This is a genomic window from Marvinbryantia sp. (assembly GCF_047017445.1).
Taxonomy (GTDB): domain Bacteria; phylum Bacillota; class Clostridia; order Lachnospirales; family Lachnospiraceae; genus Marvinbryantia.
In genome coordinates, this window is the sequence record NZ_JBKXTT010000020.1 from 1 (window position 1) to 57,671 (window position 57,671).

At 52.8% G+C, this 57,671-nt stretch carries 54 protein-coding genes and 1 riboswitch (1 of these 55 running past the window's edge); of the genes, 53 read left to right on the forward strand and 1 reads right to left on the reverse strand.

Annotation, left to right across the window (positions count from 1 at the left end; all coding sequences use genetic code 11):
- Positions 1–120: 120 nt before the first annotated feature.
- Positions 121–316, forward strand: a riboswitch (cobalamin riboswitch).
- Positions 317–644: 328 nt separating this feature from the next.
- From ACLU9Q_RS17485 to ACLU9Q_RS17505, 5 genes are all read left to right on the forward strand, one after another.
- On the forward strand, positions 645–1,127 hold the full coding sequence (locus ACLU9Q_RS17485; protein WP_296839327.1) for a complex I 24 kDa subunit family protein: 483 nt from the start codon (positions 645–647) through the stop codon (positions 1,125–1,127).
- Entirely contained in the window at positions 1,120–3,000 is a 1,881-nt protein-coding gene (locus tag ACLU9Q_RS17490) for an NADH-ubiquinone oxidoreductase-F iron-sulfur binding region domain-containing protein (RefSeq protein ID WP_296839326.1), read from the forward strand. Before ACLU9Q_RS17485 ends, ACLU9Q_RS17490 begins: the two co-directional genes overlap by 8 nt.
- 12 nt (positions 3,001–3,012) lie before the next feature.
- Entirely contained in the window at positions 3,013–4,710 is a 1,698-nt protein-coding gene (locus tag ACLU9Q_RS17495; RefSeq protein ID WP_296905951.1) for a [FeFe] hydrogenase, group A, read from the forward strand.
- 266 nt (positions 4,711–4,976) lie between these two features.
- Positions 4,977–5,903 (forward strand): ketopantoate reductase family protein, encoded by a 927-nt coding sequence (locus tag ACLU9Q_RS17500; protein ID WP_296836585.1) that lies wholly within the window; start codon positions 4,977–4,979, stop codon positions 5,901–5,903.
- A gap of 92 nt (positions 5,904–5,995) precedes the next feature.
- A complete protein-coding gene (locus tag ACLU9Q_RS17505) occupies positions 5,996–7,192 on the forward strand; it encodes an NADP-dependent isocitrate dehydrogenase (protein WP_296836588.1) in 1,197 nt (398 codons plus the stop codon).
- 2 nt (positions 7,193–7,194) lie between these two features.
- Here ACLU9Q_RS17505 and abc-f read toward each other — a convergent pair whose 3' ends face one another.
- Positions 7,195–9,138: a ribosomal protection-like ABC-F family protein gene (gene abc-f / locus ACLU9Q_RS17510; RefSeq protein WP_296836590.1), complete on the reverse strand. Its 1,944-nt coding sequence runs from the start codon at positions 9,136–9,138 to the stop codon at positions 7,195–7,197.
- 167 nt (positions 9,139–9,305) lie between these two features.
- On the opposite strand from abc-f, the gene ACLU9Q_RS17515 reads away from it, so the two are divergent.
- From ACLU9Q_RS17515 to mgsA, 48 genes are all read left to right on the forward strand, one after another.
- Positions 9,306–10,625 carry an aspartate kinase gene (locus tag ACLU9Q_RS17515; protein WP_296836593.1) on the forward strand — a complete coding sequence of 440 codons (1,320 nt, stop codon included), beginning with the start codon at positions 9,306–9,308 and terminating at the stop codon, positions 10,623–10,625.
- A 66-nt stretch (positions 10,626–10,691) separates the two neighbouring features.
- Positions 10,692–11,339: a redox-sensing transcriptional repressor Rex gene (locus tag ACLU9Q_RS17520; protein ID WP_296836668.1), complete on the forward strand. Its 648-nt coding sequence runs from the start codon at positions 10,692–10,694 to the stop codon at positions 11,337–11,339.
- 64 nt (positions 11,340–11,403) lie between these two features.
- A complete protein-coding gene (locus tag ACLU9Q_RS17525) occupies positions 11,404–12,246 on the forward strand; it encodes an NAD(P)H-hydrate dehydratase (RefSeq protein WP_296836594.1) in 843 nt (280 codons plus the stop codon).
- Between the two features lie 75 nt (positions 12,247–12,321).
- A complete protein-coding gene (gene alr, locus ACLU9Q_RS17530) occupies positions 12,322–13,494 on the forward strand; it encodes an alanine racemase (RefSeq protein WP_296836597.1) in 1,173 nt (390 codons plus the stop codon).
- A gap of 74 nt (positions 13,495–13,568) precedes the next feature.
- A complete protein-coding gene (locus ACLU9Q_RS17535; protein WP_296836606.1) occupies positions 13,569–13,925 on the forward strand; it encodes a type II toxin-antitoxin system PemK/MazF family toxin in 357 nt (118 codons plus the stop codon).
- Between the two features lie 69 nt (positions 13,926–13,994).
- Entirely contained in the window at positions 13,995–14,870 is an 876-nt protein-coding gene (locus ACLU9Q_RS17540) for a hemolysin family protein (RefSeq protein WP_296836620.1), read from the forward strand.
- Positions 14,871–14,882: 12 nt separating this feature from the next.
- On the forward strand, positions 14,883–15,611 hold the full coding sequence (locus ACLU9Q_RS17545) for a YebC/PmpR family DNA-binding transcriptional regulator (RefSeq protein ID WP_296836633.1): 729 nt from the start codon (positions 14,883–14,885) through the stop codon (positions 15,609–15,611).
- A gap of 3 nt (positions 15,612–15,614) precedes the next feature.
- The gene (locus ACLU9Q_RS17550; RefSeq protein ID WP_302226047.1) at positions 15,615–16,412 is read left to right on the forward strand and encodes a CFI-box-CTERM domain-containing protein; all 798 of its coding nucleotides are present in this window, start codon (positions 15,615–15,617) and stop codon (positions 16,410–16,412) included.
- A gap of 156 nt (positions 16,413–16,568) precedes the next feature.
- Entirely contained in the window at positions 16,569–17,225 is a 657-nt protein-coding gene (locus ACLU9Q_RS17555; RefSeq protein ID WP_296836651.1) for a ClpP family protease, read from the forward strand.
- Positions 17,226–17,290: 65 nt separating this feature from the next.
- Positions 17,291–18,169, forward strand: coding sequence for an undecaprenyl-diphosphate phosphatase (locus ACLU9Q_RS17560; RefSeq protein WP_296836659.1), 879 nt, complete (start codon positions 17,291–17,293; stop codon positions 18,167–18,169).
- A gap of 24 nt (positions 18,170–18,193) precedes the next feature.
- Complete coding sequence (locus ACLU9Q_RS17565; RefSeq protein ID WP_296836662.1) at positions 18,194–21,193, forward strand: FtsK/SpoIIIE family DNA translocase; 3,000 nt, start codon at positions 18,194–18,196, stop codon at positions 21,191–21,193.
- A gap of 80 nt (positions 21,194–21,273) precedes the next feature.
- Positions 21,274–22,167, forward strand: coding sequence for a sulfide/dihydroorotate dehydrogenase-like FAD/NAD-binding protein (locus ACLU9Q_RS17570; protein ID WP_296836665.1), 894 nt, complete (start codon positions 21,274–21,276; stop codon positions 22,165–22,167).
- Positions 22,167–23,555 carry an NADPH-dependent glutamate synthase gene (gltA, locus tag ACLU9Q_RS17575; RefSeq protein ID WP_302226044.1) on the forward strand — a complete coding sequence of 463 codons (1,389 nt, stop codon included), beginning with the start codon at positions 22,167–22,169 and terminating at the stop codon, positions 23,553–23,555. The genes ACLU9Q_RS17570 and gltA overlap by 1 nt, the downstream gene beginning before the upstream one ends.
- A gap of 94 nt (positions 23,556–23,649) precedes the next feature.
- Complete coding sequence (locus tag ACLU9Q_RS17580) at positions 23,650–23,949, forward strand: Dabb family protein (RefSeq protein ID WP_296840595.1); 300 nt, start codon at positions 23,650–23,652, stop codon at positions 23,947–23,949.
- Positions 23,949–24,428 (forward strand): 23S rRNA (pseudouridine(1915)-N(3))-methyltransferase RlmH, encoded by a 480-nt coding sequence (rlmH, locus tag ACLU9Q_RS17585; RefSeq protein WP_296840599.1) that lies wholly within the window; start codon positions 23,949–23,951, stop codon positions 24,426–24,428. Before ACLU9Q_RS17580 ends, rlmH begins: the two co-directional genes overlap by 1 nt.
- 31 nt (positions 24,429–24,459) lie before the next feature.
- Entirely contained in the window at positions 24,460–24,987 is a 528-nt protein-coding gene (locus tag ACLU9Q_RS17590) for a GNAT family N-acetyltransferase (RefSeq protein ID WP_296905966.1), read from the forward strand.
- Between the two features lie 36 nt (positions 24,988–25,023).
- A complete protein-coding gene (locus ACLU9Q_RS17595; protein WP_296840606.1) occupies positions 25,024–25,623 on the forward strand; it encodes a DUF1349 domain-containing protein in 600 nt (199 codons plus the stop codon).
- 60 nt (positions 25,624–25,683) lie between these two features.
- The gene (locus tag ACLU9Q_RS17600; RefSeq protein WP_302226041.1) at positions 25,684–26,187 is read left to right on the forward strand and encodes a GNAT family N-acetyltransferase; all 504 of its coding nucleotides are present in this window, start codon (positions 25,684–25,686) and stop codon (positions 26,185–26,187) included.
- A 39-nt stretch (positions 26,188–26,226) separates the two neighbouring features.
- Complete coding sequence (locus ACLU9Q_RS17605) at positions 26,227–26,688, forward strand: GNAT family N-acetyltransferase (RefSeq protein WP_296840612.1); 462 nt, start codon at positions 26,227–26,229, stop codon at positions 26,686–26,688.
- A gap of 76 nt (positions 26,689–26,764) precedes the next feature.
- Positions 26,765–27,451, forward strand: coding sequence for an HAD family hydrolase (locus tag ACLU9Q_RS17610; protein ID WP_296840614.1), 687 nt, complete (start codon positions 26,765–26,767; stop codon positions 27,449–27,451).
- Positions 27,452–27,456: 5 nt separating this feature from the next.
- Positions 27,457–28,014 (forward strand): DUF2284 domain-containing protein, encoded by a 558-nt coding sequence (locus ACLU9Q_RS17615; RefSeq protein ID WP_296840624.1) that lies wholly within the window; start codon positions 27,457–27,459, stop codon positions 28,012–28,014.
- A 55-nt stretch (positions 28,015–28,069) separates the two neighbouring features.
- Positions 28,070–28,321 (forward strand): YabP/YqfC family sporulation protein, encoded by a 252-nt coding sequence (locus ACLU9Q_RS17620; RefSeq protein WP_296840617.1) that lies wholly within the window; start codon positions 28,070–28,072, stop codon positions 28,319–28,321.
- On the forward strand, positions 28,294–29,613 hold the full coding sequence (locus ACLU9Q_RS17625; protein ID WP_296905969.1) for a sporulation protein YqfD: 1,320 nt from the start codon (positions 28,294–28,296) through the stop codon (positions 29,611–29,613). Before ACLU9Q_RS17620 ends, ACLU9Q_RS17625 begins: the two co-directional genes overlap by 28 nt.
- The gene (locus ACLU9Q_RS17630) at positions 29,610–30,632 is read left to right on the forward strand and encodes a PhoH family protein (protein WP_296841166.1); all 1,023 of its coding nucleotides are present in this window, start codon (positions 29,610–29,612) and stop codon (positions 30,630–30,632) included. The genes ACLU9Q_RS17625 and ACLU9Q_RS17630 overlap by 4 nt, the downstream gene beginning before the upstream one ends.
- Entirely contained in the window at positions 30,629–31,129 is a 501-nt protein-coding gene (gene ybeY / locus ACLU9Q_RS17635; RefSeq protein ID WP_296841169.1) for an rRNA maturation RNase YbeY, read from the forward strand. Before ACLU9Q_RS17630 ends, ybeY begins: the two co-directional genes overlap by 4 nt.
- Positions 31,130–31,156: 27 nt before the next feature.
- Positions 31,157–32,257: a DUF3048 domain-containing protein gene (locus ACLU9Q_RS17640; RefSeq protein WP_296905972.1), complete on the forward strand. Its 1,101-nt coding sequence runs from the start codon at positions 31,157–31,159 to the stop codon at positions 32,255–32,257.
- Positions 32,258–32,282: 25 nt separating this feature from the next.
- Complete coding sequence (locus ACLU9Q_RS17645) at positions 32,283–33,947, forward strand: polysaccharide biosynthesis protein (protein ID WP_296905975.1); 1,665 nt, start codon at positions 32,283–32,285, stop codon at positions 33,945–33,947.
- Between the two features lie 37 nt (positions 33,948–33,984).
- Entirely contained in the window at positions 33,985–34,833 is an 849-nt protein-coding gene (gene proB, locus ACLU9Q_RS17650; RefSeq protein WP_296839212.1) for a glutamate 5-kinase, read from the forward strand.
- A 15-nt stretch (positions 34,834–34,848) separates the two neighbouring features.
- Positions 34,849–35,091, forward strand: a complete 243-nt coding sequence (locus ACLU9Q_RS17655; protein ID WP_296839202.1) for a DUF896 domain-containing protein — start codon at positions 34,849–34,851, stop codon at positions 35,089–35,091.
- Positions 35,072–35,620: a 5-formyltetrahydrofolate cyclo-ligase gene (locus ACLU9Q_RS17660; protein WP_296839200.1), complete on the forward strand. Its 549-nt coding sequence runs from the start codon at positions 35,072–35,074 to the stop codon at positions 35,618–35,620. Before ACLU9Q_RS17655 ends, ACLU9Q_RS17660 begins: the two co-directional genes overlap by 20 nt.
- Positions 35,617–36,867 carry a glutamate-5-semialdehyde dehydrogenase gene (locus tag ACLU9Q_RS17665; protein WP_296839198.1) on the forward strand — a complete coding sequence of 417 codons (1,251 nt, stop codon included), beginning with the start codon at positions 35,617–35,619 and terminating at the stop codon, positions 36,865–36,867. The genes ACLU9Q_RS17660 and ACLU9Q_RS17665 overlap by 4 nt, the downstream gene beginning before the upstream one ends.
- An 80-nt stretch (positions 36,868–36,947) precedes the next feature.
- Entirely contained in the window at positions 36,948–38,393 is a 1,446-nt protein-coding gene (gene miaB / locus ACLU9Q_RS17670; RefSeq protein WP_296839195.1) for a tRNA (N6-isopentenyl adenosine(37)-C2)-methylthiotransferase MiaB, read from the forward strand.
- Positions 38,394–38,412: 19 nt separating this feature from the next.
- On the forward strand, positions 38,413–41,040 hold the full coding sequence (gene mutS / locus ACLU9Q_RS17675; protein ID WP_412625699.1) for a DNA mismatch repair protein MutS: 2,628 nt from the start codon (positions 38,413–38,415) through the stop codon (positions 41,038–41,040).
- Between the two features lie 34 nt (positions 41,041–41,074).
- Entirely contained in the window at positions 41,075–43,168 is a 2,094-nt protein-coding gene (gene mutL / locus ACLU9Q_RS17680; protein WP_296839192.1) for a DNA mismatch repair endonuclease MutL, read from the forward strand.
- A 1-nt stretch (position 43,169) separates the two neighbouring features.
- Positions 43,170–44,135, forward strand: a complete 966-nt coding sequence (gene miaA / locus ACLU9Q_RS17685; protein WP_296839189.1) for a tRNA (adenosine(37)-N6)-dimethylallyltransferase MiaA — start codon at positions 43,170–43,172, stop codon at positions 44,133–44,135.
- Positions 44,117–45,415, forward strand: coding sequence for an aminotransferase class I/II-fold pyridoxal phosphate-dependent enzyme (locus ACLU9Q_RS17690; RefSeq protein WP_296905984.1), 1,299 nt, complete (start codon positions 44,117–44,119; stop codon positions 45,413–45,415). Before miaA ends, ACLU9Q_RS17690 begins: the two co-directional genes overlap by 19 nt.
- Entirely contained in the window at positions 45,412–46,659 is a 1,248-nt protein-coding gene (locus tag ACLU9Q_RS17695; RefSeq protein WP_296905985.1) for an NAD(P)/FAD-dependent oxidoreductase, read from the forward strand. Before ACLU9Q_RS17690 ends, ACLU9Q_RS17695 begins: the two co-directional genes overlap by 4 nt.
- 20 nt (positions 46,660–46,679) lie before the next feature.
- The gene (locus tag ACLU9Q_RS17700) at positions 46,680–48,284 is read left to right on the forward strand and encodes an NAD(P)/FAD-dependent oxidoreductase (protein WP_296834351.1); all 1,605 of its coding nucleotides are present in this window, start codon (positions 46,680–46,682) and stop codon (positions 48,282–48,284) included.
- 312 nt (positions 48,285–48,596) lie between these two features.
- Complete coding sequence (radC, locus tag ACLU9Q_RS17705) at positions 48,597–49,292, forward strand: RadC family protein (RefSeq protein ID WP_296834261.1); 696 nt, start codon at positions 48,597–48,599, stop codon at positions 49,290–49,292.
- Between the two features lie 16 nt (positions 49,293–49,308).
- On the forward strand, positions 49,309–50,328 hold the full coding sequence (locus tag ACLU9Q_RS17710) for a rod shape-determining protein (protein WP_296834264.1): 1,020 nt from the start codon (positions 49,309–49,311) through the stop codon (positions 50,326–50,328).
- Positions 50,329–50,352: 24 nt separating this feature from the next.
- A complete protein-coding gene (mreC, locus tag ACLU9Q_RS17715) occupies positions 50,353–51,198 on the forward strand; it encodes a rod shape-determining protein MreC (protein WP_296834267.1) in 846 nt (281 codons plus the stop codon).
- Between the two features lie 12 nt (positions 51,199–51,210).
- Complete coding sequence (gene mreD / locus ACLU9Q_RS17720) at positions 51,211–51,732, forward strand: rod shape-determining protein MreD (RefSeq protein WP_296834270.1); 522 nt, start codon at positions 51,211–51,213, stop codon at positions 51,730–51,732.
- Positions 51,725–54,703, forward strand: coding sequence for a penicillin-binding transpeptidase domain-containing protein (locus tag ACLU9Q_RS17725; protein WP_296834275.1), 2,979 nt, complete (start codon positions 51,725–51,727; stop codon positions 54,701–54,703). The genes mreD and ACLU9Q_RS17725 overlap by 8 nt, the downstream gene beginning before the upstream one ends.
- 21 nt (positions 54,704–54,724) lie before the next feature.
- Complete coding sequence (minC, locus tag ACLU9Q_RS17730; RefSeq protein ID WP_296834278.1) at positions 54,725–55,435, forward strand: septum site-determining protein MinC; 711 nt, start codon at positions 54,725–54,727, stop codon at positions 55,433–55,435.
- Positions 55,436–55,511: 76 nt separating this feature from the next.
- A complete protein-coding gene (gene minD / locus ACLU9Q_RS17735; protein ID WP_296834282.1) occupies positions 55,512–56,303 on the forward strand; it encodes a septum site-determining protein MinD in 792 nt (263 codons plus the stop codon).
- A 12-nt stretch (positions 56,304–56,315) separates the two neighbouring features.
- Entirely contained in the window at positions 56,316–56,552 is a 237-nt protein-coding gene (locus ACLU9Q_RS17740; protein WP_296834285.1) for a cell division topological specificity factor MinE, read from the forward strand.
- The gene (locus tag ACLU9Q_RS17745; RefSeq protein WP_296834288.1) at positions 56,521–57,624 is read left to right on the forward strand and encodes an FtsW/RodA/SpoVE family cell cycle protein; all 1,104 of its coding nucleotides are present in this window, start codon (positions 56,521–56,523) and stop codon (positions 57,622–57,624) included. Before ACLU9Q_RS17740 ends, ACLU9Q_RS17745 begins: the two co-directional genes overlap by 32 nt.
- Before the next feature lie 30 nt (positions 57,625–57,654).
- Positions 57,655–57,671 carry the 5' end (the start) of a methylglyoxal synthase gene (gene mgsA, locus ACLU9Q_RS17750; protein ID WP_296834291.1) on the forward strand. The gene runs 379 nt beyond the window's last position, so 17 of the gene's 396 nt are visible here — the first part of the coding sequence; its start codon is at positions 57,655–57,657; its stop codon lies beyond the right edge, outside the window.

The following is a 57,671-nucleotide window of genomic DNA, read 5'->3' on the forward strand; positions in this document are numbered from 1 at the left end:
CCGGGACATTTTCATATGTGGTATACTAGGACATTATCATAAATGGCTTATACAGCTTTTCACAATTGTGAAAAAGCAATTGACAAACAGGCGTGCACAGACTATACTATAAGTGTGTAATTGATAATTGCTGTATCAAGTGCAGAGCGGTCGTACATACTGCTTTGAAGAGGGAATTGGGTGAGAATCCCAAACGAACCGGTCACTGTGATCAGGGAGCAGACTCCAATATGTCATTGTGCCACCCATGGCGCGAGAAGGCGGAGCGAGCGCAGACCTGTCAGCCAGGAAACCTGCTTGATACATGAGATGTGCTCCAGGAGACAGCGCAACATCCAACCAAGCCGTATCCGCGGTTTGTGATCGTGACTGTATGGGTGAACAGTTACTTTTTTATTTGGAAATCTCAAGGCAACGAGACTACACAATATAATACCTCCTTCATACCGTCCGATGCAGAAAAATGCTGACATTTTCTGCAGCAAACGGAATGGGTTTCCCGGCAAGATCGCTTGCCGGGATTTTTTTTGTTAAATTAATATCTATGCCGTTAAATTAATATCTTTTGTTGTAATCATACACATAAAATGGTATTATGAAGAAAATAAATTGTGCAAAATATATAATACAAAGGAGGACGAAAGATGCTAGACCAGACTTTTTATCAAAAAGCGGATGAGATCATCGCGTTCTATGGTAAAAAACCAGCCTCACTGATCCCGATTATGCAGGACATCCAGGGAGCGTACCGTTATCTTCCCGGAGAACTTCTCACGTATGTTGCAGGTCAGATCGGTATCACAGAAGCAAAGGCATTCAGCGTCGCCACCTTTTATGAAAACTTTTCCTTTGAGCCGAAGGGAAAATATGTCATTAAGGTCTGCGACGGGACGGCATGCCATGTGCGGAAATCGGCGCCGATCCTGGAAGCATTTCAGAAAGAGCTTGGGCTGAGCGCGAAAAAACACACCACGGACGACATGATGTTTACGGTGGAGACCGTTTCCTGCCTCGGCGCATGCGGGCTTGCGCCGACGGTGATGGTAAACGAGGACGTGCATCCGAAAATGACACCGGAAAAAGCAATTGGTTTAATACGGGAATTGAGAGGTGACAAGCATGATTGAAAACAGAGAAGCTTTGATGCAGGCAAGTGAAGCCGCAAAACAGGAAATTGCCTCTTATGACTGCCGGATTCTCGTCTGTTCCGGCACCGGCTGCATCGCGACCGGTTCCCAGAAAATATACGAGGAGTTTTTAAAGATCGCAAAGGATGAGCCGGGTGTGCGGATTGATTTTACGCCCCATGATGAAAATACACATGTCGGCGTGAAAAAGACCGGCTGCCAGGGCGTCTGCGAGCTTGGTCCCTTGGTGCGTATCCAGAAGGGCAGCCAGGTAGTGCAGTATACAAAGGTACAGATTTCCGATTGTAAGGAAATTTTTGAGCGCTCCGTAAAAGGCGACGGTATCGTGGAGAGCCTGCTTTACAAACAGAATGGTATATCCTACAAAAGCCCCGATGAAATTCCGTTTATCGCGAAGCAGACGCGCATCGTTCTGGAAAACTGCGGCAAATTTGACGCGGAATCCTTCGATGAATATCTGGCGAGCGGCGGCTTTTCGGCGTTCCAGAAGGCACTGTTTGAGATGACGCCGGACGAAGTGGTCGACGTGGTCGACAGATCCGGGCTGCGCGGGCGCGGGGGCGGAGGCTTCCCCACCGGCAGAAAATGGAAACAGGTAGCGCGGCAGGCGGAAAAGGAGCGCTATGTGGTCTGCAACGGCGATGAGGGCGACCCCGGTGCATTCATGGACGGCTCTGTGATGGAGGGCGATCCCTATAAGCTGATCGAGGGTATGATGATCGCAGGCTACGCGGTCGGCTCGGAAAACGGCTATATCTATGTGCGTGCCGAATACCCAATGTCGGTGGCAAGGCTGAAACATGCGATCGCCGAGCTGGAAGCAAGGCATATGCTTGGCGATAATATCCTTGGCACAGACTTTTCTTTCCATATGCATATCAACCGCGGCGCGGGCGCATTTGTGTGCGGCGAGGGCAGCGCGCTGACGGCTTCGATCGAAGGAAACCGCGGTATGCCGCGTGTAAAACCGCCCAGAACCGTAGAAAAGGGGCTTTGGGCAAAACCGACTGTCTTAAATAACGTGGAAACCTATGCGAATGTCCCGAAAATCGTACTGGAGGGCGCCAATTGGTACCGCAGCATCGGCACGGAAGGCACGCCGGGAACAAAAACGTTCTCGCTGACCGGCTCCATCCAGAATACCGGTCTGATCGAGGTGCCGATGGGCACGACGCTGCGCGAGATCATCTTCGATATCGGCGGCGGCTTAAAGGACGGCGGCACCTTTAAAGCGGTGCAGATCGGAGGTCCTTCCGGCGGCTGTCTGACGGAGCAGCACCTGGATGTGCCGCTCGACTTTGAATCCATCAAAAAATATGGCGCGATCGTCGGCAGCGGCGGTCTGGTTGTTATGGACGACCACACCTGCATGGTTGAGGTGGCAAGATTCTTTATGAGCTTTACGCAGCGCGAATCCTGCGGAAAATGCGTACCATGCCGCGAGGGCACCAAGCGTATGCTGGAGATTCTCGAAAAAATTGTGGCTGGCAAGGGCGAGCTGGAGGATCTGGACCGCCTGGAGGAGTTTGCCGAGATGGTGAAGAATATGGCGCTGTGCGGTCTTGGAAAGAGCGCGCCGCTCCCGGTACTTAGTACCCTGCGTACCTTCCGCGAGGAGTATGAGGAACATATTGTGGACAAAAAATGTAAGGCGAAGGTCTGCCAGGCAATGCGCCGCTTTGTGATCAACCCGGAATACTGCAAGGGCTGCGGAAAGTGCGCGAAGAATTGTCCGGTCGGAGCGATCACCGGCGTTCGCAAGGAATGCTATCATATTGATCCAAATATCTGTATTAAGTGTTCAGCTTGTAAGGACAACTGTGCATTTGATGCCATTTATGTTGAAGCGTAGGGAGGAACGAATATGGGAACCATGATAATTGACGGTAGAAAAGTAACTTTTACCGATGAAAAGAATGTCCTGTCCGTTATCCGCAATGCAGGCATCGACATTCCGACACTTTGCTATCATTCCGAGCTTTCCACGTTCGGCGCCTGTCGCCTCTGTACGGTGGAGGACGACCGCGGAAGAACGTTTGCTTCCTGCTCGGAGGAACCAAGAGACGGTATGGTGATCTTTACCAACACCGGAAAACTGCGGAAATACCGCAAGCTGATCATCGAGCTTCTGCTTGCCGCACACTGCCGCGACTGTCTGACCTGCGAAAAGAGCGGGGACTGCAATCTGCAGACGCTGGCGAAACGCTTCGGCGTGATGGAGGTGCGTTTTGACAACTATAAAGAACGACGTCCTTTGGATTTCAGCTCGCCGTCGATCGTGCGGGATCCGAATAAATGTATTCTCTGCGGAAACTGCGTGCGCGTCTGCGAGGAGCTGCAGGGCGTCGGCGCGCTCGGCTTTGCACACCGCGGCTCGGATGCGATGGTGATGCCGGCGTTCGACCGGGAGATCGCGACGACGGACTGCGTAAACTGTGGACAGTGCCGCATTTTCTGTCCGACGGGTGCGATCAGTATCCGTCACAACCGCGGCGAGGTCTGGGATGCGCTTGCTGATCCGGATACACGCGTGGTGGCGCAGGTTGCCCCGGCAGTGCGTGTGGCGGTCGGCGACGCGTTCGGGCTGCCGAAGGGTAGGAGCGTAATGGGGAAAATTGTGAACGTGCTGCACCGCATGGGCTTTGACGAGGTATACGATACCACCTTCAGCGCGGATCTCACCATTATGGAGGAATCCGCCGAGTTTCTCGACAGAGTACAGAACGGCGGAAAGCTGCCGCTTCTTACCTCCTGCTGCCCGGCGTGGGTAAAATTTGTGGGCGACCAGTTCCCTGAATTTGAGGAGAACGTGTCGACCTGCCGTTCCCCGCAGGGAATGCTCTCCGCGGTCGTGAAGGAATATTTCCGCGATCCGGCAAACAGCGGTGGCAAAAAGACGGTGATGGTATCCATCATGCCATGTACGGCGAAAAAAATGGAAGCGAACCGCGAAAACAGCTACACGAAGGGCGAAAAAGACACCGATTTCGTTCTGACGACCACAGAGCTGATCGACATGATCCGAACGACCGGCATCGACTTTGCGGAGCTGGAGCCGGAGTCCTCCGACATTCCGTTTGGCTTCGGTTCGGGCGGCGGCGTCATCTTTGGCGTGACAGGAGGCGTAACGGAGGCGGTCATCCGCCGACTGGCGCCGGATCACACGAAGGAGACATTCCAGGCGATCGCTGAGTGCGGCGTGCGCCAGGAGGGATTTATCCGTGAATTTTCTGTTCCGTACAATGGCATGGAAATCAAAATCTGTGTGGCGAGCGGACTTGCAAATGCCCGCACCGTGATGGAGCAGGTGAAGAGCGGCGAGAAGGAATACCATCTGATCGAGATCATGGCATGCCGCCGCGGATGCGTCATGGGCGGCGGTCAGCCGCGGCTTGCCGGAAAGCGCACAAAAGCGGCGCGCACTGCCGGTATTTACCGCGCAGATAGTGTTTCCGTCATCAAGAAGTGCGACGAAAATCCGATGATCACCTCCCTGTACGAAGGATTTTTAAAGGGCAGGGAGCACGAGCTGCTGCATAATCACAGCTTCTGTGCGAAATAAATGTAGTAAAAAGATCAGGATTGGCACATATGAGGCAGGAAATCCGGAAAACGGACTCCTGCCTTTGTCTATGCGATTAGTTTTTCATTGACAAAGGCAGGTCTGAGTGATAATATGATTAGCGGTTAGCAAATACTAACCACAAGAGCTTTCCACTTGTGCGCTTGGACAGGAATAAGCTAAAAAAACACTTAAACATGTCTGCCTGGCTCGCTGCTGGCGGAAATAAAATTGTTGTGCTGAAGAAAGAAGAGGGAGAAGCTGCTGTGAGAATTTTGGTTTTTGGCGCTGGAGTGCTGGGCTGCAACCTGGCAAATAATTTATATCGTGCGAAAAAAGATGTGACTTTGCTGGCCCGGGGCGAGTGGGCAGAGCGGTTGAAGCAAAATGGTTTACATATGAAAAAGACCTTTCATCTGCGGGAAACCGTCAGCCGCATTCCGGTTATTACACGGTTAAAACCGGATGACGTTTACGATGTTATTTTTATTGTGATGCGCTATACCCAGTTGGATAGCATAATGGAATTCCTGCGGACAAACGGGACGAAAAATCTTGTATTTGTGGGCAACAATGTCCGCGCCGCCCACTATGCCGCATTATTGCCGGAGAAAAACGTGCTGTTCGCCTTTGCGTCCTCTGCGGGGCATCGGGAACCGGAGCGGGTTGCTTCCATCGACCTCAAAAAAATCACGATCGGGCAGCTGAAAGATGCGCCCTCCAACGAAGCTCTGATCGGGCAGATTTTCACAGGCACCGGATACAGGGTGACCTACGAACCCAATATGGGAGATTATCTGCTCTGTCATGCAGCTTTTGTACTGCCGGTGGCATTTGCCTGCTACTATGCGGACGGCGATCTGCACAGGCTCAAAGGGAATGCCGCCTATCTGGAACGGATTCTGAACGCCAATCTTGAGGGGTACCGCGCAATCGAGCGGGCGGGGCATAATATCCTTCCGGCCAGCGATGCAAACTATGAAAGCGCTTCTTACCGCAGGATCTGTCTGTTTTTCTTTCGGCTGATGTGCGCGACCGGTCTTGGGAAGATCTGTGCCAGTGACCATGCTATGAATGCCGTTGAGGAAATGAGTGCCTTAAACCGGGACATCAAAAAATACTTTGACGGGATCGGAGCGGAGTATTCTGTCTGGCAGTCGCTGGAGCAGGACGCCGGACGATATCTGAAATAGAGATTAATGAAGATAAGTGATACTGTTGCTTGACAAGCTGGGGCGGATTGGATAAAATTTGATAAATGATTGTATAAATGAGGAGGAGCATTATGAATAAAATTGCGATGAAAACCCCGCTTGTGGAAATGGACGGCGACGAAATGACCAGGATCCTCTGGAAGCTGATCAAGGATGAGCTGATTCTGCCGTTTGTCGATTTAAAAACAGAATATTACGATCTCGGACTTCAGAAGCGTAACGAGACGGACGACCAGATCACGATAGACAGCGCGCTTGCCACGAAAAAATACGGTGTTGCCGTAAAATGCGCTACGATTACGCCGAACGCGGCGCGCGTGAAGGAATACAATTTAAAAGAGATGTGGAAGAGTCCGAACGGAACCATCCGAGCGATTCTCGACGGCACCGTTTTTCGCGCGCCGATCATCGTAAAGGGCATCGAGCCGAACGTGCGCACCTGGAAAAAGCCGATCACGATCGCAAGACATGCCTACGGCGATGTTTACAAGGCAACGGAGATGAAGGTTCCGGGAGCAGGAAAAGCGGAGCTTGTATTTACCGATGAAAACGGAAACGAAACGCGCGAGCTGATCCATGAATTTAAGGGAAGCGGCGTGCTGCAGGGAATGCATAACCTCACCAGCTCCATCGAGAGCTTTGCGCGAAGCTGCTTTGCCTATGCGCTGGATACAAAACAGGATCTCTGGTTTGCCACCAAGGATACCATTTCCAAAAAATATGACCATACCTTCAAGGATATCATGCAGGAAATCTTTGACGCAGAATATGCGGATAGATTTAAAGAAGCAGGCATCACCTACTTCTATACGCTGATCGACGACGCGGTAGCGCGTGTGATGAAGTCGGAGGGCGGCTACATCTGGGCGTGCAAAAACTACGACGGCGACGTTATGAGCGATATGATCTCGTCTGCATTCGGATCCCTTGCGATGATGACATCTGTGCTGGTATCTCCGGACGGCTGCTATGAGTACGAGGCCGCGCACGGAACCGTTCAGCGTCACTATTATAAGCACCTGAAAGGGGAGGAGACCTCCACAAACTCCGTTGCCACTATTTTTGCCTGGAGCGGCGCGCTCAGAAAGCGCGGCGAGCTTGACAGCCTGCCGGAGCTGATGGCATTCGCAGACAGGCTGGAAGCAGCGACCATCGCTACCATCGAGGAGGGCAAAATGACAAAGGACCTTGCTCTCATCACCACCCTGGAAAATGTCACTGTATTAAACAGCGCCGACTTCATCCGCGCGATCCGGGAAAAACTTTAATACTACATCAGCGTCTCCCAGAGCTCATACAATTCTTCGAGCTTTTGGGAGATTTCATATTTCTCCTTATTCAGCTCCATACAGCGGGCAGCGTCGGAATAGACCTCCGGCTGCGCAAGCATTTCATCAAGCTCACCGTCGCGCGTCTCCAGCGCCTGGATCTGTTCCTCTGTTTTTTTCAAATCATTCTGGCGCTTGCGCTCACGCGCCTGCTCCTCTTTTTGCTGCTTCCAGTCGCGCTTTACATCCGATTCACCTGTGACTGCAGGAGAGGCAATGGCATTCCCAAATAGCCCGGTACTGGTTTTCTCCGCTGCCTGCGGCGCATAGATGCGTGTCAGTTCTTCTTTTTTCGTCAGATAATAATCGTAATTTCCAATATAATTCACCAGCGTGTTTCCTGTCAGTTCCAGAATGCGGGACGCTGTCTTGTTGATAAAATAGCGGTCGTGCGACACATAAAGCACCGTGCCGGTGTACTGGTTCAGCGCGTTCTCCAGGATCTCTTTCGAAGTAATATCAAGATGATTGGTCGGCTCATCCAGGATGAGGAAATTTGCCTCCGACAGCATCAGCTTGGCAAGGGATACGCGCCCGCGCTCGCCGCCGCTCAGATCGGAAATCCGCTTAAATACATCGTCTCCGGTAAACAAAAAGGAAGCGAGCACATTGCGGATCTGCGTATTGGTCAGTGCCGGATACGCATCGGAAATCTCTTCAAACAACGTTTTCTCCATGTGGAGCACATGATGCTCCTGGTCATAATAGCCGATATGTACCTTGCTGCCAAGCGAAAAAGAACCGGCGTCCGGCTCACATACTCCGTTCAGGATTTTCAGAAGTGTTGTTTTTCCGGTACCGTTATCACCGATAATCGCAACCTTTTCGCCGCGCTTAATCTCAAAGTTCAGATCCGAAAAGAGTGAGAGAGAGCCAAAGGACTTTGCCAGTCCCTCCACTTTTAATACATCGTTTCCGCTGGTGATGCGCGGTTCCAGGCGGATCTTCATCTCGCTGGCCACCTCCGATGGCTTTTCCAGACGTTCGATCTTGTCAAGCATCTTGACACGGCTTTCGGCGCGCTTGATACTTTTTTCACGGTTAAAGGAACGGAGCTTTGTGATGACCTCCTCCTGATGCTTAATTTCCTGCTGCTGGTTGAGGTATGCCTTCATCTGTGCCTCGCGCATCTGCGCGCGCTTCTCGGCGTAGGCGCTGTAATTGCCCGAAAAAACGCAAGAGTGCCCGTTGTCCAGCTCGATGATCTTCGTCACGACCTTGTTGAGAAAATAGCGGTCGTGCGCCACGATCACCACGGCGCCCGGATAATTCTGCAGATAGACCTCCAGCCAGGCGATCGAGTTCATGTCGAGATGGTTGGTCGGCTCGTCCAGGAAGATGATGTCCGGCTTCTGCAGAAGCAGCTTGCCGAGCGCCACGCGCGTTTTCTGCCCGCCGGAGAGCGTATCAATATTCTTCGAAAACTCCTCCTCCGAAAAACCAAGTCCCTTTAAGATACCGATGATCTCGCTCTGATAAGCGTAGCCGTTTTTATTTTCAAATTCGGTGCTGAGACGGTTGTAGGTTTCCAGCGCTTCATTTAAGCGGTCGCCGTCCAAATGCTTCATTTCCTGCTCCAGAGCGCGGATACGCTCCTCCAGTGCGATCACGTCGCGGCGCGTTTCCAGAAGTTCCTCGTAGATCGTATTGCTGCTGGAGACCGCATCGTGCTGCGCCAGGTAGCCGATAGAAGTCCCCTTTGCGAAGACTGCCTCGCCCTCATCCGCTGACAGATCCTTCATGATAATTTTCAGAAGCGTTGACTTCCCAGCGCCGTTGATGCCGACGATCGCCGCTTTTTCCCGCTCCTCAATATGAAAGGAGACATCCTTTAAAATTTCATTTGTACCAAAAGCTTTTGATATATGACTGCATGTTAAAATCATGATTTTTTTCCTTTTCTGTGTTTTTCTAAGATAGTTTAGCATATTGCGTCAATTTCTACTAGCTTTTTTCAGAGAAATGCTGTAAAATATCTTAGATTTATCGGCTGAATATAAAAATACGGCTGCAGGAAAGTGCAGGAAAAGAATACACAGGAGGAATCTGGGGAATGAAAAAAGTTGTGAAATTTGGTGGAAGCTCGCTTGCCAGTGCGGAGCAGTTTCAGAAAGCCGGAAGTATCATCCGGGCGGAAAAGAGCAGGAAATATGTGGTGCCGTCTGCGCCGGGTAAACGCTTCGACGGCGACATAAAGGTAACCGATATGCTTTACGACTGCTATGAGACGGCGATCAGCGGAAAGAATTTCGATCAGAAGCTCGGAAAGATCAAGGAGCGTTATGACGAGATCATTGCGGGGCTGCATCTGAATCTGTCACTGGAAAAGGAATTTGCGCAGATTCACGATTATTTTGAAAAGGGCGCGGGAAACAATTATGCAGCATCCCGCGGAGAATATTTAAACGGTATCATCATGGCGGCGTATCTTGGTTTTGAATTTATTGATGCGGCGGAGGTTATCTTTTTCCGGGAGGATGGTACATTTGATTCCGAAAAAACAAATAAGATTCTCTCAGCAAAACTGAGAAAAACAGAGAACGCCGTGATCCCGGGCTTTTACGGGGCGATGACAAACGGCACCATCCGCACCTTCTCCAGAGGCGGCTCCGATATTACCGGCTCTATCGTGGCGCGCGCCGCGAAAGCGGATCTCTACGAAAACTGGACGGATGTTTCCGGTTTCCTTGTAACCGATCCGCGTATCGTGAAAAATCCGGAACCGATCGAGACGATTACTTACCGCGAGCTGCGTGAGCTTGCTTATATGGGCGCCTCCGTACTGCACGATGAAGCGATCTTCCCTGTGAGGAGCGAAGGAATCCCTATCAACATCCGCAACACAAACGATCCATCCGCACCGGGCACAATGATCGTGGAGAGCACCTGCCGGAAGCCGAAATATACCATAACCGGAATTGCCGGGAAAAAAGGATTTGCTGCAATAAATATAGAGAAAGACCGTATGAACACGGAAGTCGGCTTTGGGCGCAGGGTACTCAGCGTATTTGAGGATAACGGCATTTCCTTTGAGCATATCCCGTCCGGCATCGACACGATGAGCGTGTTTGTTCATCAGTCGGATTTTGAGGAAAAGGAACAGAAGGTGCTTGCAGGTATCCGCCGCGCCGTGTCGCCCGATTATCTGGACATGGAATCGGATCTGGCGCTGATCGCTGTCGTTGGACGCGGTATGCGTTCTACGAGAGGAACCGCGGGAAGAATTTTCTCAGCGCTCGCCCATGCAGATATCAATATCCGCATGATCGATCAGGGCTCCAGCGAGCTGAATATCATCATTGGTGTCAGCAATAATGATTTTGAAAAGGCAATTCAGGCAATTTATGATATTTTCGTAACCGTACGTCTGTGATTGACAAAATTTTCACATTGGTGTATAATTACAGCATTATTTAAAAGATTTCGGAGGGGGATTTTGTTGGAGGAAAAGGAAATTTCAAGGGCTGTCATAAAACGCCTTCCCCGTTATTACCGGTATCTTGGTGAACTTCTTGACGATGGCGTAGAGCGCATCTCATCCAATGAGCTGAGCGACCGCATGCAGGTGACTGCGTCGCAGATACGCCAGGATCTGAATAATTTCGGCGGTTTCGGTCAGCAGGGATACGGTTATAATGTAAAATTTTTGTATCATGAGATAGGAAAGATTCTTGGACTGGATAAAACCTACAACATGATTATTTTAGGTGCGGGCAACCTCGGACAGGCTCTTGCGAATTATGTAAGATTTGAAAAGCGCGGGTTTCGTGTGATCGGGATGTTTGATGTGAACCCACAGCTTATCGGAAAAAAGATCCGCGGTATTGAGATCCGTATGCTGGATGAACTGCCGGAGTTTCTGGAACAGAATGACATCCAGATCGCTACCCTTACGCTCCCGAAGGCGGCGGCGGAGGAAGTGGCGATAAAGCTGGTGGAATCCGGTATCAAGGCAATCTGGAACTTTGCTCATACGGATCTGAATCTGCCGGATGATGTGGTGGTAGAGAACGTCCATCTTTCCGAGAGCCTGATGCAGCTGTCATACAATATTACGAAATATCAGCGCGAAAAGAATACAAGTTAAGTGACGGGGCTTCTGCAAAAATTTGCGGCAGCCCTGTTTACGTGCCGCAGAAAGGAAAACAGAAATGGAATCCATTTATTGTCCGCAAAATCTGTCCGCGGTGCTTCCGCAGCGAAAGGCAGATTCGTTTAAGGGCACCTACGGGAAGCTGCTCGTTGTCGCCGGCAGCCGCAATATGTGCGGTGCGGCGTATCTGGCCGGAAAAGCGGCATACCGAACGGGCGCAGGTCTGGTTTATATTTATACCGAGGAATGCAACCGCGTGATCCTCCAGCAGCTTCTTCCGGAGGCTGTGCTGATCACCTACGATCCGAAAGACTGGACACCGGAGCCGCTTAAAAACTGTCTTGACAGCATGACAGCGGTAGCTGCGGGCTGCGGGCTTGGAACCGGAGCAGTCAAAAAGGAGATCTTAAAATACGTTCTGTCGGCAGATCACCTGCCGCGCGTGCTGGACGCGGATGCGCTTAACATTTTGTCAGCAGACGATAAGCTCTGGGAGCTTGCCGGCGCGCCGTTCATCATTACTCCGCATATTGGCGAGATGAGCCGTTTGAGCAGTCTGTCCTCTGCAGCGATCAAAAAGGATCCGGCAAAAGCGGCAAGAGAATTTTCCGCCGCTCACAGGGTAATCACGGTTCTGAAGGACGCAAAAACCGTCGTCTCCGACGGAACGGACTGCTCATGGAACACCTGCGGGAACAACGGTATGGCGACCGGCGGCAGCGGCGACGTCTTAGCCGGGATCATCGGCGGTCTGCTCGCGCAGAAAATGCCGCTCTTTGAGGCGGCAAAGCTCGGTGTCCATATCCATGCCTTAGCCGGGGACGCCGCCGCGAAAGAGCGCGGCACCTACTCTATGATGGCGGGCGACATTATAGAGCATATTTTATACGGTGTATCTTAAAAGAAATTTGCCTATTGGCTCGCATAAATAACCGACATTTATTATCTGTATCCAACATGCGGAAGGAGGATCATTATGAAAAATTACAGCAGAGTTTATGCCGGCATCGATCTTGATGCCGTTGCATTCAATTTTGCCTCAATGCGTAAAAACATTCATCCGTCGGCGAAGATGATCGCCGTCATCAAGGCGGACGGCTACGGACACGGCGCGGTTCCGATCGCGCGGCTCGTGGAAGCGTATGATTATCTCTGGGGCTTTGCCGTCGCTACCGCGGAGGAAGCGCTTCAGCTTCGAAGCGCGGGCATTAAAAAGCCGGTTTTGATTCTCGGCTATGTCTTTGAGGAGCATTACGCGGATCTTATCCGCGAGGACATCCGGCCGGTAGTATTCAAGCTCTCCATGGCGGAACAGCTTTCCATGGAAGCGACGCGCCAGAACAAAACGGCGGTTATCCATATCGGTCTTGATACCGGCATGACGCGCATCGGTTATCCCGCAACAGCGGAGAGTGTTCTGGAGATCATGCTGATCAGCAGGCTGCCGAACATAAAAATCGAAGGCATGTTCACGCATTTTGCGCGCGCGGATGAGACGGATAAAACCTCCGCGCAGGATCAGCTTGAGCGCTATCTGAAGTTTGCAGATAAGCTGAAGGAGACGGGGGTAGACATTCCGCTGCGCCACTGTTCAAACAGCGCCGGCATCATCGACATGCCGTATGCAAATTTAAACCTTGTGCGCGCCGGCATCAGCATTTACGGCATTTACCCGTCAGAGGAGGTCTGTAAGGAAAACGTGCCGTTAAAGCCGGTAATGGAGTTAAAGAGTCACATTACCCTCATCAAGGAGGTGGAGGCGGGCGTGCCGGTCAGCTACGGCGGCACCTTTGTCACGAAGCAGAAAACCCGCATCGCCACCATTCCGGTCGGCTACGCGGACGGTTATCCGCGCCAGCTCTCAAATAAGGGCAGAGTGCTGATCCACGGCAAGAGCGCGCCCATCCTCGGCCGCATCTGCATGGATCAGTTTATGGTGGACGTGACCGACATTCCGCAGGCACAGGAGCTGGATGAGGTGACGCTGCTCGGCACCGACGGCGAAGCATCCGTCACCGTGGAGGAGCTGGGAGAACTTTCCGGCAGGTTCCCCTACGAATTTGTCTGCGATATCAGCAAGCGCGTGCCGCGGGTTTACAAAAAGAACGGGCAGGTTTCGGAACAGAAAGATTTTTTCGACGTATATTAATTAAAACGAATATCTGATAAAAATTGGGAAATACTCCAGTCAGTATCAAAATGAAATGATGGAGTGTGAAGTGTGTGATTATCAGACGAGGAGATATCTTTTACGCAGACCTGCGTCCGGTCATCGGTTCCGAACAGGGCGGGATCCGTCCGGTCCTTGTGATACAGAACGATGTCGGAAACAAACATAGCCCGACGGTGATCGTTGCGGCGATCACCTCAAAAATGAACAAGGCAAAGCTGCCCACCCATATTGGAATCGAGGCGAGCCACTACGATATTGTGAAGGATTCCGTGATTTTACTGGAGCAGCTCCGCACGATCGACAAGAAGCGGCTGAAGGATAAGGTATGCCATCTGGACAGCGATGTTCTGCGCCGGGTAGACCGGGCGCTGATGATCAGTCTGGAACTGGATACATACCTGTCTTGACGAGCGCTCCGATAAATGTTATATTCTTTAAATGAAAGAAACACACAGGAAAAGAAAGGAAGAACGCGCGTGTTAAAATCTTTGAGCGGATACCTTGCCAGAAAGCTTGGCAAAAATCCGTCCGGATCTGATGAGTACGAGGAAGAGATCATTTCCATGGTAAACGAGGGGCATGAGCAGGGAGTCATCCAGGAGTCCCAGGCGCAGATGATCCAGAACATCTTCGAATTTACCGATAAAGAGGCGCAGGACGTCATGACGCACCGCCGCAACATCACGGCGATCGACGGCACCATGAACCTGCGGGATGCACTTACCTTTATGCTGGACGATACGCATTCCCGGTTTCCGGTCTATCTGGATAACCTGGATAATATCATCGGCATTCTGTTTTTAAAGGACGCCATGCGCTGGCATACCAGGGATCAGCACGCCTACGACGACTGGCAGATCAAGGATGTTCCGAATCTGCTGCGCAAAGCAGTGTTTATTCCGGAAACGCGGAATATCAGCCAGCTATTTAAGAATATGCAGATGCGCAAGCTGCAGATGGTGATCGTGGCGGATGAGTACGGTCAGACCGCCGGTCTGGTCGCTATGGAGGATATTCTGGAGGAGATCGTCGGGAATATCCAGGATGAATATGATAACGATGAGACCATGATCGAGAAGCTGAGCGACGGCGACTACCTTATCTCCGGGCTTGCCCCGCTGGATGAGGTGGGCAAAATGCTGGGGCTGCCGTTTGATGATGTCGATTTTGAGACGCTCAACGGCTATCTTATTTCCAAGCTCGATAAGATCCCGTCGGATGACGACCGCTCTGAGATCATCGCAGACGGTTACAGCTTCCGCATTTTGAGCGTTGCCAATAAAACCATCGAACGGGTGCGCGTACACCGACTTCCCGAAGAGAAAGAAGAACAAAACGAAGAGACAAAATAAGGAGAGAAAACCATGTCAGGACATTCAAAATTTGCCAACATTAAGCACAAGAAAGAGAAAAACGACGCAGCAAAGGGAAAAATTTTCACGATCATCGGACGTGAGATCGCCGTGGCGGTAAAAGAGGGCGGTCCGGATCCGGCAAATAACAGCAGGCTGCGCGACGTTATCGCAAAAGCAAAGGCAAACAATATGCCGAACGATACCATCGACCGCGGCATCAAAAAAGCGGCGGGCGACGCAAACTCCGTTAATTATGAGTATGTTTCCTACGAGGGCTATGGTCCGAGCGGCATCGCGATCATCGTGGAAGCGCTCACTGACAATAAAAACCGCACGGCGGCAAACGTGAGAAGCGCGTTTACAAAGGGCGGCGGCAGCATCGGCACACAGGGCTGCGTATCCTACAGCTTTGATAAAAAAGGACAGATGATCATCGACAAGGAAGAATGCGATATGGACGCCGACGATCTGATGATGCTGGCACTCGACGCCGGAGCAGAGGATTTTTCCGAGGAAGAGGACAGCTTTGAGATCATCACCGACCCCGATGAGTTTGGCAGCGTGCGCGAGGCGCTGGAGAAAGAGGGCATTGTGTTCGCCTCCGCAGAGGTAACGATGATCCCGCAGAACTATGTGGCGCTCACCGATGAGATGGCACTTAAAAATCTGCAGAGAACACTCGACCTTCTTGACGAGGACGACGACGTGCAGAATGTTTATACAAATCTGGAGGAATAATTTATGGAGGAAAACACGTATCTGACTGCGCTTCACGGGATGGAAAGGGTCATCCCGGACGCCAGGCAGTTTGTTTCCATGTTCAACAGGAAAAGCTACGGCGACGCATTTCAGAAATATTATGAGGCGCACGCTGTCACCTTCGGGGCTGTGGAGACGGGCTATCAGAATGCGATCGATAAGACACAGTATCTGTTCAACATGGCGGAAGCAGCCGTCAGGCCTGCTGCTGCGGAGGTACAAAAGATGCCCGGCAGATCAAAGCAGGAGAAGGAGCTGATAGACAGCAACCTCAGCATGGTGGTGTATGTTCTTCCGGGTATCCTTTATTATAAAGGCGAGAGCGCAAAGCCGCTCACCGATGAGATCCTGCGGCAGTGGAAGGCGCAGTTTCCGAAAACGAATCTCTCGGCGGCGCCGTTTGAGGAGATCGAATCGGGCTTTCACAAAAAATGGTGCTATATCACGACGGCGGTCTGTGAGACCTTTGGCAAGCCGGACGACTGCTACGAACTGACGCTGCTGCGCAATTACCGCGACAGCTATCTGCAGAGCCAGCCGGACGGTGAAGAGGTGATACGGGAGTATTACGACGTCGCGCCCACCATTGTGAAGCGCATCAACCGCCAGCCGGACAAAAAGAAGATCTATCGCGGCATCTGGGAAACCTATTTAAGTCCCTGTATCACGATGATCGAGAACGACGAAAAAGCCGCCTGCAAGGAGCTGTATATCGAGATGGTGCGTACCCTGCAGGAGCGCTACTTCTATACGGATAATACCAGGGGCAGCCGGTCATAAATGGCGCTGCGCCTGCACATAAGCAGTTATAAGCAACATACCGCAAAACAGCGTACAAAAGGATTTTCCGTGAAAATCGTTTGCAGGCTGTTTTTTGCGTATAAAGCCTGCTGTTTCGGAAATACTATGTGCATGATCTGATGAGGAGAAGGCACAATGGCAAAAAATGAGGAAAATAAAGACGAAAATAAAACAGAAAAATTAAAGGAATACGGGCAGGTGACATTAAATCACAAGATTCATCTGATCACCATTATCGGTGAGGTGGAAGGGCATGAATGTCTGCCTGCAAACACAAAAACGACGAAGTACGAGCATATTCTGCCGCAGCTTGCCGCGATCGAGGACAGCCGTGAGATCGAGGGCGTTCTGATCCTTTTGAATACCGTCGGCGGCGATGTGGAGGCGGGGCTTGCCATCGCGGAGATGATCGCATCGCTCTCCAAGCCGACCGTATCGCTGGTGCTCGGAGGCAGCCATTCCATCGGCGTGCCGATCGCCGTTTCCGCCGATTATTCCTTTATCGTGGAAACAGGCACCATGGTCATCCATCCGGTGCGCATGAGCGGTACCGTTATCGGCGCGCCGCAGACCTATGACTATTTCCGGCAGATGCAGGACCGCATTCTTGGGTTTATTTCTTCCCACTGCTGCGCCGACAGAAAGCGGCTGGAGGAGCTGATGCTGGACACCGGAATGCTCACGAAGGATCTTGGGACTATCCTCGTCGGCAAAGATGCGGTCGAAGAGGGCATTATCAATGAGGTCGGCGGCATCAGCGACGCTCTTAAAAAAATACACAGTTTGATTTAGCATTTGTATCTCCTGCAAAATTATGTTATACTAAATTAGATTTGCTTATGCAGGGGAGAAAATATATGTCTATAATACAAGCGATATTCCTGGGACTCATCCAGGGTGTTACCGAATTTTTGCCGGTCAGCAGCTCCGGCCATCTTGCGATCCTTCGAAATCTTCTTGGAATTGAGATCGCGGACGGACTTTTCTTTGATGTGCTGCTGCATCTCGGCACCGTGATCGTCATTATCTGCGTGTTCCGAAAGGATATCCTGCGGATGCTTCTGGAAGCTTTGCGTATGCTGGCGGATGTTGTTTACAATATTCAGATAAAGATACACAACCGCCGCGAGCAGGATGCAAAGCGCTGCCGCAAAATTGTACATAATAATTATCGGAAGTTTGTTGTCCAGGTGCTGGTCTCCACGTTCCCGACCGCCGTCATCGGTTATGCTGCGCGGGATCTGGTATCGATCGCCGAACAGACGCTCATCGTTCCAGGCGTTTGTCTGATCTTAAACGCCGGTCTTCTTCTGGTGGCGGATGTCTCCGAATCCGGGCGGAGGATACCCAAGGATATCAGCTATACGAATGCGTTTATGATCGGTGTTGCCCAGGGCGTTTCCACGCTTCCCGGTCTGTCGCGCTCCGGCACGACCATCGCCGCCTGCCTGCTGAGCGGTTTTGAAAAAAAGTTTGCCGTAAAATATTCCTTTATCATGGCAATTCCGGCGATCCTGGGAGCTGCGATTCTGGAGCTTTTCCGTGTTGATTTTTCCAGGCTTGCCCTGCCGCAGTTTTTTATCTATCTCGCCGGAGCTGTCGCTGCGGGCGTTTCCGGATATTTCTGTATCCGGAAAATGCTGGTGATCGTTCGAAGAAAGCGTTTTAAGGGATTTGCTGTATACTGCCTTGTCATTGGCATTGTCGCGATCGCAGGCTATTATATACAGCGCTGATATATATGAGGAGTGAAAAAATTTATGGAAACAAAAAATAAAAAGAGCGCGGAAAAGACGGAAGCCGCCGTCAGAAAAAACCGTGCGAAAAAAAAGGAGGACGCCGCAAAGACCGCCAGTGCGAAAAAAAAGGAGAACACTGCAAGGAAATCGGACAGCACGGCAAAAACGGGCGCTTCCGTCTCCGGAAACCGTAAAAAATCTGCCGGAAGCGCCGCGCAGGAGCCGGTCAGAGCCTCACGCCGCCGTGAGATCGATGTACCTGATATCCGTCGGGCGCCGGGAACCCCGGTACTTGCGGAAGTTTGCTTATGGATTCTCATTGCGCTCTGTCTGATCCTTTTTTTAAACAATATTTTTGCTTTTGGCGTGACAGCGCTGGACGCTGTCAGCGGCTTCTTTTTTGGTGTCTTCGGCGTCTGCGCATATCTGGCGCCGATTCTTTTGGTCTTTCTGGCAGCGTTCATCGTTGCCAACCGCGCAAGCCTCCCGTCGTGGGTAAAATCGGGGGCGATTTTTATCTTTTTCCTGTGTATCTGTGCGTTTACGGAGCTTCTGTCGGGAAGCTTTGACGCAGCGCGCAGCTTCTCCGATTATTATGCGGCCGGAAGGGATTTTCGCGCCGGAGGCGGTGCTGCCGGAGCGCTTTTGTGCCGTATATTCTGCCCGCTGTTCGGGCAGATCGGCGCCTGGATATTGCTGATCGTGCTGATCATCATCTGCGCGGTCATCATCACGGAGCGTTCGCTGTTCGACGGTCTGCGCAAAGGCAGCAGCCGCGCCTATCGCCGGGCACGCGCGGATTCCCGGGCAAAAAAAGAGCTGCACGATCTGAAAAAAGAGAAAAAACAATTAACGAAACAGCGTCAGATGCAGGCTGAGATCGACAGGCTGCGCTCCGGCGAGGGAGAGGTGGAGCTTGAGGTGCGCAGACCGCGCCGCGCAAATGTTATTTCCGGCGTAACGGAGAACACAAGACTTGATCCTCATCTTTCTGCTCCCGAAGAGATTCACGAGGTAGTTCCTCACATATATCGCCGCGGAGAAGCGGCGGACGCTCCTGCGGAACCGAAGGAGACAGTATCCAGACGCAGGCACGTTTCCGACGCCCAGGCCGGACAGCCGGGAGACGCCATGCAGCCGGAGAATACACAGCCGGAGGCGGTGCCGGCCGCAAGATCAAACCGTGCAAAGAAAATGGTGGATTCCGTCAATCCGCAAAAGCCGAAACAGATGGATCTAAACTTTACTATCCAGCGGGACGGTGTCTCCGAAAACGTTGAGATTCCGGCGTTTTCCGTGGCGGAGCTTTCATCGGAGGACAGCGGCAGTGCAGAAATCCCGCAGATGCCGGATACCACGCCGCCTGTCAGAAAAACGGCCGTGACGTGGCAGGCGAACGCCGCCGACGCCCAGGAAACGCAGGAAACGCAGGAAGCGTTTGCGGGCAGCCGTCAGATAAAAAACCCGAAATCCTCCCGTGCGGAGCAGGAAAAAGTGCTTGACAGCGTGGCGCAGGAAATTGCGCTCGCAGAGGAGCAGCCAAAGCCCGCCTATGTATTTCCGCCGCTTGACCTGCTTACGAAGCCCACCCGCGGACGCGGCGGCAGCAACACTGAGGTGAAGGAGACGGCGGCAAAGCTGCAGCAGACCTTACATAACTTCGGCGTCAATGTCAATGTGACGAATGTGAGCTGCGGCCCGGCTGTCACGCGCTACGAGCTTACGCCGGAGCAGGGCGTGAAGGTGAGCCGCATCGTCAACCTTTCCGACGATATCAAGCTGAACCTTGCTGCCTCCGATATCCGGATCGAGGCGCCGATCCCCGGAAAATCCGCCGTCGGCATCGAGGTGCCGAACAAGGAAAACAGCACCGTGCTGCTGCGCGAGCTGCTGGAGTCGGAGGAATTTAAAAACGCAAAATCCAATTTAAGCTTCGCCGTCGGCAAGGATATTGCCGGCAAGGTGGTGGTGGCGGATATCGCAAAGATGCCGCATCTGCTGATCGCGGGCGCTACCGGTTCCGGAAAATCGGTGTGCATCAACACACTGATCATGAGTATCCTCTATAAGGCGGACCCGGAGGACGTCAAGCTGATTATGATCGACCCGAAGGTGGTGGAGCTGAGCGTGTACAACGGTATCCCGCATCTGTTCATTCCGGTCGTCACCGATCCGAAAAAGGCTTCCGGTGCGCTGAACTGGGGCGTTGCCGAGATGACGGACCGTTATCAGAAATTCGCCGAGTGCGGCGTGCGCGACCTGAAGGGCTATAACGAAAGAATTGCGCAGCTCACCGATGTGCCGGAGGAGCAACGCCCGAAGAAGCTGCCGCAGATCGTGATCATCGTCGACGAGCTTGCCGATCTTATGATGGTGGCTCCCGGCGAGGTGGAGGATGCTATCTGTCGTCTGGCGCAGCTTGCGCGCGCGGCGGGCATCCATCTGATCATCGCCACGCAGCGTCCGTCAGTGAACGTTATCACCGGTTTGATCAAAGCGAACATGCCGTCCAGGATCGCCTTTTCGGTGACGAGCGGCGTTGATTCCCGCACCATCATCGACATGAACGGCGCGGAAAAGCTGCTCGGAAAGGGCGATATGCTCTTTTATCCGCAGGGCTATCAGAAGCCCGCGCGTGTGCAGGGCGCGTTCGTCTCTGATAAAGAGGTCAGCAATGTGACTGATTTCCTCACGCAGAAGAACGACGTTACCGGCTATAAGCAGGAAATGGAGGACCGCATGACGCAGGTGGCGCAGGCGGCAGTCTCCCTTCCGGGAGCTTCCGGAGGCGGAAACGAGCTGGATTCCAACTTTGCCGAAGCCGGCAGATTTATCATCGAGAAGGATAAAGCGTCCATCGGTATGCTGCAGAGAGTGTTCAAGATCGGCTTCAACCGGGCGGCCCGCATCATGGATCAGCTTTCCGACGCCGGCGTTGTCGGACCGGAGGAGGGCACAAAGCCGCGCAAGGTTCTGATGACGATGGAAGAATTCGAGCGATATATTGATGAATATGTGTAAAAATTCTTGCAGTTTTTTTTGCTTTGCGGTATAGTTATTTTAAGTGCCTGTGCACATCATCATGGAGGAGGAAAATTTTTATGTACAAGATTTTGAAAGCAGGGAAACTTGCAGGCAATATCTACGAAATGGTAGTTGAAGCGCCAAGAGTTGCAAAGCATTGCCTGCCCGGACAGTTTATCATCGTAAAAGCGGATGAAGTCGGCGAACGTATTCCGCTGACGATCTGTGATTACGACAGAGAGGCGGGGACCATCACGATCGTGTTCCAGCCGATCGGAGCATCCACCGAGAAGTTTACATACTTAAAGGCAGGCGATTCCTTCCGCGATTTTGTCGGCCCGCTCGGACGCCCATCTGAGCTGTGCGAGGAGGAGAACCTGGAAGAGACAAAGAAGAAAAAGATCCTGTTCGTTGCAGGCGGCGTTGGAACCGCACCTGTTTACCCGCAGGTAAAATGGCTGCATGAACACGGCGTGGACGCGGATGTCATCATCGGCGCAAAGACGAAAGATCTTGTCATTCTGGAGGATAAGTTCAAGGCAGTCTGCGGCAATCTGTACATCACCACCGACGACGGCTCCTATGGCAGAAGCGGTATGGTTACAAAGGTTATCGAGGACCTCGTAACGGCAGAGGGCAAGACCTACGATCACTGCGTGGCGATCGGTCCGATGATCATGATGAAATTCTGCTGTCTGACCACAAAGAAATACAATATCCCGACGATTGTCAGCATGAACCCGATCATGGTGGACGGCACCGGTATGTGCGGTGCATGTCGTGTAATGGTTGGCGATGAAGTGAAGTTTGCCTGCGTGGACGGACCGGAATTTGACGGACATGCGATTGATTTTGACGCAGCTATGAAGCGTCAGGCAATGTACAAGACAGAGGAAGGCCGTGCGCTGTTAAAGCTGCGTGAAGGAGACACACATCATGGCGGATGTGGAAATTGCGGAGGTGACAAATAATGGGAGACGTATTAAAGAAGGTTCCTGTAAGAGAGCAGGCGCCGAAGGTAAGAGCTGCAAATTTTGACGAGGTATGTCTTGGTTATAATAAAGAAGAGGCTATGGAGGAGGCTGCGCGCTGCATCAACTGCAAAAATGCAAAGTGCGTGACCGGATGTCCGGTAAACATTAACATTCCGGGCTTTATTCATGAGGTAAAAGAGGGCAATTTCGAGGAAGCATACCGGATCATTTCCGAATCCTCCGCACTTCCGGCGATCTGCGGCCGTGTATGCCCGCAGGAGAGCCAGTGTGAAGGAAAATGTATCCGCGGCATCAAGGGCGAGCCGATCTCCATCGGTAAGCTGGAGCGCTTCGTGGCAGACTGGGCGAGAGAGAACGGCATCAAACCGACGGCTCCGGCGGAGAAGAACGGCAAAAAGGTTGCTGTCATCGGTTCCGGTCCTTCCGGTCTTACCTGCGCAGGCGATCTTGCAAAGCTCGGTTACGACGTAACCATCTTTGAGGCGCTGCATGAGCCGGGCGGAGTGCTTGTTTACGGTATTCCGGAGTTCCGTCTTCCGAAGCTGGACGTTGTGGCGAAGGAAGTGGAGAATGTAAAAGCGCTCGGCGTTAAGATCGAGACAAACGTTATCATCGGACGCTCCATCACCATCGACGAGCTGATGGATGAGGAAGGCTTTGAGGCTGTATTTATCGGCTCCGGCGCCGGACTTCCGATGTTCATGGGCATTCCGGGAGAGACAGCAAAGGGCGTATTCTCCGCAAACGAGTACCTCACCAGAAACAATCTGATGAAGGCATTCCGCGAGGACTATGATACTCCGATCGTGCGCGGCAAGAAGGTTGCTGTTGTCGGCGGCGGAAATGTTGCTATGGATGCAGCGAGAACGGCTCTCCGTCTCGGTGCAGAGGTACATATCGTTTACCGCAGAAGTGAAGCAGAGCTTCCGGCACGTGTGGAGGAGGTTCACCACGCAAAAGAAGAGGGCGTGATCTTCGACCTTCTGACAAACCCGAAGGAGATCCTGGTGGACGAGAACGATGCCGTTGCAGGTATGACCTGCGTGCGCATGGAGCTTGGCGAGCCGGATGCTTCCGGAAGAAGACGTCCGGTGGAGATTCCGGGCTCTGAGTTCACGCTGGATGTAGATACCGTCATCATGTCGCTCGGTACCTCTCCGAACCCACTGATTTCTTCCACGACCATCGGTCTGGACACCAACCGCCGCAAATGCATCATCGCCGACGAGGAAACCGGCAAGACCTCCAAAGACGGCGTATACGCAGGCGGAGACGCCGTTACCGGCGCTGCAACCGTTATCCTCGCGATGGGCGCAGGAAAAACAGCTGCAAAGGGTATTCACGAATTTTTAAGCAATAAATAAAACAGGGTTCCATGGGTGCAGAATATTGAAATAGGATGTGCCCATGGACTTTTTTAAACTACTTGAGTAGTTACACTGAAACAGGAGGTTAAAAATGGTAAGACATATTGTAATGTGGAATTTTGCAGAAACACTCTCCGACGAGGAAAAGAAGGCAGCCGGAGCGAAAATGAAGGAGATTTTAGAGCCGCTTAAGGACGTGGTTCCGGGCGTTGTATCGCTCAAAGTCGTTGTAAATGAGCTGCCGTCCAGCAACCGCGACGTCGCGCTGATCGGTGATTACGAATCCGTGGAAGCATTGAATGGCTACACGGTGCATCCGGCGCATGTGGAGGCGGGCAAGTTTGTAAGAAGCGTTACCTGTAACCGCTCCTGCCTGGATTTTGAGCTGTAATGCGCATCACAGTGATAGCGGTCGGGAAAATTAAAGAAAAATACTTCACAGGCGCGATTGCGGAATATGCAAAGCGCCTGTCGCGGTATTGTAAGCTGGAAATCATTGAGCTTCCCGACGAAAAAACGCCCGACGGAGCGAGCGCGGCGCAGGAGCAGCAGATTAAAGAAAAAGAGGGCGACCGCATCCTGAAAGCGATCCGCGAGGACGCCTATGTGGTGGCGCTCGCTATCGAGGGACAGAAAATGACGTCGGAAAAGCTGGCGGCTTTCATCGAGAAGCGCGGCATCGCCGGGGACAGCCACCTTACCTTTCTCATCGGCGGCTCCCTTGGGCTTGATGAGCGCGTTCTGCGGCGCGCCGATTACCTGCTCAGCTTTTCCGACATGACCTTCCCGCACCAGCTCATGCGTGTGATCCTGCTGGAGCAGGTATACCGGAGTTTTCGGATCATTCATCACGAGCCATATCACAAGTAATTGAGTTCTTTTATTGAAAGAGGTATACGTTATGGAAGGCATTATAATCAGAGAAGCCTCAGCCAAAGATGCTGAGCAAATGATAGAATATTTAAAAATTGTTGGTGGGGAAACGGATAATCTTACATTTGGAGAAGCTGGATTCCCTGTCACAGTAGAACAAGAAGAGCAATATCTTGAAAATGTTCATGATGACAAAACATCGGTATATTTGCTTGCCTGCAAAAATGGTGAGATTATCGGAGATGGCAGTCTGACCGGTCTGCCGCGAAGAATGTGTCACCGTGCAGAACTGGGGATCACTGTGCGGAAAAAATACTGGAATTGTGGTATTGGCAGTAAGCTTATGGAAGGGCTCATTGAATATGCAAAAAAAAATGGGATTGAAATCCTTAATCTGGAAGTGAGAAGTGATAATGTAAACGCGATCCATTTATACGAAAAATATGGATTCAGGCATATCGGAACATCACCGGCCTATTTTAAGATCGGAGATGACTATGTAGATTTTGAATTAATGTTTCTTGACTTACGGCAGTCAGAAAATCGAAAATTATGATAAAATTAACCTGAAAAATTACGGAGGATATGACTTATGAATCTGGAGAATTTTAAATGGACACGCCAGCCTCAAAGTTATAGTATAAAAGATAACCGGATAGAAATCATTACCGCCCCGCACACGGATCTCTGGCAGAGAACCTATTATCATTTCCGCAACGATAATGCACCGGTGCTGCAGATGGAAACTGAAGAACAGTTTTTCAGTTTTACCGTAAAAACGAATTTTTCGGAAAGTCATCATCGCTTTGATCAGTGCGGAATCGTGATGTATCTGGACAGCGAAAACTGGCTGAAGGGTTCTGTTGAATACGAAAACGAAAAATTTCAGCACCTTGGCAGCGTTGTGACAAATGGCGGTTATTCAGACTGGGCAACTACGGCGATTCCGGCGGATATCAAATCTATGTGGTATCGTTTCAGCCGCCGGGAGGATGACTATTGTATCGAATGCTCGGAGGATGGTACAAATTTTACGCAAATGCGTATCTGCCACATGCATAAAGGAAATGGAAAAATCCGGTTCGGCATTTATGCCTGCTCGCCGGAAGACTCTTCATTCAGGGCTGTCTTTACAGACATGGAGCTTACACAGTGTCAATGGAAAGCGCATGATGGGCAGCAGCCGGATTAGGTACCTTTCATGGCGCAAAGGATCTGGAAGAGTGATTTTTGAAGATGGAGGAGGAAGCAAATGGCTGAAGCGCCGTTTTATCTGGAAATAAATGCTTTATCAGAAAGATTTTATGTGCGGAGGCTGCACGAAAACGACGTGGATATGATATATGATCTGAGCTGCGAAAATAAGCTTTTTTATCAATATCATCCGCCCTTTGTCACAAAGGAGAGTATCCTGGAGGATATGTCCACCCTGCCGCCTGGAAAAAGCTGCGAGGATAAGTATTATATCGGCTTTTTTGAGGATGCGTTTCTGGTGGCAGTCATGGATCTGATCCTGGATTATCCGACAGAGAGGATCGCCTTTATCGGGCTGTTTATGACAAATATATTATATCAGCATAAGGGGATTGGCTCTGAGATTATTGGGGATGTTGTCCGGCATTTGAAATCAATTGGATACCGGGAAATCCGTCTTGGAGTTGACAGAGGCAATCCGCAAAGCTACTCCTTCTGGTCAAAAAACGGATTTTCCGTAACAGGCGGGAAAGAATATATTTTGATGGGACGGACACTTTAAAAACTTTCCACGATATAATTATTACATATGGAGACAAATATGAACATACTTATCAGAAACGCAAAACCGGAAGACTATGAAGCAGTCGAAAGCATCATGCGGCAGGTGCATCGGATGCATGTCGACTGGCGGCCGGATATCTACAAATACAATGAACCGGTGCTTCCGCAGGAAATGTATGCGCAGGCACTGAAGGACGAGACTTTTTTCGTTGCAAAATACAATGAAGTGGTTGCCGGGATTTTGTTTATCCAGTACCAGCGTATCGAAAATCCGAATTTGCTTACAAGAAATATCATTTTTGTGGATTCGATGGCAGTCGATGAGAACTATCGCGGAAGAGGCATCGGACATGCCTTTTTCGATTTCCTTAAAAAGTTAAAGCTGCAGAAAGGATGCGACGGCATCGAGCTGCAGGTAAACGCCCTGAATAAGGCTGCCTATAAAATGTACACAGATTACGGATTCAGGGAAAGCTCTGTTAATATGGAATTGTTATGAAAATCCTGTGAGACATCTGCAAACAGGACTGGATAAACGGGTCATACATATAATCTTGAAACAGAAGGAGGCTTCTATGCACTACAAATATATTTTATTTGATCTTGACGGAACGATCACCGAATCGGGACCGGGAATCATAAATTCTGTGCGCTATGCCGTGCAGAAAATGGGGTATCCGGTACTGCCGGAAGAGACGCTGCGGAAATTTGTCGGACCGCCGCTGGCGGATTCCATGCAGAAATACTGCGGCATGACGCCCTCAGAGGCCAAAAAGGCGATCACGCTTTACCGGGATTACTACACGTCGAAGGGCATATTTGAAAACAGCCTTTATCCGGGCGTGGAGGATATGCTAAAGGCGCTGAAGGATGGCGGCAAGGTACTTGCGCTTGCCACCTCAAAGCCGGAGCTGTTTGCGAAACAGATCCTGGAATATTTCCATATCGACGACCTTTTTACCGTGATCTGCGGCGCGTCCATGGACGAAAAGCTGGTGGAAAAAGCGGCGATCATCACAAACGCACTGCAGGCGCTCGGCATTGATGAGATGCACAAAAAAGATGTGCTGATGGTCGGCGACCGCGAGCATGACGTGCTTGGCGCAAAGGCGAACAATCTGGATACGCTCGGCGTACTCTACGGCTACGGAGATCTGCCGGAATTACAGCAGGCGGGCGCCGCCTATCTTGCACAGACGGCAGGGGAAGCGGCGGATATGATTCTCGGCGCTTCCGGAAAATCACAGGAAACAGGTAAGTGAGCATCATGAATAACTTGCAGAAAGAAAATGAAATAGACGACTTCATCAGTCAATATCCCGTCTGCCAGTACGCCGTCCTTGATGCGGCGGAGGTTCCCTTTTCCGAAAAGGTGCGGCACATCTGTAAGACAGAATGCGGACGCTACGGGAAATCCTGGTCGTGCCCGCCGGGTGTCGGAGAAGTGGCGCAGTGCCGCGAACGGTGCTTAAAATACGACAGGGTACTGGTCTTTACCACGCTCGCCGAGGTAAGCGACGCTTCCATCCTTTCGGAAACGCTCGCCACCCGCGCAGGACATGAGGAAATCACGCGCGCCCTCGTAAAAGAGCTGAAAGCGCGCGGGGCAGTCTGCCTGCCGCTCTCCAGCGAATCCTGCCAGATCTGTGAGCGATGCGCCTATCCGGAAGCCTGCCGCCATCCGGACTATGCGATCCCCTGCATCGAAAGCTACGGCATCCTCGTCACGGAAATCGCCGAAAAATGCGGCATCGACTTTCTGTATGACGCGCACACCGTCACCTGGTTCGGACTGATTTTTTTCTCATATGAAAACCAGTGCTAATTTCCCGCACCCCTCATATACTGTTTAATAAAAAGCAAAGATAGTGGGGAGTTCGATGAAGAAGCTTGCCTCGGCGATGGGGATTCCGGAGGATTTGTCCGATAAGGCGGTGCTGCTGGAGATGACCGGACAAAACGCCCTGCGGGTGGAAAATTATCTGGGGATTATCGAGTATTCGGATTCGCGCCTGCTGCTGCAGTGCAAAAACTGCCGTCTGGAAATCTGCGGACGGCATCTGTTTATCGAGTCCTATGCGCGGGATGAGCTGCAGCTTCGCGGATGTATCGAACAGATACACTATTTCTGAAAGGAGAGATTTGTCTGGTCAGACAGCTTCTCCGTCTTGGAAAAGGGTATGTCAGGATTCATATGTGCGGCGGCTCCTGTGAGCGTTTCCTAAATCTCTGCGCCAACCACCGGATTTTCCTGTGGAACGTCCGTCCGGTGCAAAAGGGCTATGAGGGGAATATCTCTCTGAAGGATTTCTTTTTGCTGAGGCCTCTGGCAGCAAAATGCCGCACCCGCGTGAGAGTATGTAAAAAATGCGGGCTTCCTTTTTTTCTGAACCGCCACAGGAAGCGCAAGGTATTTGCCGCCGGGCTTCTTGCCAGCGGATTTTTCATTTTTTTCCTGTCCTGTTTCGTGTGGAATATCTCAATCGATGGAAATGTGAGCATCAGCCGCCCGGTGATAATGGAGTACCTGATGCAGCAGGAGATCGGCTATGGTACGCCAAAGCGCGCAATCGACTGCAAGCAGCTCTCCGCTGACCTCAGAAATGACTTTCCCAATCTGACCTGGGTGTCGGTAAAGCTCTCCGGCACAGAGCTTTCCATCAACGTGCAGGAAAATACGGATGCCGCCGGCGGGACGGGGCAGTATCTGTCCGCAGCCGGCCAGTCTGACGGTACAGCGGACGACGACCCTTTTGCAGCCGTCCCCAGTGATCTGGTCGCAGACGAGGGCGGTACCATCGTGAAGATGATTACCCGCGAGGGTACGCCGCTTGTAAAAGAGGGCGATGTGATCACGGCGGGTGACAGCCTTGTCAGCGGAGAGCTGGCGATTACCGACGACAGTGATACGGTCGTTTCTTATCGCTACTGCACGGCGGACGCCGATGTCTACATCCAGACTACTCTGCCGTATCACGATGAATTTCCGCTCATCCACGATACGCCGGAGTACACCGGAAGGAAGCGCTACGGTTTTTACATAAAGCTTTTTGGCAGGTTTTACGGCGTCGATCTTGGGATAGATGCCTTTGAGACGGCGGACATTATCGGCAGGGAGCGTCAGCTTTGCCTTTTTCAGGACTTTTATCTGCCTGTCTCGGCAGGAATCCTGCGGGCGCAGGAGTACCGGATTTTTGCCGGAGCATACACAAAAAAAGAGGCATTAGACCTTGCTGAAGCGAACCTGCAAAAATTTCTAACAGAAAATGAAGAAAAAGGGGTTCAAATATTTGAAAATGATGTTAGAATAGAAATAAGTGCGACCACCTGTCAGGCAGACGGTACCATTACCGTTATCAAAAAAACAGGCAGGCATGTGCGCACAGAAAAAACGGACCTCCGACAGGAAGGAACAGATGAATGAGTATTGTGGAAACAGTTGTGGAGATTCCGTCCCGGCTTGAGAGCAACGTGTTCGGCCAGTTTGACCAGCACGTGAAAAAAATTGAAAAGACGTTAAACGTCACCGTTATCGCGCGGGAGGGAACCATAAAAATACTTGGAAGTGCACAGGCGTCGAAAAAAGCGGCGGATATCCTTACGCAGCTTCGCCGCCTTGCTGAGGCCGGAAATGTCATTACCGACCAGAATGTAGACTATGCGCTCGCGCTTTCCTTTGAGGACAAGGAGAGCGCTATCGTAGAGATCGACCAGGATATCATCTGCCACACCATCAATGGCAAGGTGATCAAGCCCAAAACGCTCGGCCAGAAGGAGTATGTGGATGCGATCCGCAAAAAAATGATTACCTTCGGCATCGGTCCGGCGGGTACCGGAAAGACGTACCTTGCAATGGCGATGGCGATCCAGGCGTTTAAGAACGACGAGGTGGGAAGGATCATTCTCACGCGTCCGGCGATCGAGGCAGGTGAAAAGCTCGGCTTTCTTCCGGGCGACCTGCAGAGCAAGGTCGACCCCTATCTGCGGCCGCTCTATGACGCGCTCTATCAGATCATGGGCCCGGAGAGCTTCCAGAAAAACATGGAAAAGGGGCTGATCGAGGTCGCTCCGCTCGCCTACATGAGAGGGCGGACGCTCGACAATGCCTATATCATTCTGGATGAGGCGCAGAATACGACGCCCGCGCAGATGAAGATGTTTCTCACGCGTATTGGTTTTGGCTCAAAGGTAGTCATCACCGGCGATATGACGCAGAAGGATCTGCCGTCCGGCGCGCAGTCCGGGCTGGATGTGGCGGTGAAGGTGCTCGGAAAGGTGGAGGAGATTGCTTTCTGCACGCTGACCAGCAAGGATGTTGTGCGTCACCCGCTGGTACAGAAGATTGTACAGGCATATGAGGAATACGAGAAAAAGCAGCGCCCGGAAAGAGCGCCGCGCGTGAAAAATGTGTACGCCGGGAACCGGCGGGGAGGCGGAAGATGACGATTTATATGGAAAAGGAATGCGGCAGAGAACTTCCGTTTGACTGGGAGGCTGCTGCGAAAGAGGTTGTAGAGGCTGTGCTGGACTATGCGGAGTGTCCGTATGAGGCGGAGGTTTCCGTCACGCTCACGGACGATGCTGAAATCCGCGTGATCAATCGCGAGCAGCGCGGGATCGACGCTTCCACCGACGTGCTCTCCTTTCCGATGGTCGACTATGAGATACCGGGAAATTTTGATTTTCTGGAGGATGAGCCTGCGGACTGCTTTCATCCGGAGAGCGGCGAACTGATGCTTGGCGACATCGTGATCTCGCTCGACCATGTATACGCGCAGGCCAGGCAGTACGGTCATTCCCTGCTGCGCGAGTACGCATTTCTGATCGCGCACAGTATGTTCCATCTGATCGGCTACGACCACATGACGCCGGAGGAAGCGGCGGAAATGGAAGAAAAGCAGCGGGAGGTTCTGGAAAGACTGAATATCACGAGGGATTAAACATAATTTTTTTAAGGAGGAAGTATCATGAAAAAGAAAATTTTCACAGCAATGGCAGCGCTTGGCATCTCGGCAGTCTGCATGTTCGGAACAACGGCAGGAGCTGAGGATTCCTTCAATCCGTCCTGGCGGGAAACTCCCACGCGCAGCGGGGCGCTCCTGGAGACGCCGGACGCAAACGGGCAGGTGCGAAGCTTCCTTACCGGAAAGCTGACGGACGCATCCATCGCGCAGGTCCGCCCGATGTCGGTGATGATCAACAACATTATCGACGCGATGCCGCAGGCAGGCATTTCCAGGGCCGATGTGGTATATGAGGCGCCGGTGGAAGGGGAGATCACGCGTCTCCTTGCGATTTTTGAGGACTATGCAGATCTGGAAAAAATAGGGCCGGTGAGAAGCTGCCGCGACTATTTCATCGACTTTGCGATGGAATTTGACGCGATCTACACGCATTACGGACAGGCGGTTTATGCCTATGATCTCCTGAATTCCGATATGCTGAACAACATCAGCGGTCTGCAGTACCAGGACGGCGTCGGCGAGATTTACGGCTACGCCGGAGAAGATATTTTCTACCGCACGGATGATCGTCCGGCTCCGCACAACGCCTACACCAGCTACAGCGGACTGATGACGGCGGTTGAGCGCAACGGCTACAGTATGCAGTATGCGGACGATTACAGCGGACATTTTCTGTTTGCGGAGGACGGTGAGCGCGTTTCCTACACAGACGGCACAGCTGCCTACATCCGTCCGAGCCTTTACAGCAATAATCCGTACTTTGAGTATGACGCCGCGAGCGGGCTTTACATGCGCTTCCAGTACGGCGATCAGCAGATCGACGAGCTGACCGGCAGCCAGCTCGGATACGACAATGTAATCATCCAGTACTGCCCGGTGCGCGCGTATGACGACAACGGCTACATTGATATCGACACCCATTCCGGCGGTTCGGCAATTCTGTTTACGAACGGCACCTACCAGAATGCCACCTGGAGCAAGGACAGTAACTACGGCGTTACCAGATATTACGACGCTTCCGGAAATCAGCTGAAGATCAACCAGGGCAAGACCTGGATCTGCATTGTACAGGATACGAAAAACGGTGACACACTGATCCAGTGATCGCCGCGCGGGAGGAAACAGGCAAGTGGAAAGTAAGAAAAACAAATCAAATTTTTTAGTGCAGGGAACAATCCTGGCGGTCGCCGCGATCGTTGCGAAAATTATCGGTATGATCTACCGCATCCCGCTTTCCCGGATTCTGGGGGACGAGGCGTACTCTTATTATGGAACGGCAAACGAGATTTACACGATCCTGCTCATGATCTCCACCTTCAGCCTGCCGCTTGCGGTGTCAAAGATGGTATCGGAAAAGGTCCATCTCGGCGAGTGGAAAAATGCACAGAAAATTTTCCGCTGTTCCATGAAATTCGCGCTCGTGAGCGGGGCAGTTATGTCGATTCTCTGCTTCCTGCTTGCCGACGTTATTACCGGGACCATTATGAAGGTGGGAAGCGCAGCCTACGCGCTGCGCGTGCTTTCCATCGCGATTTTTCTGTTCGCGATCACCGGCGTACTGCGCGGATTTTTCCAGGGACATGAGACGATGGTCCCGACCGCCGTTTCGCAGGTGATCGAGCAGATCGTCCACGCGGTGGTTTCCATCGTGCTGGCGGCTGCTCTTTTAAACTACGGGCGCTCCCTTACCGGCAAGGATGAGACGTATGCCTCCGCGCTCGGCGCGGCGGGCGCAACGGCGGGCACGGTTGCCGGCGTTTTAGTGGCGCTCATCATGCTGCTTGTCGTGTACGTCTCCTTCCAGAAATCGTACCGCAGGCGGATGAAAAGCGATACGACAAAGCATCTGGAATCTGACCGAGATATTTATTATGCGATCATCATGACGATCCTCCCGGTTATTCTGAGCACGCTGCTTTACAACATCAGTCCGTCGCTTGATCAGGGAATCTTTAACAACATTCTGGCGGCGCAGGGCTACACCAGCCAGCAGTACAATACCATTTACGGTATCTATTTAAGCAAATACCGCGTTCTGATGAATGTACCGCTTGCGCTTGCTTCGAGCCTTTCGCCCTCAGTGGTGCCTACGCTCACCGCCGCGATGGTGGACGGAAATTATAAGGACGCGCGCTTAAAGGTGCGCTCTACCATGCGCTACACTATGATCCTCACGATCCCGTGCGCAGTCGGCATGGCGGCGCTCGCGCATCCGATCATGGCGCTGATTTATAACGACTGGCGCGCGCTTCCGGCAGGCATCATGCAGGCAGGTGCACTGATGATCGTGCTTTTCGCGATCTCCACGCTTTCTACCGCTGTGCTGCAGGGCATCGGACGCATGAAGGAACCGGTGATCAACACCGCGATCTCGCTTGTCATCCACGTGATCGTGCTTGTCGTTCTGCTCAAGCAGTTCCGGCTGAATATTTACGGTGTTGTCTATGCGAACACGCTGTTCGCCTTTATCATCTGTATTCTGAATGGACTTTGCATTAAGCGTCACCTGCGCTACCGTCAGGAGCTGCGCAAGACGTTCCTGATCCCGCTGATCGCGTCGGCGGTGATGGGCGTTGCCGCATATCTGATCCACTATGCGATCAACAGTCTGATGAACATCCTGTTCGTGGACTGGGCATCAAACATGGTCGCAACCATCATTGCGATCCTTGCGGGCGCGACGATCTACGTATTTCTGCTGATTAAGCTGCGGGGCATCCGTGAGAGTGAGATCGCAAACCTTCCAAAAGGAGAGCTGATGGTGCGCATACTGCACAAAATCCATTTCCTGTAAAGACTACAACGACTATCAGAAAAGGCAGGAAGAAACTGTGGACTACAGAGAACGCTTAAAAGAAAAAAAACGGATCATCATCAAAATCGGCTCGTCCTCGCTTACCCATGCAGCGACCGGGGCGCCCGATCTTACAAAGCTGGAAATTCTTGTGCGTGAGGTGTGCAACCTGCGCAACATGGGCAAGGAGGTAATTCTTGTATCCTCCGGCGCGATCGCCGTGGGGCGCAGCGCCATCGGCATCAAAGAACGCCCGGACAGAGTGGACGTCCAGCAGGCGTGCGCGGCGATCGGACAGGCAAAGCTGATGATGATCTATCAGAAGCTTTTTGCGGAGTACGGGCATATGGCGGCGCAGGTTCTGATGACGAAATATACCATGACCGACCCCGTCAGCAGGCAGAACGCTTTTAACACGTTCCGAGAGCTTTTATATCTCGGAGCGGTTCCGATCGTAAATGAGAATGACACGGTGGCGACCTACGAGATCCAGTTTGGCGACAACGATATGCTCTCGGCGCTGGTGGCATCGCTGACGGAGGCGGACCTTCTGATTCTGCTTTCCGATATCGACGGCCTGTTCACCGACGATCCGCACAGCAATCCGGACGCGCGCTTCATCAGTCTGGTAGAAAATCTGGACGAAAGCTTTTTTCAGATGGGGAAAAATACCAGCAGCAGCGGCGTCGGTACCGGCGGCATGAGCGCGAAGCTGGCGGCGGCAAGGATCGCCACCTCATCGGGCGCGGATATGGTTATCGCAAACGGCGCCGATTTTCACATTATACATAAGATCCTGGAGGGCAGGGAGCTAGGCACATTATTTGCCGGAAAAAAAGATCCCTGGTTCTCCCTGGTGGATTATCTTGGAAGAGATCATCACTAAATAAAGGAGACGGCTATGGGCATCACAGACGAAAAGATTGCAAGGATCAACGAGCTTGCGCGCAAATCAAAGGCGGAAGGGCTGACAGAGAAGGAGCGCATGGAGCAGGCGGCGCTCCGTCAGGAATATATCGCCGCGATCCGCACGAATCTGCGCGGTCAGCTTGACAATATCAACATCCAGGAAAAGGATGGCAGCATCACCAACCTGGGGGAAAAATACGGAGCGCGGTCGGACTATGGAAAAAAAGGAAATTAGAAAAGTAGTTTTTGGAAGACGACGGGAGGCAGATCCCCGGAAAATGCTGGCAGACAGTGAAATTATCTGCAAAAAAGTAATGGAGACAGAAGCGTTTCAGAATGCTTCTGCCGTTTACGTTTATATGGACTGTAAGGGAGAGGTGTGCATAAGGCCTCTCCTTGAAACTGCCTGGAGGCTTGGCAAAAAGACGGCGGCTCCGCGCGTGACGGGACCGGGAGAGATGCGCTATTATTATATTTCTTCCTACGACGACCTTGCTCCTGGCTATTATCAGATACCGGAGCCGGTCACGCAGGAGGAGGCGCACGATGAGACGGCGCTTCTGATCGTTCCGGGCGTGGCATTTGACAAAAACCGGCACCGCTGCGGCTACGGACAGGGCTTTTACGACCGTTACCTCGCCGCCCACACCAGCCACCCGACGATCGCACTTGCCTTCGATTTTCAGATCATGGAGGAGGTGCCGGCAGACGCGTTTGACAGACTGCCGCAAATACTGATTACCGAGAAGGAGGTATTTCAATGAAGCTTTCACTGAATGAGATTGGAATGCGGGCAAAGGCGGCAGAGCAGCCGCTGCGCACGCTCGGACGCACGACAAAGGACGCCGCACTTTTAAAGGCGGCGGAGGAGCTGATCGCAAAGACTGACATACTGCTCGCAGCAAATGAACAGGATATCAGAAAGGGCGAGGAGAACGGTATGCGGCCGGGCATGATCGACCGCCTGCGCCTGACGCCGGAGCGCATTTTAGGCATGGCGGAGGGGCTTCGGCAGCTCGCCGGGATGGATGACCCCATCGGGGAGGTCATCGGCATGAAACGCCGCCCGAACGGACTGCTGATCGGGCAGCAGCGCGTTCCGCTCGGCGTGATCGGCATTATCTACGAATCACGCCCGAACGTAACTGCGGACGCCTTCGGGCTATGCTTTAAGGCGGGAAACGCCGTTATCTTAAAGGGCGGCAGCGACGCGCTGCATTCGAATATCGCCATTGTGCAGGTCATCCGTGACGCGCTTGCCTCCTGCAGCGTAACGCCGGATGCGATCCAGCTCATTGAGGATACCGACCGCGAGACGACCGCCGCATTTATGAAGCTGAATGAATACGTGGATGTGCTGATCCCGCGCGGCGGAGCAGGACTGATCAGGGCGGTGGTAAACAACAGCACGATTCCCGTGATCGAGACCGGCACCGGCAACTGCCACATTTACGTGGATGAGAGCGCCGATCTTACGATGGCGGTCGATATCATTTTCAACGCAAAAACGCAGCGCATCGGCGTCTGCAACGCCTGCGAGTCGCTTGTCGTGCATGAGCACGTTCTTGATAAGCTGCTTCCGGCCCTGAAAGCACGTCTTGATGAAAAACAGGTGGAGCTGCGCGGCGACGCGCCGGTCTGCCAGGTGTTATCCGACGCAAAAGCGGCGACGGAGGAGGACTGGGGCACGGAATACCTCGACTATATTCTCTCCATCAAGACTGTTTCTTCGCTCGATGAGGCAATCGCGCACATCAACCGCTACAATACAGGGCATTCCGAGGCGATCATCACGCAGGATTATGCGAATGCACAGCGTTTTTTAAATGAGATCGATGCGGCAGCGGTGTATGTCAACGCTTCCACGCGCTTCACGGACGGCTTTGAATTCGGCTTTGGCGCAGAGATCGGCATCAGCACGCAGAAGCTTCACGCGCGTGGACCGATGGGACTTCTTGCGCTCACCTCGACGAAATATATTATCTACGGAAACGGACAGGTGCGCCCATAGCCGCGTGTATGTACCGGTTGATACGAACGCACGGAAAAAGCTTTACTGCAGTTTAGAAAGGGACAGAAAATCAGAAAAGAATGTACAATAAAATCAATCTGGATGAAATAAATTTAACACAGGAACCGCCTGCCGCAGAACCGGAGAGACAATACTACTTTATGGCAAAATGCCGTGCGCTTGTGCAGTCGCTTTCCGAAAGGCTTGGCAGGCAGGCGACGGCGTGCACAAAAACCTTCGGCTGCCAGATGAACGCCCGGGACAGCGAAAAGCTTGCCGGGATCCTGGAGCTTGTCGGCTATGAGATCACAGAGGATGAACACGCGGATCTTGTCATTTACAACACCTGCACGGTGCGCGAAAATGCCAATTTAAAGGTGTACGGCAGGCTTGGCGTCCTCGGAAATATGAAGAAAAAGCAGCCGCACAAGCTGATCGCGCTCTGCGGCTGTATGATGCAGGAGCCGACAGTGGTCGAGAAGATCCGCAAAAGCTACCGCTTTGTAGACCTGGTGTTCGGCACGCATAATATTTATAAATTCGCAGAGCTGCTTGCAAACTGCCTGGAAGGGGAAGGCATGATCATCGACGTCTGGAAGGACACGGATAAAATCGTGGAAAACCTTCCGGTGGAGCGAAAATATCCTTTCAAATCCGGGGTAAACATCATGTTTGGCTGCAACAATTTCTGCAGCTACTGCATCGTGCCGTATGTGCGCGGACGGGAGCGCAGCCGCGAACCGCGGGAAATCCTGCGCGAGATCGAGCGCCTTGCCGCCGATGGGGTGGTGGAGGTGATGCTGCTCGGACAGAACGTCAACTCCTATGGAAAAAATCTGCCGGAGCCGATGAGCTTTGCGCAGCTTCTCAGAGAGGCAGAAAAAATCGACGGCATTGAGCGCATCCGCTTTATGACGTCGCACCCGAAGGATCTATCCGACGAGCTGATCGAGGTGATGGCGTCGTCGAAGAAGATCTGCCGCCACATGCACCTGCCGCTGCAATCAGGCAGCAGCCGTATTTTAAAGATCATGAACCGCAGATACACGAAAGAGCAGTACCTTGCCCTGGTGGAAAAGCTGCGCCGTGCAATCCCGGATATTTCTCTGACGACAGATATTATCGTGGGATTTCCGGGTGAGACGGAAGAAGATTTCGAGGAGACGCTCGACGTTGTGCGCCGGGCGCGCTATGACAGCGCTTTCACCTTCATCTACTCGAAACGCACCGGAACGCCTGCCGCAGCCATGGAAAACCAGGTGCCGGAGGCGGTTGTAAAGGAGCGCTTTGACCGCCTGCTCACACTTGTGCAGGACATCTCGAAGCAGATGGCGGAAAGACTGACCGGACAGACGCTGCCGGTGCTGGTCGAGGAAATCAACAGCCAGGACGCCTCCCTTGTGACCGGCAGGCTCTCAAACAATCTGCTGGTGCATTTTCCGGGCGGTGCGGATCTGATCGGACAGATCGTGGATGTGCGCCTTCTGGAATGCAAGGGCTTTTACTATATAGGAGAGAGGTACTAACGTGGAACAAGTGACACCAATGATGCAGCAGTACCTGGAAACGAAGAAAAATTATCCGGACTGTATCTTATTTTACCGGCTCGGCGATTTTTACGAGATGTTTTTTGATGATGCGCTGGTCGCGTCAAAGGAACTGGAAATCACGCTGACCGGCAAAAACTGCGGGATGGAGGAGCGCGCGCCGATGTGCGGCATCCCCTATCATGCCGTGGACAATTATTTAAACAAGCTGGTCTCAAAGGGCTATAAGGTCGCGATCTGTGAGCAGATGGAGGATCCGAAGCAGGCAAAGGGTATTGTAAAGCGCGACGTGATCCGCATCGTCACGCCTGGCACAAACTTAGACAACCTCGCCCTGGACGAGACGAGGAACAACTATCTGATGTGCATCGTCTGCATGGCGGATAAATTCGGCGTTTCCATCGCCGATATCTCAACGGGCGCCTATCTGGTGACGGAGCTGGATTCGTCGCGCAAGCTTACGGATGAAATTTTCAAATTTTCCCCAAAGGAGATCATCTGCACGCAGGCGCTCCTGATGAGCGGCGTCGATGTGGAGGATTTAAAGGAGCGGCTCGGCATCGCCGTCTACACGCTGGAGGACTGGTATTTTGACGATGATCTCTGCCGACAGGCGCTGAAAAAGCATTTCCGGACGGAAAGCCTCGACGGACTGGGGCTTGGCGATTTTAACTGCGGTGTGATCGCGGCAGGCGCGCTTTTGCAGTATCTGATCGAAACGCAGAAGACGTCCATCAGCAATCTGACAAAGCTTACGCCCTACACCAGTGGGAAATATATGGTGCTTGACAGTTCTACCAGGCGCAACCTGGAGCTTTGCGAAACCCTGCGTGAAAAGCAGAAGCGCGGCTCCCTGCTCTGGGTACTTGACAAGACAAAGACGGCGATGGGCGCGCGTCTGCTGCGCAGCTTTATCGAACAGCCTCTCATCGACATCGACGAGATCGAGCGCCGCCAGGAGGCGGTTGCAGAGCTGAAGGCGAATGCGATCGCGCGTGAGGAGATCCGCGAATACTTAAATCCGGTGTATGACCTGGAGCGTCTGATCAGCAAGATCAGCTACCAGACGGCTAATCCGCGCGATCTGATCGCGTTTAAAAGCTCGCTTTCCATGCTGCCGCATATCAGATACATTATGGGCGATTTTAAGAGCAGTCTTCTTTGCAATGTGCGCGATGATATTGACGTGCTGGAGGACCTCTGTGAGCTGGTGGAGCGCGCGATTATCGAGGAACCGCCGATCTCTATTCGCGACGGCAATCTGATCCGCGACGGATTTCACGAGGAGGTGGACCGTCTGCGCCAGGCAAAGACGGAAGGGAAAACCTGGCTTGCCGATCTGGAGGCGAAGGAGCGCGAAAAGACCGGCATCAAAAATATGAAGATCAAGTACAACCGGGTGTTTGGCTATTACCTGGAGGTCACCAACTCCTATAAGGATCTGGTGCCGGATTATTATACAAGAAAGCAGACGCTCGCGAACGCCGAGCGCTATATCACGCCGGAGCTGAAGGAACTGGAGGATATCATCCTCGGGGCGGAGGATCGTCTCGTTTCGCTGGAATACGAGTTATTCTGCGAGGTGCGCGATAAGATTGCCGGAGAGATCCTCCGCATTCAGAAGACGGCAAAGGCGATCGCCGGGATCGACGTTTTCGCGTCGCTGGCGCTGGTTGCCGAGCAGAATAACTATGTCTGCCCGAAGATGAACAGCCGCGGGCTGATCCAGATCCATGACGGACGTCATCCGGTCGTGGAAAAAATGATAAAGAACGATATGTTTATCGCAAACGATACGCTCCTGGACAACCACAAAAACCGTATTTCCATTATCACGGGGCCGAATATGGCGGGAAAATCCACGTACATGCGCCAGACGGCGCTGATCGTGCTGATGGCGCAGATCGGATCGTTCGTGCCGGCGTCGGATGCAAAGATCGGCATTGTCGACCGTATCTTTACACGCGTGGGGGCATCGGACGACCTCGCCTCCGGGCAGAGTACCTTTATGGTGGAGATGACAGAGGTGGCAAACATCCTGCGCAACGCGACGGCGGACAGTCTGCTCGTGCTTGATGAGATCGGGCGCGGCACCAGCACCTTCGACGGACTGAGCATTGCCTGGGCAGTAGTGGAGCATATCAGCAATCCGAAGCTTCTCGGAGCAAAGACGCTGTTTGCCACTCACTATCACGAGCTGACAGAGCTGGAAGGCAAGCTGTCCTCGGTAAATAATTACTGCATCGCCGTCAAGGAGCGCGGCGACGACATTGTTTTCCTGCGGAAGATCGTAAGGGGCGGCGCGGACAAGAGCTATGGCATCCAGGTGGCAAAGCTTGCAGGCGTGCCGGACAGCATCATCGAGCGCGCGAAGGAGCTGGTGCAGGAGCTGAGCGACGCCGATATCACAGAAGCGGTGCACGAGGCGAAAACCGAGGGAAAGACTGCAAAGCCGAAAAAGAAAAAATATGACCAGGTCGATCTCGACCAGATGACCTTATTCGATACGGTAAGCGACGAGGACGTTCTGAACGAGCTAAAGGAAATCGAGATATCCACCCTGACGCCGATCGAGGCACTGAATGTGCTGAACCGGCTGCAGAGCAGATTAAAGAACCGCTGGTAGGGGATCCACAAAAGAAAATGGAGCATGATTCATTATGAGAGAAATTGCAGTGCTCGATGAGCAGACAATTGACAAAATAGCAGCCGGAGAGGTGATCGAGCGCCCGGCTTCCATCGTGAAGGAGCTGGTGGAGAATGCGATTGATGCCGGAGCAAACGCCGTCACGGTGGAGATCCGGGACGGCGGCATCTCCCTTATCCGTATCACTGACAACGGCTCCGGCATCGAGGCAAGGCAGGTGCCGGTTGCATTCCTGCGCCACGCCACCAGCAAGATCCGCAAGGCGGACGATCTTCTGGATGTCACGTCGCTTGGATTCCGCGGCGAGGCGCTCTCCAGCATCGCGGCGGTCTGCCAGGTGGAGCTGATCACGAAAACAGCGGATAGTCTGACCGGCGTGCGTTATCTGATCGAGGGCGGCAAAGAGAAAAGCCTGGAGGAGATCGGCGCACCCGACGGAACGACGTTTCTGGTGCGCAACATCTTTTACAATACCCCGGCGCGGAAAAAATTTCTGAAAACGGCGCAGACCGAGGCGGGCTATATCAGCGACATGGTGGAGCATATCGCGCTCTCGCACCCAGAGGTTTCGTTTAAGTTTATCTCCAACAACCAGACAAAGCTTCATACCTCCGGGAATCATCAGCTAAAGGATATCATCTATCATGTCTACGGGCGCGATATCGCGGCGAATCTGATCGAGGTGGACGCCGGAAATGATTCTGTCCGCATAAACGGCTTTATCGGAAAGCCGGTGATCTCCAGAGGCAACCGCAACTACGAAAATTACTTTGTAAACGGGCGCTATATCCGCAGCAGCATCATCGCAAAGGCGATCGAGGACGCCTATCATACGTTTATGATGAAGCATAAATATCCTTTTACGGTGCTGCATTTTACGATTGACGGAAATCTGCTGGATGTCAACGTGCATCCGACAAAAATGGAGCTGCGCTTCGCGGAAAATGAACGCATGTATCAGCTTGTTTATGAAACAGTACGCAGCGCGCTTTCCCAACGGGAGATGATCGTGCAGGTAGGTGTCGGCAAGGATGAGCCTCAGAAAAAAGAAGAGCCGAAAGGCAGGATCCACGTGGCAGAGCCATTTGAGACGATGCGGCGCAGAATGGAGCAGACAGACTCCCAGGTGCGCGAGCGCCTGGCATATACGACAAATGTGCCTGCAGACAATGTTCCGCCTTCGCCGGAAGCAAAGACGGGGCGTCCCCTGCCCGATCCGGCGCCGCAGACGGGACAGGAGACACTGCAGACAGAGCGCACAATTCCCAGGCTCGTCCCCCGGTTTTCTGCGCGGACAGAGACAGCGCCTGCAGTGGATGTACCTGCAGCAATGACGGCGCCCGCTGTGACAGAAACGACGATAACGCCGGTAAAGTCTCCTGAAAATTCTCCTGAAAATGCGGAAGCAATCTCCGGGGATATCCCGGAGTGGGAGAGAGCTGCGCTCAATCCGCAGCCATCTGCCCCCGCCGACTTAAAAGGCGAACAGATGAGCCTTTTCGAGGATAAGCTGCTCTCGAAGGAGCATGTAAAAGAGCACCGCATCATTGGGCAGGTGTTTGACACTTACTGGATCGTACAGTTCCAGGACAAGCTGTTTCTGATCGACCAGCACGCGGCGCACGAAAAGGTTCTCTACGAGCGCATGAAAAAATCTATGGCGAACCGCGAATTTACCTCGCAGATTTTAAATCCGCCGATCATCCTCACCTTGAATATGGCGGAGGCAGCGCTGCTTGAGAAATACCGGGAGCGCTTTAACGAGATCGGCTTTGAGATCGAGGAATTCGGCGGGCGGGAATATGCTCTGCGCGCCGTTCCCGATAATCTGTTCGGGCTTGCCGATAAGGAGCTGTTTCTGGAAATGCTGGACGGGCTTGCCGCGCAGACGGATGCGCTCAGCATTGAAACGATCGATGACAAGATCGCGACCATGTCCTGCAAGGCGGCGGTGAAGGGAAATTCACGTCTGTCAACGGCAGAGATCCACGCGCTCATCGACGAGCTGCTTACTCTGGAAAATCCCTACAACTGCCCGCACGGCAGACCAACCATCATCTCCATGTCGAAATATGACCTGGAGAAAAAGTTTAAAAGGATTGTTTAGTATGACAAAAAAACCGTTACTGATCCTCACCGGTCCGACGGCGGTCGGCAAAACGGCGCTGTCTATTGCGCTGGCAAAGGCGGTCGGCGGCGAGATCATTTCCGCAGATTCCATGCAGGTGTACAGAGGCATGGACATTGGATCGGCAAAAATCACCCGCGAAGAGATGGACGGTGTGCCGCATTATCTGATCGACGAGCTGGAGCCGGAGGAGGAATTTCACGTTGTCCGTTTCCAGGAGCTTGCAAAAAAATATATGGAGCAGATTTACGCAAAGGGGAAGATCCCGATTCTGGTCGGCGGCACCGGCTTTTACATCCAGGCGGTGCTTTACGACATTGACTTTACACAGAATGAAGGCGATGGCAGCTACCGCAGGGAGCTGGAGCTGCTTGCAAAAGAAAAGGGAAACGAATATCTTCATGCGATGCTCGTCTCCGTGGACGAAAAGGCGGCGCAGGAAATCCACGCAAACAATGTAAAGCGCGTGATCCGCGCCCTGGAATTTTATCATGAAAGCGGAAGTCCTATCTCTGCGCACAACGAGGCGCAGAGGCATAAGGAATCCCCCTACAACGCCGCCTATTTCGTGCTGAACGAAAACCGGCAGACGCTTTATGCGCGGATCGACCAACGCGTGGATGAAATGCTGGAAAATGGTCTGCTGGACGAGGTACGCGACCTGAAAACGCGCGGCTGCACCGCCAAAATGGTCTCCATGCAGGGACTCGGCTATAAGGAAATGCTGGATTATCTGGACGGTAACTGCACCTATGAGGAAGCGGTTTACCGCCTGAAGCGCGACACGCGTCATTTTGCGAAGCGCCAGATCACCTGGTTCAAGCGTGAGCGCGACGTCATCTGGCTGCAAAAAGAGGATTTTGGCGGAAGCGGGGAGATCCTCGCCTATATGCTGGATTTTATAGAACATCAGAGAGGAATAGCATTATGTCACAAAATGCAATAGAAGAAATGTATGCGGAGCTTGGCATCAGCCGCCAGGTATTCGCTTTCGGACAGAAAATTGAGCAGGAGCTGCTTCCACGGTTTGCCAAAATACAGAAAACCGCGGAATATAATCAGTTAAAGGTAGTGCGCGCCATGCAGAAGTGCCGCGTCAGCGCGGAATGCTTCCAGTCCGGTACCGGCTACGGCTACAACGATATCGGGCGCGACACCCTGGAAGAGGTTTACGCAAACGTGTTCCACACCGAAGCGGCGCTTGTGCGCGCACAGATCACCTGCGGAACGCATGCGCTCGCCGTGGCGCTCGCCGGAAACCTGCGCCCCGGCGACGAGCTTTTGTCCATCTCCGGCAAACCCTACGACACGCTTGAGGAGGTGATCGGTATCCGCCCCTCAAATGGCTCGCTGGCTGAGTACGGCGTCAGCTACCGCCAGGTGGATCTGCTCGCGGACGGAAGCTTCGATTTTGACGGCATCCGGGCGGCGATCCGGCCGAATACAAAGCTGGTGGAAATCCAGCGATCCAAGGGCTATCAGACGCGCCCGACGCTCTCCGTGCAGGCGATCGCGGAGGCGATCCGGTTTGTGAAGAACGTCAATCCCGACATTCTGATCCTGGTGGATAATTGCTACGGGGAATTTGTTGAGGAGGAAGAACCGAGCGATTTCGGAGCCGATATGGTAGTCGGCTCTCTGATCAAAAACCCCGGCGGCGGGCTTGCGCCGATCGGCGGCTACATTGCAGGCACGAAAAAATGTATCGAAAATGCGGCGTACCGCCTGACCTCTCCCGGTCTCGGACGCGAGGTGGGCGCGTCGCTTGGCGTAAACCGCGATTTTTTCCAGGGACTTTTTCTGGCGCCGACCGTAGTGGCGGGCGCGCTCAAGGGTGCGATCTTTGCCGCAAATATCTACGAACGCCTGGGCTTTAAGGTTGTGCCGAACGGCACGGAGGATCGCCATGACATTATCCAGGCGGTAGAATTCGGCACGCCGGAGGGACTGGTTGCTTTCTGCGAAGGCATTCAGTTTGCCGCTCCTGTGGACAGCTATGTAACGCCGGAGCCGTGGGCGATGCCGGGCTACGACAGCGACGTTATCATGGCGGCCGGCGCTTTTATCCAGGGTTCTTCGATCGAGCTGAGCGCCGACGGACCGTTAAAACCCCCGTATGCCGCTTATTTCCAGGGCGGACTTACCTGGGAGCACGCAAAGCTCGGCATTCTGCGCTCTCTGCAGCGCCTTGTGGAGAAGGGCATTGTTTCTCTGGAGGAACTATGAAAAAAATAATCGTGATCGGCGCCGGAGCCTCCGGTATGCTTGCCGCGATCACTGCGGCGCGGCAGGGGGCTTCGGTTACCCTTTTAGAGGGGATGGAAAAGCCTGGAAAAAAATTGCTCATCACCGGAAGCGGCCGCTGCAATCTTACCAATCTGCGGCAGGAGAGCACATGCTACCGCGGAGCGGACGCCGAATTTGTCGGGAACGTTCTTAAGCAATTCACTGTCTCTGATACGCTCTCTTTTTTCCGGGAAATCGGGCTGCTGACAATCGCGCGCGACGGCTACGTTTATCCCGTCACCGGGCAGGCATCCTCCGTGCTGGAAGTGCTGCTGCTGGAGATAAAGCGTCTCGGTGTAAAACTGAAATGTACGGAGAAGGTGCTCTCTATCGAAAAAAACATGCTTTTCCGTGTGCGGACCGCCGGGTGGACATATGAGGCGGACGCGGTGATCCTTGCCGCCGGTTCTAAGGCGGCTCCTGCTACCGGTTCCGACGGAAGCGGCTATGCGCTTGCAAAGAAGTGCGGTCACTCACTTGTGACGCCGCGGGAAGCGCTCGTTCCGCTCACTATCCGTGAGAGCTGGATAAAAAAACTTTCCGGACTTCGAATGCAGGCGGCCGTCACCTTAGAGGGACACACTGAAAAAGGAGAGCTGCAGTGGACGGACACCGGTATCTCCGGCATCGTCGTTTTCCAGCTCAGCCGCTTCGCGGTGCGCGCGCTTGCAGAGCGCCCGGGCGTGACTGGCGGAAAAACAAAAAGCGTCCCCGTGCAGCTTGACCTGCTCCCTTCTGTTTCTGCTGAGGAATTGTTTAACCATTTAGCAAACCGAAAAGCACTGCAGCCGGACGGATGCAGCGCTGAGAGCCTGCTTGCCGGTGTTTTTGCGAAAAAAGCGATCGCGCCTCTTTTGCAGGCTGCCAAAATCAACCCCTCTGAAAAGGCAGCAAAGTTAAGCGATAAGGATCTTCACCGGCTGGTAACTACCGTCAAGCAGCTTACGCTTACTGTATCCGGCAGCAGATCCTTTGAGCAGGCACAGGTCTGCCAGGGCGGCGTATGCTGTACGGAAATACATCCGCAGACGCTGGAATCCCGGAAAATGCCGGGGCTTTATATTGTCGGGGAGCTGCTTGACGTAGACGGCATCTGCGGCGGCTACAATCTCCAGTGGGCGTGGGCGAGCGGCTTTGCGGCAGGCAGGGCGGCAGCAGCCCGGCAGTCCTGCTCGCAGGAATGAAACTTTGGAAAGGAACGTACATGAATAAAATTCGTATTTCACAGATAAAGCTCCCGGTGACTTACACGGAGCAGGATTTAAAGCAGGCGTCGGCAAAAGCGCTGCACATTTCTGCAGCGCAGATCAAGTCGCTTACCATCCGTAAGCGCTCTGTTGATGCCCGAAAAAAGCCGGATATCCGTTATATTTTTACCGTGGATGTTGAGACGGCAATGGATGCGCACGTCCTGTTGAAAAAACAGAAGAGCGCTGATATTTCCCTTGCGGAGGATATTGTCTACCAGTATCCGGTGCCGGGAAGCGAGCCGCTGCCAGATCGTCCGGTAATCGCGGGCTGCGGACCTGCCGGGCTTTTCTGCGGACTTCTGCTGGCGCGCTGCGGCTACCGCCCGCTTATTTTAGAGCGTGGCGAGGACGTGGATACCCGCACCAAAACAGTAGAAAATTTCTGGAAAACCGGAGCGTTAAAAGAAAATTCGAACGTCCAGTTCGGCGAGGGCGGAGCCGGAACCTTCTCGGACGGCAAGCTGAACACACTTGTAAAGGATCATGCCGGCAGAAACCGTTTTGTCCTGGAAACCTTTGTGAAGGCGGGCGCCGATGCGGACATCCTCTATGTAAATAAACCGCATATCGGAACCGACGTCCTGCGCACAGTTGTGAAAAATATCCGGCAGGAGATCGAATCACTTGGCGGCGAGGTGCGCTTTGGTCAGCAGATCACCGATTTTTCTGTAAAAAGCGGCCGGCTCACAGGCATCACGGTAAACGGCAGGGAAACGCTGGACTGCAGCGTGTGCGTCCTCGCGATCGGGCACAGCGCCCGCGACACCTTTGCATTGCTGGAAAAAAAGCAGATTCCCATGCAGGCAAAGGCGTTTGCGGTCGGACTGCGCATCGAGCACCCGCAGGAGATGATTGATTTCTCCCAATATGGCTTGCGGTTTGGCGCCGGGCAGCTTCCGGCCGCCGACTACAAGCTCACCGGTAAGCTGAAAAACGGCAGAGGTGTGTATTCCTTCTGCATGTGTCCCGGCGGATACGTTGTCAATGCCTCCTCAGAAAAAGAATCGCTTGCCGTCAACGGCATGAGCTACCGCGCGCGTGACAGCCGAAACGCGAACAGCGCGGTCGTCGTCACCGTCACACCGGATGATTACCCGGAGAAGGGCGTGCTCGGCGGCGTACAGTTTCAGAGAAATCTGGAGCGCTTTGCATACCGTGCAGGCGAGGGGAACGTGCCGGTGCAGCTTTTTGCAGACTTTCAGAAGCGGCAGAAGAGCAGCAGTCTCGGCGAGGTGGAGCCTGCCATTAAGGGAAAATGGCAGCTTGCCGACCTGCGCGCAGGACTTCCGGCTTTCCTTGCGGACTCCCTGGAGGAGGGCGTGCTGCTGTTCGATCATAAGATCAGGGGCTTTGCGCGCGGCGATGCCCTGTTTTCCGGAGTGGAGAGCAGAACCTCCTCACCGGTGCGGATATTGCGCGGCGACAACTTCACCTCCCCCTGCGCCGAAGGGCTTTATCCCTGCGGGGAGGGCGCCGGATACGCCGGAGGCATCACCTCGGCGGCGGTGGACGGCATGAAATGCGCGGAGGCGATCGTACGAAAATATTGTCGGCTGTAGCATGGTGCTCCCCTCATAGCCTAGCCGGGGAATTCTTCAGCCATGCAGACCACAGCCCGCCTTTTTCAAAGGCGTCGCTGCTGCGCAGCTTACGGCTGTGGTTGCTGGCTATACGCCATATGTCAAATCACAGAAACGTCTGCTTACATGCAAGCATGAGACAGCCATTTCTGTGATTTGCCGCATGGCTGAAGAGTTGGTCACAAATTTTTAAGGAATTGACGTATATACTTTTTTTTAAAAATGTGCTATCATGTGGTATGATTATAAGGCATAATTTGTTTTCCTGCCGGGAAAGAGTCTTTATATGCTATGAATCATACCACAATGAAACAGATACCGGACGACGAACGTCCATACGAAAAATGTCTGAAATCGGGCGCTTCCTCGCTTACAGACGCAGAATTGCTTGCAGTGATCCTGCGCACGGGAGCACAGGGGACGACCAGCGTGGAGCTTGCCAGGGAAATTCTGAACTGCTCCAAAACGCAGCCCGGGCTTCTCGGTCTTTATCATCTTTCCCCTGCCAGTCTTCGCAGCATCAAGGGCGTCGGCAAAGTAAAGGCGGTGCAGATCCAGTGTATCACCGAGCTGTCACGCCGCATTGCAAAAACAGCCGCCGCGGAGGGAAACACCTTCAACAGCGCGCAGGCAATTGCCGGGTATTACATGGAGGATTTTCGCCATCTCGCGCAGGAGCAGGTTTTTCTTTTAAACTTTGACACCAAGGGAGAGCTGCTCAGTGAAAAAATGATATCCATGGGCACCGTCAGTCAGGCGTGCGTCTCGCCGCGTGAAATTTTTCTGGAGGCGCTTGCATGCCGTGCAGTTTATGTGATCCTGCTGCACAACCATCCGAGCGGCGATCCGCAGCCAAGCCCGGAGGACAGACTTCTTACCATGCGGCTATGTGAGACGGGAAAGCTTCTGGGGATCCCGCTGATGGATCATATTATTCTCGGAGACAGATGTTATTTCAGTTTCCGTGAAGAGGGGATAATTAAATAGTTTACGAGGGATGAATATGTTATTTCACAATGCACTTGGGATTGATCTTGGTACAGACACCATCAAGATCTGCGACCGGAAAAAACGCATTACGGTTTGTGAAAAAAATATGATCGCGGTCCGGGGCGGCAGGGTACTTGCCATCGGGGATGCCGCATACGATATGTACGAAAAGACTCCGGCGGACGTTCAGGCGGAATGCCCGATGGTTCACGGAGTGATCGCCCAGCAGAAAAATGCCGAGGTGGTATTGTCCCGCCTCATCCGGCGCAGCCATCGTTTTCTGTCCGGGCGACCTGCCATTTATATCGCCGTTCCGCGGGATATTTCGGCAGTGGAGAAGCGCGCATATTATAATGTACTTACCGGCACTGTCCGGGCCGGGAAAATTTATCTGGTAGACAAGGGCATTGCCGACACCATCGGCGTCGGCGTTTCCATAGAATCCCCGCGGGCGAGTATGCTCGTCAACATTGGCGCCGGAACGACAGAGATTTCCGTCGCGGCAGGCGGAAAAATCCTGCTCAGCAAAACGCTCCCGATCGGCGGACATACGCTGGATGAAGATATCTCTACCATGGTGCGGCGAATGTATCACCTGAACATCGGCATGAAAACGGCGGCGGTTCTGAAAAACCGGCTTTCCTATATGATCGACGGCCCGGCGGATTCCCTCACGGTATTCGGGATCAGCACCATTTCCGGAGTTCCTGTCAGCGCAGAAATCACATCCATGGCAGTCAGCCGTGCCATTGCCGGTACAATAAAAACAATCACCGATGAGCTTCGCGGAATCATAGACCGGCTCCCGCCGCAGTTTCATCACGACATTCTGGAAGCGGGGCTCTGTCTTACGGGCGGTACCTCATTGATTCCAAATCTGTCCGACTATATGCGTCATGAGCTTAATATCCCGATTTCCATGGTGCGTGAACCGGGGCTTACCACCCTGCACGGCATACAGACGATCATGAACCATCCGGAGCTTTCAGAGTGTACGTTTTCACTGAAGGATCTGACCGGAACGACGATATAAAATACTTACAACACAGAGGTAGCTATGAAGAACCATCACATAAAGAGTAAAACGCTGCTGTTTATTCTTTCGATTGTCAGCGGCATCATCATTATACTGAGCTTTGTGCTTGACTTTTCGGTTAATCCGCTCAACTACGCGGCAGGATACGTACTGACGCCGCTGCAGTCCGGCGTCAATCAGGTGGGCGGCTGGCTTTCCGACAGGATGGATTATTTTGAGGATAATCTGAACCTGGCGGCGGAAAACGAGAAACTGCAGGCACAGGTGGACGAGCTTACCGTGGAAAACACGCAGCTTTTGCAGGACCGCGAGGAGCTGAACAGTCTGCGTGACCTCTACGCCCTCGACCACAAGTACGAGAGCTATGAAAAGGTCGGCGCCCGCGTGATCTCCAGAGAGAATGCCGGGAACTGGTTCAGTATGTTCACGATCGACAAAGGTGCGAACGACGGGATTGCGGTCGATATGAACGTTATCGCAGGAGCCGGGCTTGCCGGCATCATCACGGAGGTCGGTCCGAATTACGCAAGGGTGCGCGCGATCATCGACGATTACAGCAATGTGAGCGCGGAGATCTCCGAGACACACGACACCTGTATCATCGCAGGCGACCTCTCGCTGATTGATGAAGGCCGGGTAAATCTCGTAAAGCTGAACGACCCGGATTCCAAGGCGAAGGTCGGGGATACGGTCGTGACGTCCAACATCAGCGACAAGTTCCTTCCGGGCATTCTGATCGGTTATATCAGCGAGATCCATACCGACTCCAATAATCTGACGCGCTCCGGCTATATCTCACCGGTCGTCGATTTTAAGTCGATCAAGGAAGTGCTCGTCATCAAGAATTTAAAGCAGACCGCAGAATAGGAGGGCAGTGCAATGAGAACAAAGCTGATTCTGTTTGCCACCATGCTGGTCTGCCTGCTGCTGCAGTGCTCGCTGCTCCCGGCGATCTCCATCGCCTCCATCACGCCGAATCTGATGATCGTTTTTACGGTTTCCTTCGGTCTGATGCGCGGGAAGCGCTCCGGGCTGCTCCTGGGCTTTGTGTGCGGACTTCTTACCGATCTTATGCTGCCGGATCTGTTTGTCGGGCTGCGCGCCTTCGTCTATATGTTTATCGGATATTTCAGCGGTTACTGCTATCATATTTTTTATGACGAGGACATCAAGATGCCCGTGCTTTTAACTGCGGCAGGCGATTTTGTGTATGGCTGTCTCTTTTACATTACAAAATTTCTCCTGCGCGGCAGGATAGACCTGTTTTACTACATCCGGCGCATTATCCTGCCGGAAATGATTTATACGATCCTTCTTACGATTATTTGCTACCGCATTTTCCTGCTGCTGAACCAGAAACTAGAAAAAATGGACAAAAGGAGTGTAGGCAGTTTTGTTTAAACGTTTTCGAAAAAGAGTTGCAACATTATTAAATTCCAGATTGCTGATTCTCAGTGTCCTGTTTGTGGTGCTCGCATGTGTGCTGGTGCGCAGGCTGTTTGACCTGCAGATCGTCAACGGCGAGACCTACCAGGAGAGCTTCACCACGCAGATCCGCAAGGAAACGACGATTCCGAGCACGCGCGGCTGTATCTATGACAGTGACGGCAAGCTGATCGCATACAATAAGCTTGCGTATGAGGTGACGTTCCAGGACGTCGGCAGCTACGAGGGCAGGAATTACCGCGATCCTGATACGAATACCGAGGAATACCTGTATGCGAGCGACGTGCGCAATCTGACGATCAACGGTTATCTCTACCAGATCATGCAGATTTTATACGCAAACGGCGACGATGTCTATACCGGTGATTTTGCCGTTGAGCTTGACGATGCGGGAGAATATTCCTTTACAAAGAGCGGCTACAACCTGTTGCGCTTTAAGGCGGACGCTTACGGAAAGCCGTACACCACCATGCCGGAGGATGAGGAGGTCGATTCCACGCTGGTGCTGACGTCTGAGGAGGCTGCAGTGACGGCGGATGAGCTGATCGCGCAGCTTGGCGGCAAAGACATGTACGGCGTCACCACGCTGGCGGATTACCCGGCGGAGCTGCTGGCGGAATACGGGCTTGTGCAGAACATTTCCAAAGAGGACCAGTTGAAAATGATCGCGATGCGCAGTGCGATCAACCAGAACAGCTACCAGAAATATGTCTCCACCACGATTGCGCGCGACATTTCCGAACAGTCGATGTCCAGTCTGATGGAGAGCAAGGGCTATTATGTCGGTGTGGATGTGATTGAAAGCTCTATCCGTGTGTACAACAACAGTCCGTATTATTCCAATATCATCGGCTATACCGGACAGATTTCCGCGGAGGAGATCGAGTCCCTCAACGAGGAGCTTGGCAGGGAGGTATACGATATCAATGATATTGTCGGGAAGGTTGGCCTGGAGGCGTATTTTGAGACGCAGCTTCAGGGCACCGACGGCAAGCAGGTGGTTTATGTAAACAACCTCGGAAAGGTGCTGCAGGAAGATTCTGCTGTAGAGCCGCAGGCGGGAAATGATCTGTATCTCACGATCAAATCCGATTACCAGGAGGCGGCGTATCATCTGCTGGAGCAGTATATTGCCGGTATCATTTATGATAAAACATTGGATCTAAAAGAATTTGATAACGAGTCGGTCAGCACGGATGATATTGTTATTCCGGTATACGACCTGTACTATGCGCTTTTTGAAAATAATATACTGAGCGTCTCCCATATGGAATCCGGCGAGGCGACGGAGCTGGAGCAGCAGGTTTACCAGATGCTCCAAAAACGGGAAGAAGAGATTTTCGACGATCTGCTCGCCGAGCTTCTCTCTGATTCGCCGCGCCCGTACAGCGAACTGGATACGCCGATGCAGGTCTACATGTCCTACCTTGTGGATACAACGCTGCCGGAGCTTGGCATCTTAAAAACAGATTCGATCGACAAAACGGACGACACCTATATCGCCTGGACAAACGACGAGAGCATCAGCTTAAAGGAATATCTGACTTATGCGATCTCAAAGGACTGGCTGGACGTTTCCGGCATCATGGAGGAGAGCGAATTCTGGGATTCGGACGAGATTTTTACAAACCTCTGCGCTTATCTGGAGGAATATATCGCCGACGACCGTGCCTTCAGCAGAACCGTCTACCGCTACATGGTGGAGGATGACACGTTAAGCCCGCAGACGCTCTGTCGTCTGCTGTTTGACCAGGGCGTTCTGGAGATGGACGAGGCGGCATACAGCGGTCTGCAGGACGGCAGCGTTTCAGCCTATGATTTCATCCGCGAGAAGGTGTATTATCTGGAAATCCCGCCTTCCAAATTTGCGGTGGCGCCGTGCTCCGGCTCGCTTGTGGTGGTGGATCCGAACAACGGCAATGCGCTGGCGGTCGTTACCTATCCGGGCTACGATAACAACCGGCTTGCAAACGATATGGATGAGGAATATTTTGAGGAGCTGGTATCTGACGCCTCCAGCCCGTTCTATAACAAAGCAACACAGGAATTGACAGCGCCCGGTTCTACCTTTAAAATGGTAACAAGCGTTGCAGGTGTCATGGAGGGCGTGATCGGCGTGGATGAGGCGGTTAACTGTACCGGTAAATTTGAGGATGTCGACCCGCCGATCAACTGCTGGATCTATCCGGGGTATCATGGAGCGCTGACGCTCTCGACGGCGCTGCAGGAATCCTGCAACTATTACTTCAACACCATCGGTCTGCGCCTGGGCGACGTGGGCGATGCAGACGGGAATAAGGACGACGCCACCGGTATCGCAAAGCTCACAAAGTATGCCGAAATGTTCGGCCTCGGCGATGAGACCGGCATTGAGATGGATGAGAGCACTCCGCAGATCTCTGATAACGCGATGGCTCCCTCCGCAATGGGACAGGGACGCCACGCCTATGCGACCATACAGCTTGCAAGATACGTGGCAACGATCGCCAACGGCGGCACCTGCTACGATCTGACGCTGCTGGATAAGATTACCGATTCCGAGGGGCGCACTGTTCTGGAACAAAATCCGACAATTCACGGTTATGTGGAAGCAGACGATTATCTCTGGAACGCGATCAAGACCGGCATGAATCAGATGGTAAAAAATAATACGTATATCCAGGATGTTGGTATTGAAATGGCAGGAAAGACCGGTACCGCCGAGGAAACGGGCGTACCGAGCCACGCGCTGTTCGTCGGCTATGCGCCGTTTGACGAGCCGCAGATCGCGATCGCCTGCCGTATCACAAACGGTTATTCGTCCGGTCTGGCTGCGCTGCTTTCAAAAGATATGATACAGTACATCTTCAATCTTAAAGATAAAGATGAACTGATTACCGGTCACGCCTCCTACAACGGCGCGATCAGCGGCGCAAGAACTGACTAAGCAAAAAAGAGTGGTGTAGCGATGAAAAATAGTCCGGTAATAATCAAAAGCAATAAATATGGACTGGTTGTGCGTCTGGATGCCGATCTCCCGTTTGCCGAGCTTACGGAGGCGGTCGCCGCAAAATTTAAAGAGGCAGATAACTTTTTTAAAGACGCCAGGATGGCGGTGACATTCCAGGGGCGTGTGCTGACGAAGAACCAGGAGGATCGTCTGGTAAACGCGATCGTCATGAATTCCCACATCCATGTGATCTGCATCGTGGATGAGCGGCCGGAGGAAGCACAGTATTATGAGCATGCAATCCGGCTTGCCGGTGAAGCGGAGGCGCGGGAAGGACAGTTTTACCGCGGAAACCTGCGCGGCGGGCAGACGATAGAATCGGAGACAAGCATTGTTATTCTCGGCGATGTCAATCCCGGCGCATCAGTGGTGTCAAAGGGAAACGTCGTTGTGCTCGGCTCCTGCCGGGGCAGCGTTTATGCCGGAGCCTCCGGCAATCGCGATTGCTTTGTCGCCGCTCTTGTGATGAAGCCGGTCCAGATAAGGATCGCCGACAAAATGGCGCGCAGCGCTATTACAAAGCGCTCCGACAGCGCGGAATACGCGCTTGACCCCAAAATAGCTTACATAAAGGATAATCATATTTTTGTAAAGAACCTTGTGCGCAGCACGCTGGAGGATATGCTCGGCGCCGCCGCGCAGGAGGAGGACGCGCCAAAAGACGGCTGATACGTCCGTCTGCGTACAGTAAAACATAGGATAAGCAGGGAAATGCCCGGATTATGCTGTGTGGAGGAAGAAAAAAATGAGTGAAGTAATTGTAGTGACATCCGGTAAGGGAGGCGTCGGAAAAACGACAGCCACCGCCAATATCGGTACCGGACTGGCAAAGCTTGGCAAAAAGACGGTTCTGGTGGACACGGATATCGGACTTCGGAATCTGGATGTGGTGATGGGACTGGAAAACCGGATCGTATACAATCTGGTGGACGTCGTCGAGGGAAACTGCCGCTTAAAGCAGGCGCTGATCCGCGACAAGCATTATCAGAACCTGTTTCTGCTTCCGGCGGCGCAGACGCGCGACAAATCCGCCGTCACGCCGGAGCAGATGGAAAAGCTGACGGACGACCTGCGGCAGCAGTTTGACTATATCCTGCTGGATTGTCCGGCGGGAATCGAGCAGGGATTCCGAAATGCCGTAGCGGGTGCAGACCGCGCGATCGTCGTGACGACGCCGGAGGTTTCCGCGATCCGCGACGCAGACCGCATCATCGGCCTTTTAGAGGCGGGCGGCATGAAGCAGATCGACCTGCTGATCAACCGGCTTCGCCCGGATCTTATCAGCCGCGGCGATATGATGTCGGTGGAGGATGTCTCCGAAATTCTTGCGATGCCGCTGATCGGCGCAGTACCGGACGACACAAACATCGTGGTGTCCACGAATCAGGGGGAGCCGCTTGCCGGCACCGACACGCCCTCGGGACAGGCATTTTTCAATGTGGCGAGACGGATTTTGGGAGAACCGGTGGAAATTCCCGATTTTTCCAAAGGAAGCTCCTTCTTCCAGAAAATGAAAGACTTTTTCCGGAAGGGTTAGGAGGGTGTTTCCATGCGTACAAACAGGACTTCTTGTACCATTGCCAGAGACCGGCTTGAGCATATGCTGCTTTCCGAAAAGCTGCAGGTAAGCCCGGAGGTACTGACGCAGATGAAACGGGAGCTGCGCGCCGTCATACGAAGGTATATAAGTGCGGAGCACACCCGCCTGAATGTACAGATACAACTGATAAACGAGACAAAGCAAGGGGCAGAACATGTTAAAACAATACAAATTAAGGGATTATAAATTCAGATTAGTGCTTTGGACAACACTGCTCTCCATCATCGGCATCCTGGTCATCGGCAGCGCCGACAAGTCGCTGCAGGACCGGCAGATTGTCGGTCTGATCGGCGGACTGGTCATCATGGTGGTCGTATCGCTGATCGACTACGTCTGGCTGCTGCGGTTCTATTGGATTTTCTACGCGATCGGTCTTGGACTGCTGGCGGCGGTCCTTGTCGTCGGCTCCTCCGGCGGCGGCGCTACCCGCTGGCTGAACATCGCCGGCATTACAATGCAGCCGGCCGACCTTATGAAAATCTTTCTGATCATGTTTTACGCGCAGTTTTTTTCAAAGCACCAGGACGATCTGAGCAGCTTTAAAGTAATCATTTTTTCTGTAATTATTGTGGCGATACCGGCTGTCATGATCCAGCAGCAGCCAAACCTTTCCACTTGTCTCTTGACACTGGTTTTATTCTGTGTTATTTATTTTGTTGCGGGATTAAGTTATAAGGTCATTGCCGGAATCCTGGTGCTCATGGCTCCGGTGGCGGCGATCCTTGTCGGGATCGTCCTTCAGCCCGGACAGTCGCTGGTTCTGGAGTATCAGCTCATTCGTGTGCTTGCCTGGCTTTACCCGGATCAATATCCGGATGAAGCACGTCAGCAGCTCACCTCCATTATGGCGATCGGCTCCGGCCAGCTCTATGGAAAAGGCCTGGAGACGACGGCGGTGGAATCCGTCAAAAACGGGGATTTCCTTGCCGAGGCGCAGACAGACTTTATCTTTGCCGTTGTCGGGGAGGAGCTTGGCTTCCTCGGCTGCTGTGTTGTTATTTTATTAGAGATTCTGATCGTTCTGGAATGTATCTGGATCGGACGCAATGCGCGAGAATTTTCAGGTACGATACTTTGCTGCGGCATGGGGGCGCTGATCGGCATACAGAGCATCATGAATATTTGTGTTGCAACCGGTCTTATGCCGAACACGGGGCTGCCGCTGCCGTTTGTCAGCTACGGTCTGACCTCGCTGATGACACTTTTTATCGGTATCGGGCTGGTGCTGAATGTGGGGTTGCAGGTAAAAAAATATTGATGTGTTGCAAAAAGAAGGAGGCGGTTTTATATGAACATCGGATTAAT

Excerpts from the sequence above, each read along its gene's own strand:
- ACLU9Q_RS17485 (WP_296839327.1), top strand. The coding sequence starts at position 645 with ATGCTAGACCAGACTTTTTATCAAAAAGCGGATGAGATCATCGCGTTC.
- ACLU9Q_RS17490 (WP_296839326.1), top strand. The coding sequence starts at position 1,120 with ATGATTGAAAACAGAGAAGCTTTGATGCAGGCAAGTGAAGCCGCAAAA.
- ACLU9Q_RS17495 (WP_296905951.1), top strand. The coding sequence starts at position 3,013 with ATGGGAACCATGATAATTGACGGTAGAAAAGTAACTTTTACCGATGAA.
- ACLU9Q_RS17505 (WP_296836588.1), top strand. The coding sequence starts at position 5,996 with ATGAATAAAATTGCGATGAAAACCCCGCTTGTGGAAATGGACGGCGAC.
- abc-f (WP_296836590.1), bottom strand. The coding sequence starts at position 9,138 with ATGATTTTAACATGCAGTCATATATCAAAAGCTTTTGGTACAAATGAA.
- ACLU9Q_RS17515 (WP_296836593.1), top strand. The coding sequence starts at position 9,306 with ATGAAAAAAGTTGTGAAATTTGGTGGAAGCTCGCTTGCCAGTGCGGAG.
- ACLU9Q_RS17525 (WP_296836594.1), top strand. The coding sequence starts at position 11,404 with ATGGAATCCATTTATTGTCCGCAAAATCTGTCCGCGGTGCTTCCGCAG.
- alr (WP_296836597.1), top strand. The coding sequence starts at position 12,322 with ATGAAAAATTACAGCAGAGTTTATGCCGGCATCGATCTTGATGCCGTT.
- ACLU9Q_RS17545 (WP_296836633.1), top strand. The coding sequence starts at position 14,883 with ATGTCAGGACATTCAAAATTTGCCAACATTAAGCACAAGAAAGAGAAA.
- ACLU9Q_RS17550 (WP_302226047.1), top strand. The coding sequence starts at position 15,615 with ATGGAGGAAAACACGTATCTGACTGCGCTTCACGGGATGGAAAGGGTC.
- ACLU9Q_RS17555 (WP_296836651.1), top strand. The coding sequence starts at position 16,569 with ATGGCAAAAAATGAGGAAAATAAAGACGAAAATAAAACAGAAAAATTA.
- ACLU9Q_RS17560 (WP_296836659.1), top strand. The coding sequence starts at position 17,291 with ATGTCTATAATACAAGCGATATTCCTGGGACTCATCCAGGGTGTTACC.
- ACLU9Q_RS17565 (WP_296836662.1), top strand. The coding sequence starts at position 18,194 with ATGGAAACAAAAAATAAAAAGAGCGCGGAAAAGACGGAAGCCGCCGTC.
- ACLU9Q_RS17570 (WP_296836665.1), top strand. The coding sequence starts at position 21,274 with ATGTACAAGATTTTGAAAGCAGGGAAACTTGCAGGCAATATCTACGAA.
- gltA (WP_302226044.1), top strand. The coding sequence starts at position 22,167 with ATGGGAGACGTATTAAAGAAGGTTCCTGTAAGAGAGCAGGCGCCGAAG.
- ACLU9Q_RS17580 (WP_296840595.1), top strand. The coding sequence starts at position 23,650 with ATGGTAAGACATATTGTAATGTGGAATTTTGCAGAAACACTCTCCGAC.
- rlmH (WP_296840599.1), top strand. The coding sequence starts at position 23,949 with ATGCGCATCACAGTGATAGCGGTCGGGAAAATTAAAGAAAAATACTTC.
- ACLU9Q_RS17590 (WP_296905966.1), top strand. The coding sequence starts at position 24,460 with ATGGAAGGCATTATAATCAGAGAAGCCTCAGCCAAAGATGCTGAGCAA.
- ACLU9Q_RS17595 (WP_296840606.1), top strand. The coding sequence starts at position 25,024 with ATGAATCTGGAGAATTTTAAATGGACACGCCAGCCTCAAAGTTATAGT.
- ACLU9Q_RS17600 (WP_302226041.1), top strand. The coding sequence starts at position 25,684 with ATGGCTGAAGCGCCGTTTTATCTGGAAATAAATGCTTTATCAGAAAGA.
- ACLU9Q_RS17605 (WP_296840612.1), top strand. The coding sequence starts at position 26,227 with ATGAACATACTTATCAGAAACGCAAAACCGGAAGACTATGAAGCAGTC.
- ACLU9Q_RS17610 (WP_296840614.1), top strand. The coding sequence starts at position 26,765 with ATGCACTACAAATATATTTTATTTGATCTTGACGGAACGATCACCGAA.
- ACLU9Q_RS17615 (WP_296840624.1), top strand. The coding sequence starts at position 27,457 with ATGAATAACTTGCAGAAAGAAAATGAAATAGACGACTTCATCAGTCAA.
- ACLU9Q_RS17620 (WP_296840617.1), top strand. The coding sequence starts at position 28,070 with ATGAAGAAGCTTGCCTCGGCGATGGGGATTCCGGAGGATTTGTCCGAT.
- ACLU9Q_RS17625 (WP_296905969.1), top strand. The coding sequence starts at position 28,294 with ATGTATCGAACAGATACACTATTTCTGAAAGGAGAGATTTGTCTGGTC.
- ACLU9Q_RS17630 (WP_296841166.1), top strand. The coding sequence starts at position 29,610 with ATGAGTATTGTGGAAACAGTTGTGGAGATTCCGTCCCGGCTTGAGAGC.
- ybeY (WP_296841169.1), top strand. The coding sequence starts at position 30,629 with ATGACGATTTATATGGAAAAGGAATGCGGCAGAGAACTTCCGTTTGAC.
- ACLU9Q_RS17640 (WP_296905972.1), top strand. The coding sequence starts at position 31,157 with ATGAAAAAGAAAATTTTCACAGCAATGGCAGCGCTTGGCATCTCGGCA.
- ACLU9Q_RS17655 (WP_296839202.1), top strand. The coding sequence starts at position 34,849 with ATGGGCATCACAGACGAAAAGATTGCAAGGATCAACGAGCTTGCGCGC.
- ACLU9Q_RS17660 (WP_296839200.1), top strand. The coding sequence starts at position 35,072 with ATGGAAAAAAAGGAAATTAGAAAAGTAGTTTTTGGAAGACGACGGGAG.
- ACLU9Q_RS17665 (WP_296839198.1), top strand. The coding sequence starts at position 35,617 with ATGAAGCTTTCACTGAATGAGATTGGAATGCGGGCAAAGGCGGCAGAG.
- miaB (WP_296839195.1), top strand. The coding sequence starts at position 36,948 with ATGTACAATAAAATCAATCTGGATGAAATAAATTTAACACAGGAACCG.
- mutS (WP_412625699.1), top strand. The coding sequence starts at position 38,413 with ATGATGCAGCAGTACCTGGAAACGAAGAAAAATTATCCGGACTGTATC.
- mutL (WP_296839192.1), top strand. The coding sequence starts at position 41,075 with ATGAGAGAAATTGCAGTGCTCGATGAGCAGACAATTGACAAAATAGCA.
- miaA (WP_296839189.1), top strand. The coding sequence starts at position 43,170 with ATGACAAAAAAACCGTTACTGATCCTCACCGGTCCGACGGCGGTCGGC.
- ACLU9Q_RS17690 (WP_296905984.1), top strand. The coding sequence starts at position 44,117 with ATGTCACAAAATGCAATAGAAGAAATGTATGCGGAGCTTGGCATCAGC.
- ACLU9Q_RS17695 (WP_296905985.1), top strand. The coding sequence starts at position 45,412 with ATGAAAAAAATAATCGTGATCGGCGCCGGAGCCTCCGGTATGCTTGCC.
- ACLU9Q_RS17700 (WP_296834351.1), top strand. The coding sequence starts at position 46,680 with ATGAATAAAATTCGTATTTCACAGATAAAGCTCCCGGTGACTTACACG.
- radC (WP_296834261.1), top strand. The coding sequence starts at position 48,597 with ATGAATCATACCACAATGAAACAGATACCGGACGACGAACGTCCATAC.
- ACLU9Q_RS17710 (WP_296834264.1), top strand. The coding sequence starts at position 49,309 with ATGTTATTTCACAATGCACTTGGGATTGATCTTGGTACAGACACCATC.
- mreC (WP_296834267.1), top strand. The coding sequence starts at position 50,353 with ATGAAGAACCATCACATAAAGAGTAAAACGCTGCTGTTTATTCTTTCG.
- mreD (WP_296834270.1), top strand. The coding sequence starts at position 51,211 with ATGAGAACAAAGCTGATTCTGTTTGCCACCATGCTGGTCTGCCTGCTG.
- minC (WP_296834278.1), top strand. The coding sequence starts at position 54,725 with ATGAAAAATAGTCCGGTAATAATCAAAAGCAATAAATATGGACTGGTT.
- minD (WP_296834282.1), top strand. The coding sequence starts at position 55,512 with ATGAGTGAAGTAATTGTAGTGACATCCGGTAAGGGAGGCGTCGGAAAA.
- ACLU9Q_RS17740 (WP_296834285.1), top strand. The coding sequence starts at position 56,316 with ATGCGTACAAACAGGACTTCTTGTACCATTGCCAGAGACCGGCTTGAG.
- ACLU9Q_RS17745 (WP_296834288.1), top strand. The coding sequence starts at position 56,521 with ATGTTAAAACAATACAAATTAAGGGATTATAAATTCAGATTAGTGCTT.